The organism is Sulfuriflexus mobilis (assembly GCF_003967195.1).
Taxonomy (GTDB): domain Bacteria; phylum Pseudomonadota; class Gammaproteobacteria; order AKS1; family AKS1; genus Sulfuriflexus; species Sulfuriflexus mobilis.
In genome coordinates, this window is record NZ_AP018725.1 from 3,061,374 (window position 1) to 3,111,340 (window position 49,967).

Genomic DNA, 49,967 nt, shown 5'->3' on the forward strand with positions numbered 1-49,967 from the left:
CAACCGATAATTACTACGTTTTGCATGTTTCACTCTGTCGTCAAATCAGGGATAATCCTGAGCCTTTCTGTCAGGTTATCGGGCCATTTTTGCGTGCGCCCACCATGTAGTGGTTATGAATTATAAGATCCAAATTGAGCCGGGCGGTGCATCTTTTACCGCCAATGCCGACGAGTCTATCCTCGAGGCCGCACTGCGCCAGCAGGTTGGCCTGAGTTACAGTTGTCGTGACGGTCTCTGTGGCGTCTGCAAGGCCCACATCCTCGAGGGCGAGGTCACTTATCCTGGCGAGCGCCCCGAGGCACTGACCGTCGCCGAACAGGCCGAGGGCATGGCCCTGCTCTGCCAGGCCCATGCCGGCTCGGATTGTCGTATCGAGGCCCACGTCGCCGAGGCGATTGCCGGCATCCCGATCCGCAAACTGCCCTGTCGTGTGATCACCAACGAACAACTGGCCCACGATGTCATACGCCTGGACCTGAAGTTGCCCGAGGGTACCGATTTCAAATTTCTCGCCGGCCAGTATATCGACTTTCTGCTTCAAAACGGCCACCGCCGCAGCTTCTCGATTGCCAACGCGCCGCACGATGCCGAACATCTCGAGTTACACGTGCGCCATGCCAAGGGCGGTGAGTTTACCGACTTTGTCTTTGAACACCTGAAGACCAAGGCATTGCTGCGCATGGAAGGCCCGCTTGGCAGTTTCTATTTGCGCGAAGACACCGACCGACCGATCATCTTCATGGCCGGCGGTACCGGCTTTGCGCCAATTAAGGGCATTATCGAACACGCCCTACATGAGGGGATTAACCGCCCCATGCACCTGTATTGGGGCGCGCGCAGCAAGCGCGACTTATATATGAATGCCTTGCCTGAGAAATGGGCTGAAGAACACGCGCATATTACCTATGTGCCGGTCTTGTCCGACCCGCTGAAAAAAGATAACTGGCAGGGTCGTACCGGTTTTGTACACGATGCGATCATGACCGACTTCGATGACCTCTCCGGCTTTGATATCTATGCCGGTGGCCCGCCGCAGATGGTGCATGGCGGTTTCGAGGCCTTTGCAAAAAAAGGCCTGACGGAAGAGCACTACTTCTCGGATTCTTTCGAGTACGCCCGCGACAGCAAATAGCCTTACAGGCTATCGATTAACTTAATGCCCTTGCGGTAACACTCGGCGGCGCGCTCGGGCTCCTCGAGGCGTTCGAGTAATTCACCCAGGGCGCGGTAGGTGCGCGGCTGCGGTGACTGGCCGATACTGGCCTCGAACCAGGCCCGCGCCTTGCCCCACAGCTGGTTACGCACGGCAAGTCTTCCCAGCACTTCCAGTAACACCGGGTCCTTGCCATGTTGGGCTGACCATTGCTCGGCCCAACTCAACTGACGGGCAACATCCACCGGCTTGCAGCGCGCATACAACTGCAACAAGCCATGGTCCCATTGTTTTTTCAGTGCATCATGTAATACGGTCACGGCCGTTTCGTCGGCATTAAAACGCAGCAGCCCTTTAACATAGGCCTGTAACAGTGACACGTCGTAACGCAGGCGCCGTGGCACCTCCTGCCAGACCTGTTGCAGACGTGCCTGCTCGCGGGTCGCGTTGAGTAATTCACCGTATACACGTACCTCCACGGCATCGAGGGTCGCCTCGTCACTGACCTTGCGCTTGCGCAATTCCGGCAGCAGCTGGTGCAGCCTTTCCCAGTCACGCAACTCGCTATACAGGCGCATTAATAATTTCAGTACATGCGGGTGTTTCGGCGCCAGTGAGCGCAGGTGCGTGAGGGTAGCGAGCGCCTGTTCCAGCTGGCCGTGGCGCAACTGCAGGTCGGCCTGCGTCAGGCCCACCGCCACGTCGGCGCCCGGCACACTCTCATGTGCCTTGGAGAGGAACTGATCACGGCGAACATCGGCACCCTGTTCCTGTGCGGCACTCGCTGCGGCGAGGTAATTCAACAAGGGCGACTCGCTGTGCTCGACATGCTGAATGAGCAGCTTCTCGGCCTTGTCCCAGTGGCGTTGTGCCAGTTCCAGCAGACCCCGGTTGAGACTGCGCCGCGCCTTTTGCACATGGCGCCGTTCCTGCCAGTCGTGCATGCGCCGCGACAGACCCCAGCTATTGACGAGAAAACGGATCAGATAATAGGCCACCACAAAACCGGCAAACAGGGCGACGATAAACAGGGTCAGGCTGATCTCGATCGCCCACGGCGAACGTGCGATCAATACGTAACCGGCGTCCTGCTTGGCAAGCAACGCCAGGGCGACACCGAGCAGGGCAATAAAGAGGATCTTGATAAGCAGCTTCATGGTGTCGGCTCACCCTGCTTGCCCGACGTCTTGGCCTCCAGCCTTTCCAGTTCGACCAGTGAGGCGCTGATATCGGGCAGGGCGGGTTGCAGTTCCAGCGTCGCGAGTTTGCTGATTTGCTCGAGCAAGGCCTTGACCGGTGTCGACTCAGCATTGAAATAGGCCGCGACCCATTCGCTCACCTCGGCGAGGCTGGCCTGGTAGACCGCGGTATCTTTTTGTAACAGGGCCAGGCGTGCGGCCTCGAGTTTCAGGCGCAGGTTATGGCGCAGGAAGACCATTTGCTCCGGGGCGAGCAGGGCATCGATCGGCCGGTCGGTGCGACGGATCGTGACCAAGGTTTTCATCTCGGCCCAGATCGCCGCGGCATGGGCACGCCAGTCCTTGATATCAGCGGCAGCCTTTGCACCGGCCTGTACCGTTTCCTTTTCGCTGCGCGTCGGCATGATCGTGGGCAGGGCCTCGACCTGTTTGGCAAGGGCGATCAGGCTCAGGCTGGCGCCCTCGATATCGACCTCGGGCACGGCCTTGAGCGCGGCGATCTCCTCACTGAGCAGGGCGCGCAGCTTGTGCAGGGCGGGGCTGGCGAGCGCCGTCACCCGGGCATCAGCCAGCTCCATGGCGCGCAGGGCGCTTGCTACATCACCAAGCAATAACAGGCGTGTATTTGCCAGACGCAGGTAGTAACGCACCTCGGCCAGTGCCCAGGCATTGCGGTCGCGACCAAGCTCGGTATGTAATTGCTCAAGGGCTTTTGCCAGCTCGGCGCGGGCACTTTGTTCCGCCTGCAGCAGTACCTCGAGTCGCTGGTTCTGCTCAGTGAGGCTGGCTTGCAGGTCTTGCTTAAGGCCTGCGGCCTGCGCCGCCATCGCCTGCAAGGCCTCTTGGCGTAAACCGCTATCGGCCTGCTGCTGGGTCCACAGGTAATAACCGCCAGCGGCCGTGCCGATGGCGATTAACAGGGCCAGTACGGCCAGCACTGGCGCCATGCCCGCGCCGCGGCCGTCTGTGGTCGTGGCGTCTTGTGCCGTCGGTTGCTTTTCTGCCGGGTTTTTCTCAGCCGGCTTCTTCTCTGTCGGCGCCTTCGCCGCGGTCGTTTGTGTTGCTTCTGTTTTGGCCTTGTCTTGCTCTGTCATGAGGTTACTCCGTTTTGGCCTTGTGCCACTGACTAATGGCCTCAACCATGCCGTTGTCGCTGGGCTTTGTGGCAATAATAACAGTGTCGGTGAATCCCCGTTCGCGCGCAAGCGCGGCCAATCGCTCGCTCATTACCAGCAACGGTAATGGCGTCAGATCACAGTGTTCCTCTGCCGCCATGGCCATCAGGTTATCCAGTGTTTCACCACTGGCGACGGTCAGCAGGTCGATACCGGCATCCAGCAGACGCGACAATTCACCGGCAGGGGTATCGGCGCGAACACGACGGTACAGCTCGGCATGGTCGACCTGAGCCCCGCGTTCGCACAATGCTTCGGCCAGCCGCTCCCGGCCCCCCTCGCCGCGCAGGATGAGTACACGCCGGCCGTCCATATCGGCCAAGCACCGCTCAGTGAGTAAAGACTCACTTGTACCTGGCCCCTCAGCCACCAAGGCAACATGGATGCCCGTCGCGGCGAGGGCCGCGGCCGTGGCCCGGCCTATCGCCGCGACCTTGACTGTTGCCGACAGTGGCCTGGGCAGGCAGGCCCGGGCCTGCTCGACGGCGTTGCGACTGATAAAGATCAGCCAGTCATAGTCCGTGGCCGACTGGCAGCGTTGTTGTGAGGGGGGGTCGTCGACGGCCTCAATGGCCAGTGCCGGCAGGCGAATCGCTATGCCACCGGCCTCGGTGATGCCTTCACAGAGGGCCTCGGCCTGCGCCGCCGGACGGGTAACTAGGACACGGCACCCCTGTAAGTCGTCGGCTGGCGGCATTTACTTGTCCGCGTACAGGGCCTCAAGGATGACATCGGCACCACGGGCGAGCAGTTCTTCGGCCAGGGCCTTGCCCATCTCGGCGGCCTCATGTGGCGGACCAAAGATGGCGCTGCGCAGGATCTCGCTGCCATCGGTACGACCGACCAGGCCACTTAGGTGTATCTGCTGGCCATCGAGTACGGCAAAACCGGCAATCGGCACCTGGCAACCGCCCTCGAGGCGGTTGTTCATGGCCCGCTCGGCCTCGACACAGACATGGGTATCCGGGTCGTCGAGGGTGGCGATGAGGGCATTGATGTGTGGGTCATTCGCGCGGCACTCGATACCGATAGCGCCCTGACCGATGGCCGGCAGACTGACCTCCGGGGGTAGGGCGACACGGATACGGTCTTCGAAGCCGAGACGCTTGAGCCCGGCAGCGGCGAGGATAATGGCATCGTAGTCACCGGCATCGAGCTTGGCCAGGCGCGTATTGACGTTACCGCGCAGGTCTAGGATCTCCAGATCGGGCCGGCGTTCACGCAACTGGCACTGGCGACGCAGGCTCGAGGTGCCGAGCCTCGCGCCTTGTGGCAACTCATCGAAACTGGCGTAGTGATTGGAGACAAAGGCATCACGCGGGTCTTCGCGGTCCATGATCACCGGCAGGTGCAGGCCCTCGGGCAGGTCTACCGGCACGTCCTTCATCGAGTGCACGGCGATATCGGCATCACCGTCGAGCATGGCGCGTTCGAGTTCTTTCACAAACAGGCCCTTGCCACCGATCTTGGCCAGTGGCGTATCAAGGATCTTGTCGCCCTGGGTGGTAAAGGTCACCAGCTCTACCTCCAGCCCCGGGTGGGCGGCCTGCAGGCGCGCGGCGACATGTTCGGCCTGCCAGAGCGCCAGGGGGCTCTTGCGTGTGGCAATACGTATTTGATTATCTGACATTTTTTTTGAACCTTGGGCCCCGAGGAGGCTCTAATTGGTTAATCCGGTCTGCAGCAAAAACGACTGCACCACGGGGCGTAGATTGAATTTCGGTTATTTTACGGTATCTGCCGCCCAAGGGGCTATAATTCGACCGCAATGGAGTCCGATATGTTGAAAAAGCTGTTTACCACCTTGCTCATGGCTGGTTGTGGCCTGTTCCTGCTCTCCAGCCTGCAGGCCGCCGAAGTCGAGATCCCGGTGCTGCATAACCTGCAGGCCGATAGCCAGATCTCGCAACAAAGGCAGTTACCGATGGTGGTACTGTTCTCGGCCACGTATTGTAGTTATTGCCGCATCATCAAGGAAGAGTTTCTCAAGCCGATGCTGATCAGTGGCGAGTACACCGACAAGGCCATGATCCGCGTGATTGAAGTCGATAGCAACGATGACCTGGTAGACCTGAATGGCCAGCCGATCTCCGCCGAGGACTTTGCCTTCCGTTACGATATCTCCCTGACACCGACCCTGGTCTTTTTCGATGCCCGGGGCAATGAGCTGGCGAAACGCATGGTCGGCGTGACCACGGTGGATTATTACGGTAGCTACCTCGATGCGGCCATTGGTGAGTCGCGCCAGCGCCTGCATGCCACACGGCAACTGGCCTTAAACCCCTGAGACCTAGCCCCTCGCCTTGAGCAGCTTGCGCAGGGCGGCGAGATGCCGCCGACTGACATCAAGCTTATCGTCAATATTCTTCAGTGTGACCCGTACCCGGCCGAGGCTGTCCTTTTCCAGGCCGCTGATACACTCAAGCGCGACCAGCGCATTGCGGTGAATACGCACAAACCGTTCGCCAAACTCCTCTTCCAGGGCCTTCAGTGATTCTTCGATGAGCGCCATGCCGCCAGAATGTCGCAGCTCAACATATTTCTGCTCGGCGCGCAGGTAACAGATCTCGGCTATCGGGATAAGCTGCAGGTCGCCGCGCGTACGCACACCGATATGGCTGCGTGCCTGCTCTTGCCGGGTTTCCTGCAAGGCCTGTAATTGGCCCTTTTGCAGGCTGTTGGCCTTGTCGAGACTTTGCTGCAGGCGCGCGGCCTTGATGGGTTTGAGCAGGTAACCGACGGCATTGGCATCGAAGGCGGCCAGCGCATGTTCATCATAGGCCGTGGTAAAAATGATCGCCGGGGCCGGTGAGAGGGCGTTCAGGTGGCGCGCCGCCTCAATACCGTCCATGCCCGGCATGCGGATATCCAGCAGGATGGTATCCGGCTGTAACTGCTGCGCCTGCTCAATGGCCTGCCGACCATTGGCGGCCTCGCCGACCACTTCGACCCCGGCATCGAGCTCGCCGAGCAGTCTGCGCAGGCGTTCACGGGCCAGGGCCTCATCATCGACGATCAGCAACCTCATGCCTCGACCTCCAGGGGCAGGGTGACCTGCACGACATAGCGGCCATTATGCCGCCTGATCTGCATACTCGCCTGTCCGGCATAGATCGCCGCCAGACGTTCATGGATATTGGCCTGCGCGATCTGGTTACCGCGTGTATCCCCTTCACAATCACGACAAGGGTTATCGACCTCGATTAGCCAGTGTTGGCCGCTTTTATGGATACGGATCACGATCTCACCGCCCTCGGCCAGTGGCTCAATCCCGTGTATGACCGCGTTTTCCACCAGTGGCTGGATTAACAGGCTCGGCAGCGGCATATCCTCAAGGCCTTTATCCACCTCCCAGCGACACTGCAGACGCTCACCGAGGCGCAATTGCTCGATGTGCAGGTAGCTGCGGCAGATCTCGAGTTCATCACGCAGGGCCACCTGCTGCCGCGCGCTGGCGAGACTGGCGCGAAATACCTGTGCCAGGTCTTCAATGGCGCTTTCGGCCAGGGCCGCATTGCGCCGGGTAAGGCTGGCAATGACATTCATGCTATTGAAGAGGAAATGTGGGCGGATACGTGCCTGCAGGGCCTCGATACGCGAGTTGTTCTCGGCCAGCAGGGCCTGCTGTGAACAATACTGAATATAAAAGTAGCGCAGGCTGATGGCGCTGATGATCGCACTGATAGCGAGGTTGCGCAGCAGGAAGTCGGCATGTTGCCAGCCGGGGCGTACCGTGGTGACAACAATGCTACCGACAAACTGGTAGGCCAGCTCGCTGATCAGCAGGCAAATCGACAATAGCAGGGCATAGCTGGCAAAGGCCGCCCGGGTGTTGTCCAGACGACGTAACAGGGGCCGCAGCAGGCACAGTCCAAGGACACTACACAGGGCCACCCACTGTACAAACAGCGAGATCAGACCAAGGTCTTGCCAACGCTGGCCCGGTGAGCTGCCGGCAAGCATAAGCACAAAGGCCAGCAGTTGCGCGATCACTACGACCACGAGCAGCATCTGGATACTGCAAAAATCGGGCAGGAACAGGCCGTCGCCGGGGTGTTGTCGTTTGCTCGGGGGGCTGAGTAGCAGCATATTGGCTATATTATTAAGTTCCCTGTTTTGACACAGTTTAGCAGCCTTTGCCGCTATCTGTAGTAGTCCACGCCGTGGGCGAAATCGTCTATACTGCGCGCATCTCAAACCTTATATATCGAAGTGACCATGAGCGAACAGGACAAAAAACCCTGGGGCGGCCGGTTTACGGCGGCGACCAACGAATTCGTTGAAACCTACACGGCCTCGGTCGGCTTTGACAAGCGGCTGTATCGCCATGACATCAATGGTTCCATTGCCCATGCCACCATGCTGGCCAAGGTCGGCGTGCTGACCGAAGCCGAGTGCAAGACCATCGTCAATGGCCTTAAGGATATCCTCGCCGATATCGAACGCGGTGACTTTGCCTGGTCAGTGTCACTCGAAGACGTGCACATGAACATCGAGGCCCGGCTGACTGAGCGTGTCGGCGCGGTTGGCAAGAAACTGCACACCGGTCGCTCGCGTAACGACCAGGTCGCGACGGATATCCGTCTCTACCTGCGCGAGGAGATCGACGCCCTCTGTGAAGGCCTGCTGGCCATGCAAGCGGCGCTGCTGAACCTTGCCGAGCGCGAGGCTGAGACGATCATGCCCGGCTTCACCCATTTACAAACGGCACAGCCGGTCACCTTTGGTCATCACATGATGGCCTGGTTTGAGATGATCGAACGTGACCGCCAGCGTTTTATCGATGCCCGCAAGCGCACCAACATTTTGCCACTCGGTGCGGCGGCACTGGCCGGCACCAGTTACCCGATCGACCGTGCCTACACGGCCGAACTGCTGGGTTTTGATAGTGTGGCCGAGAACTCACTCGATGCCGTCAGTGACCGTGACTTCGCCATTGAATTTACTGCCGACGCGGCAATATTAATGATGCACCTGTCACGCTTTTCGGAAGAACTCGTCTTGTGGTCGTCGGCACAGTTTAACTTTGTCGATCTCGGTGACAGCTTCTGCACCGGCTCCTCGATCATGCCGCAAAAGAAAAATCCCGACGTGCCTGAACTCGTGCGCGGCAAGTCCGGTCGCGTCTACGGCAACCTGACCGCCTTGCTGACCCTGATGAAATCGCAACCACTGGCCTATAACAAGGACAACCAGGAAGACAAGGAACCCTTGTTTGATACGGTCGATACCCTGTTGGCCTCAGTGCACCTGTACACCGAGATGCTCGCCGACATCCAGGTAAATAAAAAATCCATGTATGAAGCCGCAGCACGGGGCTTTTCCACCGCCACCGACCTCGCCGATTACCTGGTGCGCAAGGGTGTTGCCTTCCGCGATGCCCATGAGGTCGTTGGCCTGTCGGTACGTTTTTGTATTGATAACAACAAGGACCTGCCGGATTGCAGCCTTGCCGAATTACAACAGTTCAGCAAGGTCATCGAAGACGATGTCTATGCGGTGTTAACCCTGGAAGGTTCGGTGTCAGCGCGTAACCATATCGGCGGTACCGCACCGGAGCAGGTGCGCGCGGCCATCGGCCGGGCGCGAGCCCGCCTTGGGCTATGAGTCAGGATAGCCTCGATAACTTAAGCAAACGCCTCGCGGATTTTGCGCGCGCGCGTGACTGGGAACAATTTCACTCGCCAAAGAATCTTTCCATGGCCCTGATCGCCGAGGCCGCCGAACTCGTTGAGCACTTCCAATGGCTCAGTGAAGAACAAAGCTACCAACTTGATGAGAGCAAACGTGAAGAGGTGGCCCTGGAGCTGGCCGATATCCTGATCTATACCCTGCGCTGTGCCGAACGGCTGGATATCGATGTCCTCGATGCCGCCCTACGCAAGGTGGCCATCAATGAACAGCGTTACCCGGTTGAGAAGGTACGCGGCGATGCCCGCCGCGCGTCTGAATATGAGGATTAGTTCACGGCCCTTCAGGCCGCGACGAACTGACGGCCGCCGTTCTCGCGTGCCCGGGCAAGTGCCAAACTGACACGCTCCAGCAACATGTTGACGTCATTACCGCGCTGCCATTGGCTCAGGCCACAATAGACCGCCGGGGTGGCCTCCATCACTTCAGTTGCCTGCAGCGTGTCGACCTGTTCAAAGATCTTCTCTGCCAGCCCCTGTGTCGCCTCACTATTCGTCTCGGGCAGCAGTAACAAGAAACTGTTGTCGCTAAAACGTCCGATGATGTCGGCCCAGCGAACCTGGTCACGCAGGCAGCGACTGACCTCGAGGATAAAAGCATCACTCAGTGCCTCATCCGCAGCATCGAACTCCAGTAACATCACCGATAGTTCGTTGTTATAGCGTCGGCTGCGTGAGACCAGGGTCTCCAGGTCACGGATCAGGCCCCGGCGGTTAAGGGTGCCGGTCAGTTCATCACTCAGGATCAGGCGTTCAATCCGAGCCTCGAGCATACACTGCTCGGTTTTATCGGTATAAAAGGCCACATCCAGCTGGCTGCCATCCGGGCCACTCAGGCGTGCATAATGACACTCTAGGCAACTGACGGCATGACGCCCCATCACCGGCAATTGTAGCTTTTCCGGCTTTTCGAACAGGGGCTCAAGGCGGTGCTTGGCCGCCGTCTCGCGGTCCAGACTGCACAATTCTTTTACAGACAGCCCGGTAAAATCGCTCATACGGGCATTGGCCCAGCGGACCCGCCCGGACTCCTCAAACAATATCATCCCCAGCGGGCTGGCCTCGAGCAGGGCCGACCACCACTGGCTATCGAGTGTCTGTGTCATCATTATTTAGCCTCTCCAACATTTTGTACTTACTATTTGAGTTTGTATCGGACACGGGCTCAATAACTTTAGTAAGAGCCCCTACCTGTATGCAATGAACCATGAAATTCAAGAGGTTAAGGCCCGGTTTGCGGCCCGGGGGCAATCTTCTGGCGCTTTTGCGCTGCAACCGGGACTCCAGCTTTGCCTGCAAATGCCGATAGGTTAGTAGCGCTGGAGCAAATAAAGTATCCCCCATGGACTGTAATTCGATAAAACGTCGCTTTCTGGCCCTTAACCGAGATCGCCTGCAACGTATTACCTCTACCTTGTTGTGGCGGCAACGTGATTTTCTGGACCTACTACCGCTGCTGTTCCATATTAATGACCCCTCTCTGCCTGGTTACGTCACTGACGAGGTCCCTGCCGGCATCAGTAATTATAGACCCGGTAAACAGACCCTCGAGGCCGCTTGCCGGGTTTACAAACGTTTCAAACATAGCTCGCGGGCACTGTCACGTTATGCTATCCAGGCACTGTTCCTGACTGGCAGTAGCGGCACGATTGCCCATGCCAAGAACAGCGACTTTGATATCTGGGTCTGCCACCGCACAGACCTGGATGACGCGGCTATCGCCTTGCTTGAGGAAAAGGCCAGCGCCATTAGTCGCTGGTGTACCGAATTAAACCTCGAGGTTCATTTCTTCCTCATGGATGAGCAGCGGTTTCGGCATCAGAAACATCAAACGCTCAATAAAGAGCACAGCGGCAGCGCACAACACCTGTTACTCCTTGAAGAATTTTATCGCAGCAGTGTCCTGCTTGCCGGTTGCATGCCGCTTTGGTGGTTTATTCCCCCGGAAGAGGAGCATAACTATACGACCTATGCCGCCGAACTCATCAAGACTGGCCGTGTTGCTGAATATGAAGTGATCGACTTTGGCGCGATTCATAATATTCCTGCCGAGGAGTTTTTTGGTGCTTCACTCTGGCAAATCTACAAGGGGATTGATTCCCCCTACAAGTCTGTTTTAAAAATTTTGCTCATGGAGGCCTATGCCAGTGAGTACCCGAATATTGATCTTCTGTGTCTGAACCTGAAGCGCGCCATTTATGAAAACAGGGTCAGTCTCGCCGTGATCGACCCCTATATCATGATTTGTCACAAGGTCGAAGAGTACCTGCTGCAGCGTGCAGAAAAAAAACGCCTTGAGCTGGCCCGCCGTTGTTTTTACTTCAAGGCCGATATACGTCTGAGTAAAACCGATACAGCAGATGCTGGTACCGCATGGCGACGAGAACTATTACGGACATTGGTTAATCAGTGGGGCTGGGATGATGCGCACATGTTAATGCTCGATTCCAGGCCTACCTGGAAGATCCATCGTGTTCTTGACGAACGCAAAAGCCTTGTCGACGAGTTGACTCGTAGTTACAAGCTGTTATCCGGTTTTGCCCGCGAATATTCCTCTGTTGCCCACATTAACCAGCAGGACATGACCATACTCGGCCGTAAGTTGTATGCGGCCTTTGAGCGCAAGGCTGGCAAAATTGAAACCGTTAACCCGGACATCTCAGATAACCTCGTTGAGGAACAGTTGTCTTTTCATGAGTCGACCGACAGTTGGTTATTATTCCGCGGCAATGTGACGGCCGCGGATACTCGCCATAATACACCCTTAAAAAGGAGCCGAAGTATTGTTGAGTTGTTATGCTGGTGTCACTTTAACCACCTTATTGGTCACGGCACGATCACATCACTGTATCCCGTTTCCAGCCGGCTCGGGCTGCGTGAGCTTAACAATATTCTGGCTACCCTGAACAACCATTTCCCTGCCGGCAGACTGCCTGATGCCGATATGTCGAAATTTTCTCAGCCAAGCCATATGACGCATTCGATTATGTTTGTGAATGTCGGCATTGACCCTGACAAAAGACACTTGTCGCGTGATGTACAAATTATCAGTGACCGTTCAGACGCCTTCAGTTACAGCAGTTTTCTTGAAAATCTCGTAGTAAGTATTGATCATGTCTCTATCAATAGCTGGCAGGAAGTCTACACGCAAACCTATCATGGCATTGATCGAATTCTTGAGTGTCTCTGTCATAATGTAAAATTGGCCACTGTAAAAAATTCCATCATTCAACCTGAGATCCATGCTTACAGTTTTTCTTCGACAAAAGACACCACTGTATCATCGCGGATAGAGAACATTTTTCAAAATGTGATTAGTTTCTTCCACCGACCGGCTATGCCCGTTGGTGCACGATATATCCTTGGCGTGGAAAACAATTACTATATTCTGCAAAACAATCCCAAACGCATCGAGTACCATCGGGTTGGAAATTATGACTGCCTGATTCGAGAGCTTTGTCAGTCACGAGAAGACTATCGCCCGATAATTTTTGACAGCCACACCCTTGGCCAGCATTTTTTGCCATTACTGTACGCCAAACACGAGCTTGATTCGCTTAACACCTATATACATATTAATGGAAAAACCGCTGATATTTATATCATTGATGAGCATGGCACGCTTTTTTATCAACAACAGGATTTTTTCAGTCTGGTAGCAACAACCAGCCAGTTCGACAGCTTTTTCTACTCCATCAAGCAGCGTATGATTGCAAGCGGACTAAGTAGCCCTGACTGTCAGGTAAATTTTTTTAGCCTGCAGCAACAACAGGGCCAGTGGCATATCAAGGAATACCTAGTCGACCCACTTGCCGCGCCGGCTAACGCCCTGCATGTTACTGTGTTGATCGACAATATTAACGAGCCTTTCTCCTACCGTGTCTACTGTGACGACATGGAATTCTCTTCCCTGCAGTATCAGAAGGATATTTTTGATCGCGTTGCAGATTATATTATTTCCCTACGCCATGAACGGACACCCTATGCGCTGTATATCACCGATATTGATATTCCGAGCGGTCTTGAGGAAAATATCCATACTCATCACTACCTGCGTTATAAACAGCAGTTCGAGGTTCAGCTGAATAACGCTCTCGTGCAGGCACATCGCCGCAATATTTCGTAAAAGACTGGGCTTCTTGCTGTTAAACAATGGCCCTGGGCCCTGCTGAAGCCGACACACTTGATCGGGAATCGAATCTCACAGTGGCCGACAGTGTTGATGATCTACGCTGCGCTGGCCTCGCTCGGAACCGCATTCAAGCCACCCTCCAGCACATACACATCAAAACCTCTCTCAGCCAGCAAATACGCCGCTGAGGCACTGCGACGGCCGGTATCACAAACCATGATGTAGGTTCGCTCTGCATTGATCTCATCGGCCTTCTTACGCAGGAAGAACAACGGTAAATTAATACTCCCTGGCAGGCTGCCATTGCTATGTTCACTCGGCAACCGCACATCCAGCCACACGGCCCCGCCTGCAACCCGCTCTGCCGCCGCCTCGTAGCTTAGCTTGCTATGTAGCGGCTCTTTCATCAGCTCAATGAAATCACTTTTACCCAAACGCATAAGCACACCATCTGTCAGCATGGTGATGGTGGCGTTACGCTTGTTTTCTGAAATCAGCGCCTCTTCACCAAAGGCATCGCCGCTGTTCAGCTCAGCAAGCACCATCTCTTCTTTTGTTCGCGGTGATATGCGCGTTACCTGGCAACGACCTTCACTAATGATGTAGTAATAATCGCCTTCGCCCCCCTGACGAATCACGACCTCTCCTGCCTCGACCGGCAACTGCTCGAGCTTCATGAACAGGGCCTGGATATTGGCCGCCGGTAACTGCATGATGCTGGGCGTATGCAGCAGGCGTGACATCCAGTCACCATCGCTCTCTTCGACTTCCTCTACCTGGTAGCTTGATGACTGATCCCAGGTCAGCAGCACATCCAGCAAGTCACGATCCACGAGGGCAATGGTACAATCGGTTTTCGCCCGCGCCGTCTGCGTGCGCGGCTGTTGGGGGCTAAGCGGGTGGCGTGCCCCCTGGCTGCCGCCTTTGACTGTACTGGTCTCGCTGCCGTCACTCAGCTCCACCTCACCGGCCAACACATACACGGCGTGTTTATCGTTTTCACCGGCCTTGAAAAGAATACGCCCGGCCTTTATCTGTTCGATACGTGCCTTGCGGGCCAGCTCCTCAAAGTTTTCATGGGTCAGGGCATTAATAGGCACAAGCGCGGCAAGGGCGCGCCGGTCACTACTGTTCACAGAATTTCCCATACTGACCTTCACCACCAAAGACACAAATAGAAATACCCCCGGCCACCAGCAAGGCGACTGATGCGGTATGGCAACGCTTGTGCGACAATCCTGACACAAAAGAGGGCGATCTTGCCGGTTTCATAGGCGGCATTATCGTTATTTTAACTCAATAATAAGGTCTTACACCCCCAATTTTAATCATGAATCTGCCCGACAAGTCTCAATTACAGTATTTCGTCTCGGGTATTGACGCCTTCAGTGATGCCTGTGGCCGGGCCATCGCCTGGCTGACCCTGCTCATGGTCCTGACCCAGTTTGCGGTGGTGGTCCTGCGTTACCTATTCGATACCGGCTGGATCGCCCTGCAGGAATCGATCCTGTTTATGCACGCCCTGGTCTTCCTGCTTGGTGCAGCGTATACCCTGCGTCATGAGGGCCATGTACGGGTCGATATCTTCTATGAACACCTGTCACGGCGCCGACAGGCTCTCGTCGACGGCCTCGGCACCTTGTTCCTGTTATGGCCGGTCTGTGCCTACATCCTCTGGGCCAGCTGGGGCTATGTGACGAATTCCTGGCAATTACTCGAGGGTTCGCGCGAGGCCGGCGGCCTGCCAGGGGTCTTTCTCCTGAAGACAAGTATCCTGCTCATGGCCAGCCTGCTGGCCCTCCAGGGTCTGTCTATGTTTTTGAAAAATCTGCTTATTATTTTTGATCGGGGAGAAGGCGACTGATGCTCGAATATATGGCCCTGTTCATGTTTCTCGTCGCCTGCCTGGTGCTTATGAGTGGTTACCCGGTGGCCCTGTCGTTGGCGGGTACGGCACTGGGCTTCGCGCTGATCGGTAATGCCATGGGGCACTTTGACGCGGCCTTCCTCGCCGCGCTGCCGAACCGCCTTTTCGGCATTATGACCAATGAGACCCTGATCGCCGTGCCCTTGTTTGTGTTTATGGGTGTCATGCTGGAACGTTCCCGGGTCGCAGAGAAACTCCTCGATACCATGTCAGCCCTGTTTGGTGCCATGCCAGGTGGCCTGGGCTTCTCGGTGACCCTGGTCGGTATGCTGCTCGCCGCCAGCACTGGCATTATTGGTGCCACGGTCGTGACCATGGGCCTGCTGTCCCTGCCGACCATGCTCAAGCGCGGCTACAGCCCCTCGCTGGCCTGCGGCACCATCTGCGCCTCCGGGACCCTCGGCCAGATCATCCCGCCGTCGATCGTCCTGATCCTGCTCGGTGATGTGCTGTCATCAGCTTACCAGCAGGCACAGTTGGATATGGGCATCTTCTCGCCAGAGACCATCTCAGTAGGGGACCTGTTTGCCGGTGCCTTACTCCCCGGGCTGATGCTTGTCAGTCTGTACCTGGGCTATTTGCTGATCATGGCCTTGCTCAAACCCGAAACCATGCCGGCCCTAGCCGCCACCGAACGGGCCGAGCAGAGCCGTGGCCAACTATTCAAACAGGCCATGCTGGTGCTGGTGCCACCACTGGCACTGATCATTGCCGTACTCGGCTCGATCCTCGCCGGTATTGCCACACCGACCGAGGCGGCCTCGGTCGGTGCTATGGGGGCCATCCTGCTCGCCGTCAGTCAGCGACAATTTAACCTGCAACGTCTGCGCGAAGTCATGCAAAGCACCACACGGGTGACCAGTATGGTGTTCCTGATCTTCATTGGTGCCTCGATCTTTTCGCTCGTGTTCCGCGGTTTTGGTGGTGATGAGATGGTAGAGGCATTTCTAACCGGCCTGCCCGGTGGCGTATTTTCAGCCATGCTGGTGGTGATGCTGTTGATGTTCCTGCTTGGCTTTGTGCTCGACTTTATCGAGATCACCTTTGTCGTTGTGCCCATCGTCGGCCCAATCCTGCTGACCATGGGCATCGACCCGGTCTGGCTCGGCGTGATGATTGCCATCAACCTGCAAACCTCTTTCCTTACACCACCCTTCGGCTTTGCCCTGTTCTACCTGCGCGGTGTGACACCGGCCGAGGTCACCACGGCGCACATCTATAAGGGTGTCATGCCGTTTATCCTTATCCAGCTGCTGGCACTCGGCATCCTTGCCTTCTGGCCAGATCTGGCGACCTGGCTGCCGGAGCAGATTTACGGCTAGGGCAGTAGACCACTAAGCGCAGGGATCAGCCTCGTGCATCAAGGTAGGCACGTTCCGAGATATCGTGCCAGGCCTTGGCCTGGTCACGGAAACGCCGGTAAGAGGTAAAGACCTTCTTCGATAGCTTGTCCTTGGCACCGACTTCGGCGACGACCTCGTCTGATAGCTTGCGCAGAGTAGCCAGGACATCATCGGGGAAGCGACGCAGGTCAACCTTATGTTTGTTGACCAGTGTATCCAGCGCCAGGTTATTGCGCGCCGTATACTCGGCTAACATATCCTGATTGGCCACACGTGAGGCATTGATGACGATGGATTGCAGGTCTTTCGGCAGGGCCTCGAGTGCCTTTTTGTTGACAAAACACTCCAGGGTTGTGCCGGGCTCATGCCAGCCCGGATAATAATAATGTTTCGCCGCCTTATAGAGGCCAAAGGCCAGGTCATTATAGGGGCCAACAAACTCGGTGGCATCGATGGCACCGGATTGCAAAGAGGTAAATATCTCGCCACCCGGCAGACTCACCGGTGTGCCGCCGGCGCGGTGCAGGACCTCACCACCAAGGCCGGGGATGCGCATCTTCAGGCCCTTCAGGTCAGCGACTGAGTTGATCTCCTTGTTAAACCAGCCACCCATCTGCACGCCGGTATTACCCGCGGCGGTCGGTACGAGGCCAAAGGGGGCATAGGTCTCCTGCCAGAGCTGCATACCACCACCGTGATACAACCAGGCATTCATCTCCTGCGCCGTCAGGCCAAAGGGTACCGCGGCAAAAAACTGCGCGGCCTCGCTCTTGCCCTTCCAGTAATAGGCAGCGCCGTGGCCCATCTCGGCGATACCGCGTGATACGGCATCAAATATTTCGAAGGCCGGCACCAGTTCCTTGGCACCGTAAACCTTGACCTGGATGCGGCCACCGCTCATCTCGCCAATGAGTTTGGCGAGATAATTGGCACCTGTGCCCAGACCCGGGAAGTTCTTCGGCCAGGTCGTGACCATCTTCCACTTCACCTGCACCTTGCTGCTGGCATGGACGATCGCCGGGGAGGCCAGGCCACTACCCGCCAACAGCCCCGTACCACCGAGTTTCTTTACAAAATCCCGCCGTTTCATGCCGTTCACCCTTTTAATTTTTTTGTGCCTGACCAGATGGCCGCAATATCGCGCCCAGTCTAGCCGATGCCCATCGGCCCGGCAATTTTCCGCTGCCATGACTATCTTGTCGATTTTAAAAGTTAGCTAAAATCACAGGCTGTCATGCTAGAATTAGTATAAACGGGAATAGAAAACCATCAGCCGACTGGCGAGTTGCCTTGGCAAATCAGAATCAATCCCCATTAAAAGCGATTCGCCTTCGCTTCACAGCGATTGTGTCACTCAGCTTTATTATTATGCCGCTTATCGCCCATGCGGCAGCCGTGACGTTTGGCCTGGCGATCTGGCCAGACCTGCAAGGCGCCTTGCGACAATACTACTTGCTGGCGTTTGTCGGTTTTATGGTGTTCTGGGCCGTATTCTATGCCTGGCGGCTGTTTACGCCCATCCTGCAATGGCTTGATTCTACCCGGCACAGCCGTTTCGCCCCAGCCGATATTCACATACGCCTGCAAAATTTCAGTCGTGACTATTGGGGTTTCTATTTGTGCTATATCCTGGCTGCACCACAGATTTACTACTGGACTAACCATGGCCTGGCCGACTTTGAGCTAGGCCTGTTTGGGCAGCTGGTCCTCCTGCAACTGGTCGTCGCCATCCTTATAGGTCTGCCGTTCTACCTGTCTGCGATAGATAGCCTCGGCAGGGTCGTTGCCCTGATAGGCATTACAGCGCCCATCTTCACCATTAAGTCAAAATTAATGCTGGTGGGCGGTTTTGTACCACTACTCACCAATGCCGTGTTAATGCTTTATTTCTGGCACCATACCGGCTACCAGTCTGTGGGGGCCCTCATATTGTTGGCGATCCTCGGCACCACCAGCCTGACCATTACCCTGCTGAGTATCCGTACTACCACACGCTCGCTGCGACCGGTGCAACAGGTATTGAACAGAGACTCCGCAACCAGTTATGAGGAATTGGCAAAATTACGCCCGCAATCCACCGACGAGATTGGTTACCTGACGCAAACCCTCTCCACCCTGTTCCAGCACCTGAGTGATCAACGCTCACACACTCGTGCGATCTTCGAGACTGCCTCTGAAGGGATTATCGTCACCAATCAGCATGACTTGATTATTACCTTTAACCCGGCAGCTGAAAAACTCTTCGGTTACCGTGCCGTCGAGATCATCGGTCAACCCTTTTCACGCCTGTGCGCTAACATCAGTCTGCCTCGGCTTGCCGACAACAATCTGGGCGAGCGTGAAATCGAGTGCGTCAATAAGCAGGGCGCAAGCATTACCATCGCCCTGCGTATTAGCGAAATGCAGCAAAGTGGTATCCGCATGTTTACCTGCATGGTTGCTGATATCTCCGAGCGCAAGGCCGCGGAGAAAAAACTGCGCAATGCCGAGGCGCGTTACCGTGACCTCGTCGAAACGGCTCACGACCTGGTGTGGAGTGTTGACGAACAAGGCTACTGGACCTACCTGAATGATGCAGCCAAATCGATTTATGGCTACTCACCGGTAGAAATGCTCGGCCGACATGTCACAGAATTTTCCAGCCCTGAGTATCTGCAACGCGACCAACAGGCCTTTAAACAAGTCCTCGAGGGTAAGGAGCTGCTTCAATATGAAACCATACACCTGTGTCGCGACGGCTCTCATCGCCACCTGAGCTTCAATGCCAATGGCCAGGTCAATGTTGATGGCAATGTTACGCATATTCGTGGTACGGCCCATGATATTACTGAGCAAAAGGCCTATGAAAAACAACTCGCCTACCAGGCCGAGCATGACTCCCTGACCGGCCTGTTCAATCGTCACTACTTCCAGGAGGAACTCGAACGCCTGGTCGCACGCATTGCACGCAGTGGCGCAAATGCGGCATTGTTTTATATCGACCTCGATCAATTTAAATATGTGAATGACACACTCGGCCACGCCGCCGGAGACCAGTTATTGCTTGAGGTGACGGAACTGTTGCGCAAACATATGCGCGGAGGTGATCTGCTGGCGCGTTTTGGCGGCGATGAATTTACCCTCCTGCTGTATAACATTGAATATGACGATGTTAAAAAATTAGCCGATAAACTCCGCATGATATTTGAGAATTATCATTTCTTCAGGGAAAATAATAATTTCAATGTTACCTGTAGTATCGGTGTCGCTATCATCGATAATCATGCCCGCTCTGCCGATGAGGTTCTTGCCCAGGCCGACCTTGCCTGTAACCTGGCCAAGACCTGTGGCCGTAACCGCACCTACATCTATAACCCGGAAGACAAGGACAAACTCGGCATGGCCGAAGACATGGGCTGGGCCTCGCGGGTACGTGAGGTGCTGGACAATGACCGCTTTGAGCTGGTCTACCAGCCGATTGTCGGGATTAGTGATGGTAAAATTGAATCCTACGAGGTCTTGCTGCGCATGCCTTATGATGATGGTCAGACTATCCTGCCGGGTGGCTTTATGCCGGCCGCAGAACGTTTTGGCCTCATCCATAGCATCGACCGCTGGACGGTTGCACGTTCCATTCGCACCCTGGCGCAATTACGCAATGACGGTAATCCAGTGCGCTTTGCCATCAATCTATCTGGCCGTGCCTTTGAAGACCACGGCCTGTTACCCCTGATCCGCGCGGCCATAAAAGAGACCGGGCTTGAGCCCTCATCGATCACCTTTGAGATCACCGAGACGGCCGCTATCGCCAACCTGAATGCCGCCTCGCGTTTCATCGAGGCCTTGCGGGATATTGGCTGTCGCTTTGCATTGGATGACTTCGGTAGCGGCTTTTGTTCCTTTACCTACCTGAAACATCTGCCGGTCGACACTTTGAAGATCGACGGCTCCTTTGTGCAAGGCCTGGCGCATGCACCCGTCGATCAGGCCATGGTGCAATCCATGAATCAGGTCGCGCATGCCCTCGGTAAACAGACCATTGCCGAGTCCGTCGAAAACGAAGAAACCCTGCTGCTGTTAAAAGAGTTCGGCGTTGATTATGCGCAGGGCCACTTCATGGGTCGGCCTTCTTCACTGATTAATTAATTTTAAAGCGTTTTTACCGCAAAGTTCGCGAAGTGACGCGAAGGTAAAAACAATATTTTTAATAATTGGAATAATTATCGGCAATTGCATAAGCTACTATTAACCCGGTATGGTTTTTAGTTTTACTTTGCGTCACTTCGCGAACTTTGCGGTTAACAGCTTTTAAACCGCCTGCAAATTCGCGTAAGCAATCACCAGCCACTTGCTGCCGTAATCGGAAAAATTCACCTGCACCCGTGCATGCGCGCCATCGCCCTCGCTACTGGTCACCACACCTTCACCAAACTTGGCGTGGCTGACACGTTGGCCGAGCTGGAACCCACCGGCGATCTGCTGTGGTGCCGACCAGCCTGTGCTGCTCGTACCGCCCGAATAGACAGCGGCTGAATGGCTGGCCCTGGCGCGGACCTCGCGCAGGTACTCGTCCGGGATTTCGCTGAGGAATCGTGAGGCCTGGGTGTATTGCTCCTGTCCATGCAGACGACGGATCTCGGCATAGCTAATACACAACTGCTGCCTGGCGCGGGTCATGCCGACATAACACAGGCGCCGCTCCTCCTCGAGGCGGCCCGGCTCATCCAGCGACATGCGATGCGGAAACAGGCCTTCTTCGAGACCCGAGAGGTAGACCACATCGAACTCGAGACCCTTGGCCGTGTGCAGCGTCATTAATTGCACACACTCCTCACCTTCACTACCCTGGCCCTCACCGGCCTCGAGGGCGGCATGGGCCAGGAAGGAATCCAGTTCGGAGAGTTCCTCTTCCTCATTTTCAAACTGACGTGCCGCGGTGATCAGTTCCTCGAGGTTTTCCGCACGCATGGCGCCTTTCTCGGTCTTATCGGCCTGGTGCGTGGCGAGCAGGGTGCTGGCCTGCAGCATGTGCTCAACTTTTTCGAACAATTCCATCTCCTGGCTAGCCGTAGTCATACCTTCAATCAGGCTTATAAAGGATTGCAAGGCATTGGCGCTCCTTGCGGCTACGGACTTACTGGCGATCACCTCACCCGCTGCCTGCCACAATGAGCATTGATTCTGTTTCGCCATATCCCGTACGACCTGCACGCTACGCTCTCCGATACCACGTGTTGGTGTATTGACGACGCGTTCAAACGAGGCGTCGTCATGCGGGTTACTCAACAGCCGCAGGTACGCCGTGGCATTTTTGATCTCGGCACGTTCGAAAAAGCGCTGGCCACCGTAAATGCGGTAGGGGATCTCGGCGCGTTGCAGTGCCGACTCCAGCACCCGTGACTGGGCATTGGAACGATAGAGGATCGCGATCTCACTCTTTACGGTACCGTGATCAATATGCGTCTGGATATTACTGATGATATAACGCGCCTCTTCAAGGTCATTAAAGGCGGCATATAAAAGGATCGGCTCACCCTCACTGCCCTCGGTCCAGAGGTTCTTGCCGAGACGGCCATCATTTTTTGCGATCAGGGCATTGGCGGCACTGAGTATGTTACCGGTTGAACGGTAGTTCTGTTCGAGGCGGACGGTTTGTGTGTTGGCAAAATCTTCCGTATAACGCTGGATGTTCTCAATACGGGCGCCGCGCCAGCCATAGATTGACTGGTCATCATCACCGACGGCAAACATCGGGTTGCCTGAACTGGCGAGCAGTTTCAGCCAGGCATACTGGATCGTATTCGTATCCTGAAACTCATCGACGAGGATATGCCGGAAGCGTCGCTGATAATGGGCAAGCAGGCCAGGATTCTTTAACAGGGTCTCATGCGTACGTAATAACAACTCGGCAAAATCCACCAGGCCACTACGCTTGCAAACCTCCTCATAGGCCGCATAGATCTTCACCATCTGCAGTTCATAGGCGGCATTGTGGTGATCAACATGCTCGGGCCGGCGGCCCTCATCCTTTTGTGCATTGATAAACCACTGTGCCTGTTTCGGTGGCCAGCGTGCCTCATCCAGCTCCATGCTGCGCAAGACGCGCTTCACGGTGCGAAGTTGATCATCACTGTCGAGGATCTGGAAGCCCTGTGGCAGCCCAGCCTCTTGCCAGTGGGCACGCAGCAGTCGATGCGCGATGCCATGGAAGGTACCGACCCACATCTGCCGCACGGGCATATCCAGCATGTCCTCAATGCGCTCGCGCATGGAACGGGCCGCCTTGTTGGTAAAGGTCACCGCAAGGATCTCCTGCGGAGACACCTCGCCGGTGCGGATCAGGTAGGCGATACGGTGTGCGAGCACCCGGGTCTTGCCGCTACCGGCGCCAGCCACAATCAGCATATTTCCGGGTGGCGCGGCCACGGCCTCGCGCTGCACATCGTTCAGGTTGTCGAGCAGGTCACTAATATCCATCCGGGTATTTTACCCTATTCGGGCAATCACCATCACATTGGCTTCGGCCATTGCCTGAAGCAGCCTGGGCAACACGGCGAAAATAGCACGATCTTACTTCTACACGCGTTTTGTTTAGGTTTTCTGACAGCTTAAGTGTTATTTAACTCTCAATTCGTATATTCAACAGGGTATGGCCGATTTCCACCTGGATCTCCCGGCTGAACAGGCCGCCCTCGTTAATACACACAACATCCATATAGGCATCTGTATTACCGCTTTTATCCAGAAATTCCCAGCGGTCTGCGTGGCGGATAAGTTCTATGCACCTTTCCCCTATGATTGGGTCATAATCAATCACAACATCATTACTCTGATATTTCCCAATGCTGACCGTTTTACACTTCACGGTAACCGAGCGTCCATCTTCTGGTCCGGTCATAAAAGTAATGACTATTTTTTCTTCTTTATGCATTGTCCAATTTTTTTAAAATAACCTCGCCATCCATCAAAGAGCCCTTAAGCCGGTCGCCCGAAACAAAATTTCCCTTAACCATCATATGTGCCAGCGGTTGTACCAACAATTGTTCAAATGTGCGACGTAATGGTCTTGCTCCATACATAGGCTCATAGCCTTTTTTGACTATGTGATCGACAAGCTCAGTTGACAAAGTAAGTTCTATGCCTTTTTTCGCCAACTCCTTGCCAAGCTCATTGGTGATATTCATGACTATTTTTTTCAAGGCTGTTTTTGATAATGGTTTAAAATATATAATTTCGTCTATGCGGTTAATAAATTCCGGCTTGAAAAACTTTTTACACTCACGCAGAATTTCTTCATTTTGTACTACACTTTTCCGTGAGGTAAAACCAATGCTATGGTCATCTTCATAGAGTCCCGAACCAAGATTTGACGTCATAATGAAAATGGCCTCGGTTCCATCAACAGTCTTGCCATGTGCATCAGTCAGCCGTCCATCGTCAAATAATTGCAAAAAAATATCGAAAACATCCGGATGTGCCTTCTCGACCTCATCCAGTAAAACAACTGAATAAGGTTTTTTTCGCAGGCTTTCAGTTAGCATGCCTGCTTCCGCATAGCCGATATAACCCGGGGGGGCACCAATGAGCTTCGCCACTTGATGGCGCTCCTGATACTCTGACATATCAAGGCGAATCATTTCTTTCGCTGAACCAAACAGATTTTCTGCCAGCGCCTTTGCCAATTCAGTTTTACCCACCCCCGTTGGCCCTACAAATAACAGCACTGCCATTGGCCTGTTTTTGTAGCGCAGACCAGTAAGTGCTGTCTCCAGACTACGCGTGAGAACCTGTATAGCCTCATCCTGACCAATAACCCTTTCCGCCAGCCTCTCTGGCATTAGCTTCAGCCGCTCTCGCTGTTCACTTGATAACTCAGAGACTGGAAGCCCGGTCCATTCTGTGAGGACAGTAGCGATCTCACTCGCATTGATAGTCCGGGGCATCCGCGTAGAGCCAGTTTGGCCGCTCTCTATTTCCCTTATCCGGGCATAAGCACAGGCTTCGTCAAGCAAGTCGATTGCCTTATCGGGCAGTTTTCTCTCGGGAAGAAAACGAACAGCGAGCTCGACAGCCGCGTGCAATGCGCTTTCATCAATAATTACATCGTGATGGTGTTGGAAGTGTTCTTTTATCCCTGCCAGTATCTCAAATGTTTCACTGGGTGATGGTTCACTGACGACGATCGGCTGGAAGCGTCGCTCCAGGGCTGCATCATTCTCTATATATTTGCGGTATTCTTCTCGGGTTGTCGCACCAATCAAACGGATATCACCCCGACCCAGCGCCGGTTTGAGTATGTTTGAAACATTCAGACCGCCATCCATTCCCGCACTACCTACAATTGTATGTATTTCATCTATCGCTAGTATTATATTTTTAGAATTTTTTGCTGCTTTTATTATATTGACGAAATTCTCTTCCAGGTCACCACGGAATTTTGTGCCGGCGGTCGCCAATGTCATATTAATTTCTATTATGTGTACATCCTGGAGTTCTTTTATTACCTGATTCCTTGCAATCAGTATTGCAAGCTTTTCAATGATGGCTGTTTTTCCTACACCTGCCTCACCCAAAAGGACGGGGTTACTTTTTGTTGCCCTCAGGAGCACCTGCTCAAGGTGACGGACCTCGTCGTCACGCCCAATAACTTCGTTGAGTTTTCCCTGTCGTGCCATATCAGTAAGGTCGCGACCAAAGCTCAGTAATTCCTTGTATTCATTGTTCCAGGACTGTTCACCGACTGCCGCAGGCCGTTCGGGAATGTTGTCAGCTGCCAGCGCAGCCTGCACTGCCTCCGCCGAGGTGAAGCCCTGGTCCAGCTTGATACCCTGGTCACGCAGTAGCCTGATGGGGAGACTCTCGCCTTCGCTGATGATCGCATTAAACAGGTCAATCTCGGAAATTTCAGCTGTCATTTCCTCAGCGGCTTCAGCATTAAGCGGTTTTAATATACTCCGTAATCTCGGGGTATAATGGAGACCTGGCCGTTGGCTGGTCTCAAAGCGTCGCTCTATTGCATGCCTGATCTCGCGGCGTATCTTCCGTGGGTCGATGCCCTGATTACGCAACAGATGCTCTGTTACCCCGCCAAGTCTGCACAGGGCCATAAACAGGTGCTCCACACCAAGGTGACTATGCTTTAGCCTGCGTGCCTCTTCACGTGCAGCGAGCATTATCTGAACAAATGAAAGTGATGTTTTTATTTTCATAATTTTTATTTAACGCACATATCACTACGCTTTACTTTATACCTGGCACGACAAGTATCCTGTCGTAAATCCATGCCAGGCTGCACGTGGCTGATTATGTTGATTTCAGGCGCAACCTATCACCCCACTCGTGCAGGCTCAGACCAAGAATGATCATGGCCGCCCCCATCCAGATATTTGTTTCGATCCGTTCATTGTTCAGCAACTGGCCAAGGGTCAGCGCGGTTACCGGTGTTATCAGGGTCACCAGCGCCATTTTGCTCGCGCTGACATGACGCAGGGCGTAAAAATACATGGCATAACCCAGTACTGAACCCACTACACCCAGATAGACGATGGCCGCCCCGGCACGCATTGGCAAATCGCTGGGCAGCTCCGCACCCATGACCAGCCAGGTCAAAAGGTACAACGGCAGGGAGACCAACAGGCTACCGGTGGTCAGGGCCATGGCCGACATGCCCTGTGCGGCATGCTTTAACCACACCGCGCTCAGCGAGTGCAGGAATACAGAGGCCAAAACGCCCGCTATCCCCAGCACCACGGCCTCGCCATGGGTCTCGTGCAAACCAAAAATACTCAGCAGCCCGGCGAGGGCACAACTAAAACCCAGTATACGTAGCGGACCCGGACGCCTCTCGGTTCCCAGCACCACAACGATGATGCCGGTCATCAGTGGCGTCAGGCCAAAGATCACCGACAACAAACCCGAGGAGATATACTGTGAACCCCAGTATACACACATCATCGCGCCATACACCGCCATCGCCCCGGCCAGATAAGCCTGGCGCGCCTGTTTATGCCACGGCAACTCGATACGCAGCAGACGAATCAGCAGTAAGCACAATACGGCACCGATCAGCATACGTGCGCTAACCCCGACAATAAAACCCGGTCCCTCTCCACTCCACTTAATCGCCAGTGGCGTGGTAGACCAGATCACTATAATGGCCAGGTAGGCGGCTGGCACTGACATAACGTTCTCCTTTTTTTTTTAATGGTCAAAAAAAAGGCCACGGGGGCGTTGCCCGTGGCCTTGGTGAAAATCTTCTTACTTCGCTAAAATATTAGGTCATTTTCACGTAACACACGGCAGCAGGCAGCATCGGCCAATGGGCTCGGCGCAGGACTGACATGGCAATGTGTTTAACACAGAAATTCATGGCGCGCATAATGCGCTCGAGGTCGGGGGCTGTCAAGCCCATTGCCGCAGCAAGTCCGCATATACGGATGGCTCGGCGAGGAGTGACCCGCGTTGTTCACAAAGCCTGGCGGCAAATCGGTTGGCCCTAAGCAGGGTTTCGGATATCGGCCACTGGCGGATCTGACCGAGAATGGTTACAGCAGTGAAGGCATCATCGGCACCGATGTTATCAATATAACGTTGTGTCGGTTGTGCAGAGGCCGTTTGCATGCCCTTGGCACTGATATGACAGGCACCTTTGTCACCGCGGGTAATGATGACATGTTCAATCTGGTATTGCTGACATAGCCGCGCCGCCGCTTGATGCAAGGTGGATTCATTACTAATCCGCTCGCCCGTCTGGCTGGCTAGTTCGGCCTCATTCATCTTTAGATAACTTGCCGCATTCAAGGTCTCGCCGAGACTCCCCTCATCCAGCCAGGGTGCGCGCCGGTTTATATCAACAAACACGGGTAATCGCTGTCCCCGTATCAGGCTCTGCAAGGTCTGGCGCGATACGGCGTCACGCTGCGCGAGGCTGCCACAATATAACAGTGAGCAGGGTAGGTCCGAGACAAGGTCATTGACCATGGCACGACTGATCTTGTCATAGGCTTGCTCGAGCGGTATTTGATAGCGAGGTTTGCCATCCTGCATGGCGATATCGACACGACCGGTAGGATAGGTGGGGTCGATTTGTACCGCCCGCGTATCCATGTCCCATTGCCGCATGCACATCAATGCCAATTCACCCTGTTTATCCTGGCCGATACGGCTTATCAGTAATGGCCGCAGGCCAAAGCCTTGCAAGTGCCAGGCAACGTTAAAGGCGGCACCACCCAAAACGGTGCCGCCATCCTCAAACACATCAAACAGGACCTCGCCAAAGATAACCGGACGACCGTCTTTTTCAAACATGTCCGTTCAACCCTGGAGTTCAGAATTAATGGTGACGAGCTTATTGAATAATATCTTTATTCTACAGTGACAGATTTAGCCAGATTGCGCGGCTGGTCAATATCCGTGCCTTTGATAACAGCGACGTGATAGGCAAGGAGTTGCAAGGGCACACTGTAGATGATCGGTGATACGGCCTGTTCGGTGGGGGCCACGTGTATGACCTGCATCTGTTCGCCGCTAACCAGATTATTATCCGCATCAGAGAAAACAATCAGCTGGCCGCCACGGGCACTGACCTCTTCGAGGTTGGCCTTGAGTTTGTCGAGCAAAACATCATTCGGGGCCACTGCGATCACCGGCATATTGCCATCAACCAGGGCCAGGGGGCCATGCTTTAACTCGCCGGCCGGATAGGCCTCGGCATGGATATAGGAGATCTCCTTCAGCTTCAGTGCGCCCTCCATCGCTACCGGGTATTGCGCGCCACGGCCGAGGAACAAGGCGTGATGCTTGTCCGCAAACTGCTGGGAGAGCGTCTCGATCTCATGATTTAACAATAAAACCTGCTCGATACGCTCTGGCAGCTGATCCAGTTGTTCAACAATCTTGCGCTCGGTCTCGGCGGTCAGGCCATGACGACGCCCTAAGGCGATAACCAGTAACAGGAAGGCCACCAGCTGGGTGGTGAAGGCCTTGGTCGAAGCCACCCCGATCTCGGGGCCGGCCCGGGTCATCAGGACAAGGTCCGATTCACGTACCAGTGAACTCTCCGGTACATTGCAAATCGCCAGGGTATGAGCATAACCCATCTTCTTTGCCTCCCGTAGCGCGGCGAGGGTATCTGCGGTCTCACCGGATTGGGAAACCGTGACAAACAGGGTATTTTCGCTGACCACATGACGCCGGTAACGAAACTCACTGGCCACTTCGGCATTACATGGCAGCCCTGCTATTTCCTCAAACCCATAACGCGCCGTCAGACCGGCATGAAAACTCGTTCCGCAAGCAACAATCTGGATCGACTTGATCCCATCAAATATTGCTGCGGCTTCTGCACCAAAACACTCTTCCAGTAAACGACCATTACTAATGCGGCCTTCCAGGGTTTGCTGGATGGCGCGCGGCTGCTCGAAGATCTCTTTTTGCATGTAGTGACGATACTTGCCACGCTCAACCGCATCGACGCTCAGTTCACTCGTACGCGTAGCGCGCTCAACCACATTCGCTTCGCTATCATAGATTTTGATGCTGTCACGGCGGATCTCGGCGACATCGCCTTCTTCGAGAATAATAAATTGCTGTGTTACGGGTAACAGCGCCGCAACATCGGAGGCAATAAAGTTTTCTCCGATACCCACGCCAATCACGAGTGGGCTACCGCGGCGTGTCACGATCAGACATTCGGGCTCTTTATTACTTATGACAGCAAGTGCATAGGCACCCTGTAGCAGAGTCGTGGTTTTACGCACCGCCGATAATAGATCGGCCCCTTGTTCAAGATGATCATGAATGGCATGGACGATGACTTCGGAATCAGTATCCGAGGTAAAGCGGTGACCTGCCTTCAGCTGTTCCGCGCGCAGTGTTTCATGATTTTCGATAATGCCATTATGCACAATCGCTACACTTTCCCGGCAAACATGGGGGTGGGCATTGTTATCACTCGGTTTGCCATGCGTCGCCCAGCGGGTGTGGGCAATGCCCATCCGGCCGCTAACCGGTACAGACAACAGTGCCTTTTCCAGCTCTCTTACCTTGCCCAGACTTCGTACCCGTCCCAGGCAACGATCATCATCGATCAACGCCACACCGGCCGAATCATAGCCCCTGTATTCGAGGCGTTTCAGGCCTTCGATAAGAATGGGCAGGACATCCCGCTCTGCAATGGCACCTACGATTCCACACATGCTGCTATTCCTTGGTCTTTGTAGGCCGCTGCCAGTTTTTCAGGGTTTTTTGCGGGCTACGACTTAAGGTCAGGCCATCGGCCGGTACATCTTTGCTAATCGTCGAGCCTGCACCAATTGTTGCATTTTTGCCGATTTCCACCGGGGCAACCAGCTGACTGCATGACCCCACAAAGGCGTTATCGCCTATTACGGTCTGGTGTTTGTTGGCACCATCATAATTACAGGTAATCGTACCGGCACCTATGTTTACACCCTTGCCCAGGGTCGCATCACCAATATAACTCAGGTGATTAACCTTCGAGCCTTCACCAATAGTTGAATTCTTTACTTCGACAAAATTACCGACCCGGGATCGATCAGCCAGCCTTGCGCCCGGACGCAAACGGGCAAAGGGACCAACTGCGCAATGCGCGCCAACTTCGGCCTCTTCGATGACACAGTTGGCCTCTATATGGGTGCCGTCACCAATGAGACAATCTTTTAGCACGACGTTCGGGCCTATTTTTACCTTATCACCAAGACGCACCTGACCCTCGATAATGACATTGATATCAATCTGCACATCCTGACCACACTCCAGCTCGCCACGAATATCGATCCGGGCCGGGTCACGCAGGCTCACACCTGCTCGCATCAAGTCATCTGCTTTCATCATTTGATAATAACGTTCCAGGCGTGCCAGTTGAAGCCTGTCATTAACGCCCTCAACCTCATAACTGTTATTTGCCTGAACGGTTCTTACCTCAATGCCGTCAGAAACGGCCATGCCGATAATATCCGTCAGATAATATTCACCCTGAGCATTGTCATTTCCCAGCCTGCCCAGCCAATTCTTTAGCTGCTTGCCCCTGACGGCCAGCATGCCGGTATTCACTTCCTTGATTAGCCGCTCGTCTTCACTGGCGTCCTTGTGCTCAACGATTCGCACAACCTTGCCAAGGCTATCACGGACAATCCTTCCATAGCCTGCCGGATCGACAAGTTCAATCGTCAGCAGGCCCATGCTCGTTGCGGCTACCTGCCCCAGCAAGGCCTGCAGGGTATCTTTCCGGACTAGTGGCACATCACCATACAGGATTAAAACCGTTTCATCGTCTTTGATAAACGGCAGGGCCTGAGCGACGGCATGACCGGTACCCAGTTGTTCCGGCTGCTCTATCCAGTTGGCCACCAGGTCGGTGAGCGTGTGTTGCACGATCTCACCCCCATGCCCATAAACAATATTCAATTGCACGGGCTCAAGGGCGCTTGCCGTCGCATAGACGTGCTCGAGCAGGCTCTTGTCGGCGAGTTGATGCAGGACTTTGGGCAGGGTTGAACGCATACGCGTACCCTGACCAGCAGCGAGAATAATTACGTTACAAGTCATGGCCTTATTGTTACCAAATTAGCCAGGATGCACAAATGCATTTATTTAGTGGCGGTCTGATACGGGCGGGGGGTTCATACTATCCAGGGCATAGTCCTGGGAAGGGCGGCCCTCGGCGAGTTCCTGCTCGGAGGCGTCACGAATAGCCATGACCTTGACGACGAAGGTCATGGTCTTGCCGGCAAAAGGGTGATTACCGTCAAGGGTAATCTGCTCACCCTCGATCTTGCTGACGGCAAAGGTCTTGGTCTCACCATTCTCGTTCTGGAACTGGACCTGGGCACCGATCTGACGGTATTCCTGCGGCACATTATCGATATTATCGGTAAAGGTGAGGTCCGGGTCATGTGCACCAAAACCTTCGCTGGGTGCTACCACGACCTCAATCGAATCACCGACCTGCTGGCCATCCAGTGCCTCTTCCAGTGCGGGTATCAGGCCACCCTGCACACCGTGCAGATAGCTGACCGGCACATCATTCTGCTCGATGGCCGTGCCGGATTTGTCTTTGATAAGGTAGGTAATATCGACCACCTTATTCTTTGTAATGCCGTCACTCATAGAATAGGGGGGCCGTATCGGATTTAGTGCTTACCCATCTTGCGGAGATGTTCGATGGTTCGCAGCTGTGCAACCGCCTCGGCCAGTTCGGCCTGGGCCTTGGCAAAATCCATCTTACCGGACTTATCAGTCAGGGCCTTCTCGGCACGCTTTTTCGCCTCAAGGGCCGCGGCCTCATCGATGTCCCTGGCACGTATTGCCGTATCGGCCAGCACGGTCACCACATGCGGCTGAACTTCCAGCATGCCACCGGAGACGTAGAAGAACTGCTCTTCCTTGCCTGCCGTTTGCAAACGTACTTCACCAGCCTTCAGTGGCGTCAGCATCTGGGTATGACGCGGTGCAATACCGACTTCACCCATAATTGCTGGTGCATAGACCATCTCGGCAGTACCGGAAAAGATTTCCTCTTCCGCACTAACGATGTCGACATGAATTGTCATTGCCATGTTTTTTTTGCCTCAGCAGCTAGCTTACAAGCTTTTCGCTTTCTCAACAGCTTCTTCGATGGTGCCAACCATGTAGAAGGCCTGCTCTGGAAGCGCGTCGTACTCACCGTTAAGAATACCCTTAAAGGCGCTGATTGTTTCAGACATCGTGACGTACTTACCCGGTGCGCCGGTAAAGACTTCGGCAACGAAGAAAGGCTGTGACAGGAAGCGCTGAATCTTACGTGCGCGTGATACAGCCTGCTTATCTTCTTCTGAAAGCTCATCCATACCCAGAATGGCGATAATATCTTTCAGTTCTTTATAACGCTGCAGGATACCCTGAACGCCACGGGCGATATCATAATGTTCCTGACCAACAACCAGTGGGTCGAGCTGACGTGATGTTGAATCAAGCGGGTCCACAGCAGGGTAAATACCCAGCTCGGCAATCTGGCGTGACAACACGAGTGTTGCGTCCAGGTGGGCAAAGGTGGTGGCTGGTGACGGGTCAGTCAAGTCATCGGCGGGCACGTATACGGCCTGGAATGATGTGATCGAACCGGTTTTGGTTGAAGTAATACGTTCCTGCAGGGCACCCATTTCTTCAGCCAATGTAGGCTGGTAACCCACAGCAGAAGGCATACGACCCAACAATGCAGATACTTCGGTACCGGCCAGTGTGTAACGGTAGATGTTATCGATAAACATCAACACGTCACGACCTTCGTCACGGAAGTGCTCAGCCATGGTCAAACCGGTCAGCGCAACACGCAGACGGTTACCAGGAGGCTCATTCATCTGGCCGTAAACCAGAGATACCTTATCGAGAACGCCGCCTTCTTCCATTTCGTAGTAGAAGTCGTTACCTTCACGAGTACGTTCACCCACACCGGCGAATACAGAGAAACCACTGTGCTCAACGGCGATGTTACGAATCAATTCCATCAGGGTAACTGTCTTACCCACACCGGCACCACCGAACAGACCAATCTTACCGCCCTTGGCGATAGGCATGATCAGGTCGATAACCTTAATACCGGTTTCGAGGATTTCAACCGAAGCAGACTGCTCGTCAAACGAAGGTGGCAGACGGTGAATCGGCATGGTCTTTTCAGCACCGATTGGGCCGAAGTTATCTATCGGCTCACCCAGTACGTTCATGATGCGACCCAGTGTCTTCTGACCAACGGGCACATTAATTGCCGCACCCGTGTTCGAAACACTCAAGCCACGACGCAGACCATCAGTCGTTCCCATTGCGATGGTTCGCACGATGCCGTCACCCAGCTGTGCCTGTACTTCGAGCGTCAGATTTTTATCATCGACACGTAGTGCATCGTAGATTTTAGGTACGCTATCACGCGGAAATTCCACGTCGACAACGGCACCAATTACTTCCACAACGTTGCCAAGACTCATGCTACTTTCCTCTCTAATCTGAATTCTTTAGTCCGAAACCTAAACAGCAGCTGCGCCGCTGACGATTTCAGAAATTTCCTGTGTGATAGCTGCCTGACGCGCCTTGTTATAGACAAGTTGCAGGTCACTAATAATGTCGCCCGCATTGTCTGATGCGCTTTTCATCGCAATCATACGAGCGGACATTTCACAGGCAATATTTTCGACTACACCCTGGTAAACCAGTGACTCAACGTAACGCATCAGCAATGCGTCAAGCACATCCTTTGCATTAGGCTCGTAGATGTAGTCCCAGTGGTATTGCAGTTCTTCGTCGGCCTTCTTCTGTTCAAGCGGCAGTACCTGTTCGATATGCGCTTCCTGGGTCATGGTGTTAACAAAATCATTAAACACCAGGTAAACGCGGTCAATTTTGCCTTCATCGTAGGCATCCAGCATGACCTTGACCGAACCAATCAGATCATGGGCACGTGGTGCATCACCAATAGCCGAAAGCTCAGAGACAATATTGGCACTGACTCGCGAGAAAAAGCTGACAGCCTTTTTACCAATCGTACAGACATCGATATCGACGCCCTTGTCTGACCATTCTTTCATGGAATTAACGACGGCCTTGAACAGGTTAATATTCAAACCACCACATAGACCCCGGTCAGAGGAAACGACGATATAACCGACACGCTTTACATCGCGCTCGATAAGGTAAGGATGCTTGTACTCAGGGTGTGCGTTAGCAAGATGCCCGATCACATTGCGCATCTTGTCCGCATAGGGACGTGCAGCCGCCATGCGATCCTGCGCCTTGCGCATCTTGCTCGCGGCTACCATCTCCATTGCCTTGGTGATCTTCTGAGTGTTCTGAACACTCTTGATCTTGGTGCGTATTTCTTTTGCGCCGGCCATTGCTCTGCTCGCTTATCCTAATTAAAAGGCGTGGTTTGCCTTGAAGTCCTCAATCGCTGCCTTTAACTCGGCCTCGATCTCGTCGTTCCAGTCACCGGTTTCGTTAATCTTGCCGATCAGTGCGGCCTGGCTGCTATTCATGTAGCTAAGCAGGGCGGCTTCAAAATCAACAACCTTATTAACGTCAACATCATCAATGTAGCCTTCGTTGGCGGCATACAGGGATGTGGCCATTTCAGCAATCGATAGCGGGCTGTACTGAGCCTGCTTCATCAATTCTGTAACGCGCTGACCACGGGCAATCTGATTACGTGTGGTTTCATCAAGGTCAGAAGCAAACTGTGCAAATGCAGCCAGTTCACGATACTGGGCCAGTGCCAGACGAACGCTACCACCAAGCTTCTTAATAATCTTGGTCTGCGCCGCACCACCAACACGTGATACAGAAAGACCGGCGTTAATAGCCGGGCGGATACCGGCGTTGAACAAATCCGACTCAAGGAAGATCTGACCGTCAGTAATCGAAATTACATTTGTCGGAACGAAGGCGGATACGTCACCGGCCTGCGTTTCAATGATTGGCAAGGCGGTCAAAGAACCGGTCTTACCCTTCACTTCACCATTGGTGAGACGCTCAACTTCTTTATCATTAATACGTGCAGCACGTTCTAATAGACGTGAGTGCAGGTAGAAAACATCACCTGGGTAGGCTTCACGACCCGGTGGGCGTTTCAACAACAGAGATACCTGACGGTAGGCCCAGGCCTGCTTGGTCAAATCATCATACACAATCAGTGCATCTTCACCACGGTCACGGAAGTATTCGCCCATGGTACAACCGGAGTAAGGTGCAATGTACTGCAGGGCAGCGGAATCAGAGGCCGGTGCAGCAACGATGATGGTGTGATCCAGGGCGCCATGTTCTTCCAGCTTGCGAACGACGCCAGCAATAGAAGAGGCCTTCTGACCAACTGCAACGTAGACACATTTAACACCGGTGCCTTTCTGGTTGATGATGGCATCAATCGCTACAGCAGTCTTACCTGTCTGGCGGTCACCAATAATCAACTCACGCTGACCACGGCCAATTGGCACCATGGCATCAATGGCCTTCAGACCGGTCTGCACTGGCTGGTCAACTGACTTACGTTCAATAACACCCGGGGCAACCTTCTCAATTGGTGCGGTACCGGCAGCAGCGATGTCGCCTTTACCATCGATAGGATTACCGAGTGAGTCAACAACACGACCCAGCAGACCCTCACCAATTGGCACTTCAAGAATACGACCGGTGCATTTTACCTTGTCACCTTCAGTGATGTGCTTGTATTCACCAAGCACCACGGCGCCGACGGAGTCGCGCTCAAGGTTAAGTGCCATGCCGAAGGTTCCGCCAGGGAACTCGATCATTTCACCCTGCATCACGTCGTCTAGGCCGTGGATACGTGCGATGCCGTCAGTCAAGCTAACGACAGTACCTTCAGTACGAGCTTCAGCACTAGCCTCAAATTTCTGGATGCGCTGTTTAATCAGCTCGCTGATTTCTGATGGATTCAGTTGCTGCATAAGTTTATCCCCACAAGTGCTTGGCCATGCCGCCCACTCGATGCTGTTTCCTTTAAAAAATCTTTATACCAATGCGGTCGTAAATTTCTCGAGACGCCCGCGCATAGAACCGTCAATTACTGTATCGCCAGCGCGGATAATCGCTCCGCCCAACAAACTTTCGTCTGTCTCACACTGTAGTATTACCTCGCGCTCAAAGCGCTTCTTCAGTGCGGCAATGATCTCAGCTTGCTGTGCATCGTTGAGTGGCTTGGCGGATATAACTCTCGCCTCAATACTGCCTTCCTCATCGGCGCGCAATTTTTCAAACAGTTCCGCGATTTCCGGCAGCGCAGCCAGTCGACCATTTTCTGCCAGCAGGCGAATGAAATTGTGACCATTGTCATCCAAACGATCGCTACAAACTGCAATAAACAGTTCAGCGCGCTGATCAACTGTCAGGTTTGGATTTTCAATCGCCTCGGCCATAGCCTCGTCGCCAGCTACGGTGGCGGCGAACGCCAGAGAATCTGACCAGGCCTGTAACGCACCAGCTTCACGCGCCAGGTCAAATGCGGCCTGTGCGTAAGGTCGTGCGACAGTAATGAGTTCAGACATCGTCTAGCCTCTCGATTAAATTTGCGTTGCAAGTTTCTTGATCATGTCGTCATGCACGCTGGCATCAACTTCACGTTCAAGGACCCTTTCAGCACCGATAATGACGATTTTGCCCAATTCGGCACGCAGTGCTTCTTTTGCACGTTGTACTTCCTGGTCAATCTCGGCCTTGGCGGCGGTGAGCAGGCGTTCACCCTCTGCTCGCGCATCAGTCTTTGACTCTTCAACCACTTCGCCGGCACGCTTCTGCGCCTGATTGATGATGTCAGCGGCGTTCTGCTTGGCTTCATGCAACAATTCGCTGGCACGCTTCTTGGCCAGCTCCTGTTCATGCTGACCACGCTCGGCGGCGGCAAGACCATCTGCGATCTGTGTTTTGCGCGTATGCAGTGCATTAATAATCGGCGACCATACAAATTTTTTGCAGAAAATTACGAACGCCACAAAGACGATCATCTCTGCAATCAAGGTAAGGTTAATATTCATACCAGTATCCCGATTGAGTTAGATTGCGTTCAGTTATCTAAACAGTCGCGTAAACTTAAGCGACAGCAAAAATTACGTAGAAGGCAATACCCACAGCGATCATTGGTACGGCGTCAACCAGACCCATAACAATAAAGAACTGTGTACGCAGCATTGGAATCAGCTCAGGCTGACGTGCGGCACCTTCAAGAAAGCGGCCACCCAGCACACCAATACCAACGGCTGCACCCAGTGCGCCCAGACCCATCATTAATGCGCCAGCGATGTATAACAGTGCTTGTTCCATGATTATCTCCTGATTAGTTCTCTAAAAATTGAAAATAAAATTACGTAAAAAATTAAATAAATACTTAATGGTGCGAATGCGCCATATCCATATATACGATGGTCAGCGTCATGAAAATAAATGCCTGCAGCGTAACAATCAGAATATGGAAGATCGCCCAACCCATGTGCAGGAAGCCACCAAATATGCCCAGCGTCAGACCGGCATTGAACATGATGGCAATCAGAATAAAGATCATTTCACCGGCGTACATATTACCGAACAGTCGCAGTGACAATGAAATTGGCTTGGCAATCAGTGATACAAATTCGAGCAGGAAGTTAACCGGAATCAGTCCGACTTGAACCACCTTGTTACTTGACTGGAAGGGCATCAGGGTCAATTCACCCGCAAAACCACCGACACCTTTAATCTTCACACTATAGAAAATGGTCAGTAAGAAAATGACGATTGCCATGCCGAAGGTGGCATTCGGATCGGTTGAAGGCACCACCTTCATAAAGGCTGAATGCGGGTCTATACCAAATAATGGCGCCACCCATACTTCAAACGCTTTCGGGATAAAATCAACCGGGATCAGGTCCATGGCGTTCATCAGGAAGACCCAGACAAACACGGTCAGGGCCAGTGGCGCGACCAGGTCATTCTTGGAGGTAAACGATCCACGCACACTGCTATTAATAAATTCGACAATCCACTCGACAAAGTTTTGCAGACCGGCAGGTACCCCTGCGGTGGCAGTCTTCGCCGCTTTATGAAAGAAATACAGAAATATTACACCCAGCAGAATCGACCAAAACATCGTATCCACATGAATCGCCCAAAAACCCATTTCCTTGGCTTCGGCGGCATTATGCGCCAGACCCCAACTCCCGTCAGGATGCTTGCCATAGGTCAGATTTTGCAGGTGATGCTTGATGTAGCCTGTCGTAGTAAGCGTATCTCCAGCCATTGCCTTTTAATCTCAAGTTCTAGAATTCGGTCCGGCGACATATTGTCCTGCGAGCGCCACAATAAAACCGGCTATTAATGCCAGCGGCGGCAGCTTCCATACACCCATACCCAGGGCAAACAGGGCAATTGTCACTACAAATCGCTCTATTGCGCATCGCATCAAGATGCGCAAATTGTGCTCTGCATTGGCCCGCGCCTGGCGTTCTGCCTTGCGCAATGCCCAGTGCTGCAGCAACACGTTAATCAGTATTATCGAACCGCCCAGTAACGTTGCCGCCACGCCGGGCCAGGACAATATATAACCTGCCGCGGCGGCCACCATGACAACACAAAAAACTATAAAAATCAGTTGTCTACGCATTGTTGCTGGCCGTTGGTTCGAGCCGTATGGAAGGTCATCGTTCACCGCGAGGGGTGAGCCGTCATCATTTGATACTAGGATATAGCGTGAAAAATGATTCTGTGACGTTTCAATACGGGCGCGAAGTATAAAGATTCACGCCCACAGGGTCAATCATTGATCTATAAACCACGACTATTTTGTTATTAAAAAAAATAATCACTGCGCCGGGTGGCCAGGATCACCCGTTTTACTTGATATGGCCGAGGATCCCGTCGAGTTCGTCGAGACTATTGTATTGGATGCTGAGCTTGCCTTTGCCCTTGGCCGTGTGCTGGATTTGCACCTTGGCGCCTAACTTGGCCGACAATTCATCCTGAAATCGACGGATATCCGGGTCAAGGTGGGTGGTTGCGGCCGGTTTGGCACGCTTGCTCTGCTCGCTTTCCCTGCGCACCAGTTGTTCGGTTTCACGCACTGACAGGCCTCGCTTGACGACCTGCTGTGCGGCGGTGGTTTGTGCATTTCCGCGCAGGCCCAGCAGGGCGCGGCCATGGCCCATCTCCAGATCACCCTTCTCGAGCATACGCTGCACGCCCTCATTCAGCTCCTGCAGGCGCAGCAGATTCGACACCGCGGCACGCGAGCGACCCACGGCCTCGGCGGCCTGCTGGTGGGTCATCTCAAACTCATTGATCAGGCGCTGCAGGGCGTGGGCCTCTTCGAGTGGGTTCAGGTCTTCGCGCTGGATATTCTCAATAAGCGCCATGGCGATGGCGGCAGAGTCCGAGACGTCGCGGATCACGGCCGGGATATTGTGCAGACCAGCCAGTTGCGAGGCACGCCAGCGGCGTTCACCGGCGATGATCTCGTACTTGCCGCCGCCAATCGGTCGCACGACGATCGGCTGCACCACACCCTGGGCACGAATCGAGTCAGCCAGTTCCTGCAGGCTCTCGTTATGCATGTCGACACGCGGCTGATACTTGCCGCGTTGCATCAGGTCGATAGGGAGTTCGCGCAGGTCATTGTTCTTGCCAGCCGGTTCGTTCGTTGCGGAAATGGCGGCACCGCCAAGCAATGCATCCAGGCCTCGCCCGAGTCCACGTTTTTTTGTTGCCATGCTTTTGATATTCCTGAAGGTAAGCGTTTGCTAACCGCCGGCCGCTTCGGCGACGGGTTGTTGCTGTTGTTCTCGACGTAAAATTTCACCGGCCAAGGCCAGATAGGCCTGCGCGCCACGCGAGGCCTTGTCATAGACAATCACCGGCATGCCGTGGCTCGGCGCCTCGGCCAGGCGGACATTTCTTGGTACCAGGGTACGATAAACCCGATCACCGAAGTGGGTCATGAGTTGATTTGAGACATCATTGGCCAGCTTGTTGCGCGGGTCAAACATGGTGCGTAACAGGCCTTCGATCTGTAAGCCCGGGTTCACACTCGCCCGAATCTGTTCGATGGTCTCGACCAGGGCCGATAATCCCTCGAGTGCATAATATTCACACTGCATCGGGATGATCACGCCTTGCGCGGCGGTCAGGGCATTCAGAGTCAACATATTCAGAGAGGGCGGACAATCGATTAATATGTAATCGTAGTCATCGCTCACTTCAGCCAGGGCATCGCGCAAACGACGCTCACGCCCCTCACTGTTCATCAGGGCCACTTCCGCCGCGGTCAGGTCGCTGTTGCTCGGCAGCACACTCAGACCGGGTAACTCTGTATCCAGTCGGCTCTGGGCGATCGTTGCCTCACCGAGCAAGACATCACACACTGTTCGTTCGACTTCATACTTGTCGATGCCGGAACCCATGGTCGCATTACCCTGCGGGTCGAGGTCGATCAACAACACACGACGTTTGGTCACCGCCAGCGAGGCGGCAAGATTCACGCAGGTCGTGGTTTTTCCGACGCCGCCCTTCTGATTTGTGATGGCAAAAATTCGACTCATGGTGTCTGTTCAACACTCTTTAATCTTATATTAAGAGGTTATTCCCACAGCGGGGTCGACTAGTTTCCGCCCTCAGGCGTCAACTTGCAAGGAGATCTGGTCACAGATTTTGTTTTAGAACCAGCACATGCCGCTCGCCGACCACGCCCGGCACGGCGAGTTTATGGGCTTCGCAGGACCATTGTCTCGGCAAGTGATTGATTTCCTCCTCCGGCAATTTACCTTTCATCGCCAGCAGACAGCCCTTATCAGCAAGCAGGTGTCCTGTGGCGGCAACAAAATCCCCCGTGGCGGTAAAGGCCCGTGAGGTAATCGTGTCGAATAAGGCCTTGGGCGCATAGTCCTCGATCCGTGCCTGTACCACTTCAACATTCTTCAGGCCCAGTTCTGCCACGGTCTGGGTGACAAAGCGGGTGCGTTTCAGGGCGCTGTCGAGCAAGACAAACTCGCATTCGGGTTCGGCAATCGCCAGCGGGATACCGGGCAGGCCGGCGCCGGTGCCGACATCGAGGATACGCCGGCCCGCTAGGTAGGGGCGGATACTCAGGGCATCAAGCAGGTGTTGGGGCACCATCTGAGCCGGATCGCGGACCGCGGTCAGGTTATAGACCTTGTTCCACTTTTCGAGCAGCGTTAGGTACCGCAGTAATGCAGATTGCTGGTCTTCGTCCAGGGCGCATTGCATTGTGTGTAAACCCTGTGCAAGCGCACTGGCCAAAGACATACAGCATCCTTATCGGGGTGAGTGTTTACTTCGCCTTATCATCTGCCATGGTGGCAGCATTCGTCAGGTTGTTGAGGGCACCGGTCATCTTCTTGACGATCTCGGCGCGGTCCTTAATGCCATGACGGTTGGCAATATACTTTGGGTCATTGTAGGTCAGCCAGACCTGGCCCTTTTTATCTTCCCAGGCCAGGGCCTTCAGCGGCAGGTCGATGCCGGAGGTCTGGTTGCTGGTGAACATATGGCTACCCAGTTTAGGGTTACCGAAGATCAACAATTCAGTAGGGCGTAAGGGAATGCCGATTTTCTTTGCCCCGGCATCGTGGCTCCAGCGCGTGACAATGGTGATGCCCTTTTCCTTTAGTGCATTTTCGAGTCGGTCGAGGGTGACCTTGACGCTGTGGTGACTTTTTTTATTGATCAAGCCCTGGTTGTCGGCAACGGCCATACTGCTCATCATTAACATTATCCCTAACAGTAAGATCTTCTTCATGGTGGATTCCTCTTCTCGTTTTTACTTCCTTAAGGTTAAGCAGGTCACGTTCCTCGCGAACTGGCCTGCCAGAAAAGCTTTACAGCATATGCCTTCGACCACAGTGAGGGCTGTGAGTTTCCCGCTTATGCCTGCTTACGCTCGCGCTTTTTCAGGTGCACCAATAATAAAGAAATCGCCGCCGGTGTCACACCCGGGATACGTGAGGCCTGGGCGATAGTGGCCGGTCGCTGCGCACTAAACTTCTGCGCCACCTCGGTCGACAGGCCGATGACATTGCTATAGTCGATGTCTTCAGGCAGGGCCTTGGCCTCGTTGCGGCGCAGGCGTTCGATCTCGTCACGCTGGCGATCAATATAACCGGCATACTTGGCCTGTACCTGTACCTGTTCAGCGACAACCGGATCTGCCACACCCGGTCCCGCGCACAACAGGCTGGTCAGTACGTCATAATTCACATCCGGGCGGCGTAACAGGTCCATGAGTGAGGCCTCACGGGAGAGCGTCTGACCGATCACGCGGATCATGTCTTCATCTGGCACACTGCCGGGGCGCAGCCATGTTGTGCGCAGACGCTGCTGTTCCTGCTCAATCGCCTCGCGCTTGGTATCAAAGGCACGCCAGCGCGCATCGTCCACCAGACCCATCTCACGGCCTGCTTCGGTCAGGCGCAGGTCGGCATTGTCTTCACGTAATAACAAACGGTACTCGGCCCGGCTCGTGAACATACGATAGGGCTCGTTCGTCCCGCAGGTGACAAGGTCGTCAATGAGCACACCCATATAGGCCTCATCGCGGCGCGGTGACCAGGCCTCCTGTTCTCGTGTCTGCCGGGCCGCATTCAAGCCGGCGATCAGGCCCTGTGCGGCGGCCTCTTCATAGCCGGTAGTGCCGTTGATCTGGCCGGCAAAGAACAAACCCTGGATATATTTCGTTTCCAGTGACGGCCTCAGGTCACGCGGGTCAAAATAATCATATTCGATTGCGTAACCGGGGCGGGTGATATGCGCGTTCTCAAAACCCTTGATGGAACGCACAAAGGCATACTGCACATCAAACGGCAGACTGGTCGAGATGCCGTTCGGGTAAACCTCGTACGTGTTCAGGCCCTCCGGCTCGATAAAGATCTGATGTGAATCCTTGTCGGCAAAGCGCACGATCTTGTCTTCAATCGACGGACAGTAGCGCGGGCCGACGCCTTCAATAACACCGGTATACATCGGCGAACGATCCAGGCCGTTGCGAATCAGGTCGTGGGTCTGTGCACTCGTATAGGTAATGTAACAGGGCAGTTGTTGCGGGTGTTCGGCAACTGAGCCCATAAATGAGAACACCGGCTCCGGTCTATCACCGTCCTGTTTCGCCAAGCCGGCATAATCAATCGTGCGGCCATCGATGCGCGGCGGCGTACCGGTCTTCAGGCGCTCAACCCGGAAGGGTAGTTCGCGCAGACGTTCTGACAGGGCATTCGCCGGTGGGTCCCCTGCACGACCGCCCTGATAATTGGCCTCACCGATATGGATGCGGCCACCGAGGAAGGTGCCGACCGTCAACACCACAGTACGGGCGGCAAAACGCAGGCCCATCTGCGTGACCACACCCGTGACCCGCTCGCCTTCAACCATCAGGTCATCGACGGCCTGCTGAAAGATCGACAGGTTCGGGCTGGCCGCTCCCGGCTTCCTGCCTCCTGCGGCATTAGGACCTCCATGTCCGTCATTCTCCAGCGCATTGCGCACGAACTGTTTGTATAGCGCGCGATCGGCCTGCGCACGGGTCGCGCGCACGGCCGGGCCCTTGCTCGCGTTCAGGGTCCGAAACTGGATACCGGCATGGTCAATGGCGCGCGCCATCAGGCCACCGAGGGCATCGACCTCTTTAACCAGGTGGCCCTTGCCGATGCCGCCAATGGCCGGGTTACAACTCATCTGCCCGAGGGTATCGATATTATGTGTCAGCAGCAGGGTACGCGCACCCGTGCGCGCCGCGGCCAGGGCGGCCTCGGTGCCGGCGTGTCCGCCGCCGATCACAATCACATCAAAACTTTCTTTCACAAAAAACCCTTAAAAATCACTTAGATATAGGATATTTCAGTATTTTACTTGTCTTTGACTTAAATTACCTACATATATTTAAAAATATCTTTATAAGATTCTTATTAGATTCTAATAAGACTTTAATTAGATACTTATTTCTCTAAATTGACTATAATTTCATCAATATATGAATAATTATATTGCTGTGAATACCAATGGCTAAACGAAATGGAATCGACACAACTAAACTTCAACCAACAGTTGACGTAAATACTCGTCGCATTGTCGAAGAAATGATTCAATTAGGAATTTACGGCTCAAATTCTTCAGAAGTTACTTCGTGGATCATTAGAACTTGGATTTGGGAAAATCATAAGTCTCTTAGGGAAAATGGAATTGATATATCTAGAATTAAATAATGGACTAATAACGAGATGATTGATCGCAGACATTTAATCAATGCGCCTATAAAAGAAGCATTAATTGATATCCAAGTTGTATTACCAGATGATATCGACTTGTCCCAATTTCAATCATATACACTTAATGGCTACCCAACTAGTGACCCTATTAACCAAGGTAAATTCGGGTTTCACTTAGAGCAGGGAAGACCTGCCCGCACAAGTATCGATGAAAGCTTTTTAGGTATAAGATTTACAACAGCGGATGAAACACAAGTAGTTCAGTTTAAGAAAAATGGATTTACATTTAGCAGGTTAGAACCGTATGAGAATTGGGAGACTATGCGTGACGAAGCGCATAGACTTTGGGATATTTATAAAGATATGTTCAACCCCACTAGGATTATTAGGGCTGCAACAAGATATATCAATTTATTAAATATACCTGGAGCTCATTATGAAAATATACAACAATTTTTAATTGCTCCACCAGTTATACCTAAAGGATTGCCAACTTCTATTGATAGTTATCTATCGAGAGTTGTAATTTCTGAAGAATCTTTTGGGGGTAAATGTATAGTTACACATGCACTTGAACAATTTGATGAAGATAATAATATATCGCCAATTGTTTTAGATATTGATACATTTATTGATTGCCAAATCGATATAGGCGATGAAAGCAATTGTTGGGGTGCATTAGAACAATTACATGATTTTAAAAATCTTATATTTTTCGAAAGCATAACTGAAGAAATGGCGGAGCTTTGTAAATGAGTGCTTTAACTTTAAACGATATTGGTTTTGAAGATCGAATATTTAATACAGGTTCTAGCAAAAGTTCCAATCACCTTGCAGAACTTATAAAACTATCGTTAAATCATTATGAAGAGCCTGTTTCTTTACAGAGGAAATCTCGTTCTTTAGCATCCCTGCAAGATTTCTTTAACGAACACTCTACAGAAAATTGGGATGGTTATGGTGCTCTACCACTATCTAATGATGCACTAGCTGATTGTAAGGAATTTCTTAAAAATATTCCTGCGGATGTTTCTTTTCCAGATTTAATACCCGAACCAAGTGGTGGTATAGGTTTTCAGTGGAAGAAATCTAAGGATTGGGTTTTCATCGTAAGCTTTAAGGGAAATAATATCTTATCGTATGCTGGAATATTCGGTGCAGGAAACAAAAACCATGGCCAACATATTTTCCGTAACAGCATTCCCAAAATTATTCTCGAGAATATTAAACGCATTATCGTTTAAGCGCGAATCAGAGGATGATCTTACGATAGCTCATCGTGAGCCTATCTCAAGATATATATTTAATAAGAGGCACTTCCGAAGACTAAAAGGCACCGTAGAGTATGGTGCCTTTTTACCTAACCCAAAAAACAATGAAACTTCTGTCTTTAGAGTTAAAGGGCTGTCAGAAGATAGAATATGGAATATAGGTTTCAATCATGTTGCTAAAGATCGAATTGAAAGTCTAAAGTCTCGTGCTGATATTTTATCTACAGATATATCAATACTTTCTGATAACGTGCTATCCGTCGTAAAAGAAACCTCCTCACATAAACTTCATGCAAATATTGTAGGTTGGCCTAGTGAGGATCATGAACAAATAATGCTTGCTACAGAACTTGCGAATGAATCCAAGCTAGTCTTGCCGCCTAAATAGCCATTTTCTTACTTACCTATACAGAAACTGCTGAAAATCGCGCCGAGCAGATCATCGCTGCTGTACTCCCCGGTGATCTCGCCCAGCGCATGGTGGGCCTGCCTGAGGTCCTCGGCGAGCAACTCACCGGCCTGCGCCTGCTCCAGTGCCTGCAGGCCATGTCCGACCAGGTCTGTCGCACGCTGCAAGGCATCCAGATGACGACGGCGGGCACTAAAGGTGTTCGTCGTCGCCTCACGGTAGCCGGCACAATCCTTTAGATAGGTCTTCAGCGCGGTGATCCCAAGGCCTGCCTTGGCCGAGACGTAGACGTGTTCACCTTGTTCATTGTGTTCGACGTCCGCCCCATGCCCGCTTAGGTCGATCTTGTTATGCACCCTCGTTATGGGCAAGCCTTTTGGCAAACGACTTAGCAGCGCCTCCGCCTCGGCCGTCATGCCCTGCTGATCGTCGACGACAAACAATATGCGGTCGGCCTTTTCGATCTCCTGCCAGGCGCGACGAATGCCCTCTTGCTCAACTTCATCACCGGCCTCGCGCAGTCCGGCCGTATCAATAATCTGCAGGGGCAAACCGTCGATCTGGATCGACTCGCGCAACACATCTCGCGTGGTACCGGGAATAGCGGTAACAATAGCCGTGTCGCGTGCGGCGAGGGCATTTAACAGACTCGATTTACCGGCATTCGGCAGGCCGGCGATCACCAACACCAGGCCTTCACGTAAGACACAACCCTGTTGGGCATCGGCCATCAACTGTTGCAGGGAGCCGAGCAGGGCACGGACGTCTTTGCGCACCTTGTCGTCGCCAAGAAAATCGATCTCCTCTTCGGGAAAGTCGATCGCGGCCTCAACATAGATACGCAACTGCACCATCTCATCAGACAACGCATGCACCTGTCTGGAGAACTCGCCCTCGAGTGAACGCAGTGCGGCACGTGCCGCCTGACTACTGCCACTGTCGATAAGGTCGGCGATCGCCTCGGCCTGGATCAGGTCGAGGCGATCATTCATAAAGGCACGTTCGGAAAATTCACCGGGTCGGGCCGGTCGGGCACCGAGACGACAGGCCTCGGCGAGCAGCATATCCATGACCACGGTGCCACCATGGCCCTGGAGTTCAAGGACGTCTTCACCGGTAAAGGAATTCGGCGCGGGGAAATACAGGGCAACACCCTCATCGATGCTGTTGTCTTCGGCATCACGAAAACGCCGCAATACCGCCTTGCGCGCCGGTGGCAACGCTCCGAGCAGGGCCTCGGCGATACTTGTCACCTTTGGCCCGGAGAGGCGGACGATGCCGATGCCGCCGCGACCGGGTGGCGTCGCCAGGGCAGCAATGGTTTCGTTACTCAAGCGCAACTCCTTACGCTATATCTCCGGCCATCAACACATAGTGTGCTAGCCAGCGATGCGTTTCGTGATCACCCACTGCTGCGTAATAGACAGGACGTTATTCGCCACCCAGTACAGCACCAGGCCGGACGGGAAGAAGGCGAAGAACACGGTGAAGACGATCGGCAACATCATCATGATCTTGGCCTGTACCGGGTCGATGGGTGCCGGATTCAGCTTTTGCTGAATCAGCATCGAGGCCCCCATAAGCAGGGGCAAGACGTAGTAAGGGTCTTTACTGGAGAGGTCATCCAGCCAGAGGATGAACGGCGCCTGGCGCATCTCGACACTTTCCAGCAACACCCAATAGAGGGCGATAAAGACCGGGATCTGCACAAGGATAGGCAGACAACCACCGAGTGGATTGATCTTCTCTTCCTTGTAGATCTTCATCATCGCCTGTTGCATGCCCTGCTTGTCATCACCAAAGCGTTCCTTCAGGGACTGCAGACGCGGGTGGACGCGACGCAGGTTGGCCATGGATTTGTAACTGGTCTCTGACAGCTTGTAGAACATCAGCTTGATAGCAATCGTCAGCAGGATAATCGTCCAGCCCCAGTTACCGACTACCGACTGGATCCATTTCATGAGCCAGAAGATCGGTTCGGCTAGAATGGTCAGCCAACCATAGTCGACGGTCAGCTCCAGGTTTGGCGCCAGCTCTTTTAACTGCTCTTGCAGTTTCGGGCCGACGTAGGCACGTGCCTTGATACTGCCGCTACTGCCCGGGGCAATACTGGCCTGTGGGGTAACCATACCAATGACGTACTTGTTACCCTCGGAGACTTTTGTATAGGCGTGGTGAGTTTGACCCTCGTCACCAATCCAGGCGCCGACGAAGTAGTGCTGGATCATGGCCACCCAACCCTGTTTGATCTCCAGCTTCAGGTCCTGGTCCTGCATGTCATCGAAATTAATCTTTTCGTAGGGATTGTCTTTCGTCGAAACCACACCGCCGGTATAGGTGTAAAGGAAGCGGGACTTTTCAACACCGGTATCCTCGGTGCGTTTGAACTGACGATACATGCTGCCCTGCCAGGCCTTCGGCGTGTGATTGGCGACGCGGTATTCAAGTTCAAAGTCGTAACGCCCACGGTGGAAGGTATACACCTTGTCAACAACCAGGCCTTCGGCATTACGCCAGTGCAGGACAACTTCAAGTTTGTCCTCACCGTCTTTGAGGCTGTAACGGTCGGCGTCGCTACTATAAGGTGCGGAATGATTTGGTGCACCACCGCCTAACAGGCCCGTCTGGCTAATAAACAGGTGTGGCATCCGATCACTCAGGCCGTCGCTCATCAGGGCAAACGGCTGATCCGGCTCCTTGGCCGTGGTCGGATACTTTAAAAGGTAGGCCTTCTTAATATCACCGCCCTGGCTATCGAGTTCGATGTCGTAGACATCCGTATGCACCTTGATGCGCTTGCCGCGGCTGGCCACGCTATCCGGCGTAGCACGCAGACTGGCAACCGTGCCCGGTGCCTGCGGCACATCTGCCGGTGCAGCGGCGGTTACGTCCTGACCAGTGGCCTGCGTGGCAACCGGTGTAGCGGTCTGGCCATAATCTTTCTCCCATGCCTGCCACATCATAAATACAACCAGGACGAGGGCGGCGAAAAGCATTGTGCGGAATGTATCCATCTTCTATTTCTTCTTTAACTCGTTTAATTCAGGGACCGGGTCCATACCGCCCGGGTGCCAGGGGTGACAACGCAGGATGCGACGAATGGCGAGATAAACGCCGCGCAAACTTCCGTGCCGTTCAATAGCGGTATGAGCATAACAGGAACAGGTCGGGTAGAAACGACACTGCTGACCCACCCACGGGCTGAGAACCAGTTGGTAAAAGCGGATGAGGCCGATCAGGATTCTTTGCATCGCTGGTTAAGAACCTTCCAGTGTTTGTTAAGTGCGCCAGTAATGATTTCGTTGCTGGTATTATCCACGCCCTTGCGCGCCAATACCACGATATCAAGTCCGGACAACAAGGTCTGGTTATGTCGAAAACTTTCTCGAATGAGTCGCTTGATACGGTTTCTGTCTACCGCCTGACGTATGTGTTTTTTGGCAATGGCCAAACCCAAGCGCGGATAGGTTTGTTGATTGGCGACGGCTAACACAGTGAATTCTGGACTGGTAGACTTGCAGGCCTGCTGAAAAACATGCTGAAAGTCTGCAGGGCAGGTAAGCCTGAGGCGACGACTAAAGTCAGTTTCACTCACCCGCTTGCATCTGCCTGTAATGCTGGCGGCGCCCAGTTGTGGTCGCCACACCTGCGCCTGCTTTAGGCGCTTAGTACAGCGCGGCCCTTGGCACGGCGTGCATTAATGATCTTGCGGCCGTTCTTGGTGGCCATACGGGCACGGAAGCCGTGGTTACGCTTGCGCTTCAGTGTGCTGGGCTGAAATGTTCTTTTCATGTCAGTGCCTGTCGATGTCTGTTTCGGTCAATATTCCCCGCGACCATTTGGCCGAGGGCGGAAAAGCAGCGTAATGTACTGCCTGGGGACCCCGACTGTCAACTTTTTTACCTAAAATCAGCAACAAACAAGGTTGTGGATAACTTTTCCACACGGC

At 53.6% G+C, this 49,967-nt stretch carries 49 protein-coding genes (1 of these 49 only partly in view); 12 read left to right on the forward strand and 37 right to left on the reverse strand.

Annotated elements, in window-relative coordinates; translation table 11 throughout:
• Positions 1–26, reverse strand: partial view of an SDR family oxidoreductase gene (locus EL386_RS15300; protein WP_126457089.1) — the 5' portion only. Its footprint begins 841 nt before the window's first position; 26 of the gene's 867 nt are visible here — the first part of the coding sequence; it begins with the start codon at positions 24–26; its stop codon lies off the left edge, out of view.
• A gap of 89 nt (positions 27–115) precedes the next feature.
• On the opposite strand from EL386_RS15300, the gene EL386_RS15305 reads away from it, so the two are divergent.
• Complete coding sequence (locus EL386_RS15305; protein WP_126457090.1) at positions 116–1,135, forward strand: CDP-6-deoxy-delta-3,4-glucoseen reductase; 1,020 nt, start codon at positions 116–118, stop codon at positions 1,133–1,135.
• Between the two features lie 2 nt (positions 1,136–1,137).
• On the opposite strand, the gene EL386_RS15310 is transcribed toward EL386_RS15305, so the two are convergent.
• From EL386_RS15310 to hemC, 4 genes are read right to left on the reverse strand one after another with little or no spacing between them, the layout of a single operon-like run.
• Entirely contained in the window at positions 1,138–2,313 is a 1,176-nt protein-coding gene (locus EL386_RS15310) for a heme biosynthesis HemY N-terminal domain-containing protein (protein ID WP_126457091.1), read from the reverse strand.
• Positions 2,310–3,449: a uroporphyrinogen-III C-methyltransferase gene (locus tag EL386_RS15315; RefSeq protein WP_126457093.1), complete on the reverse strand. Its 1,140-nt coding sequence runs from the start codon at positions 3,447–3,449 to the stop codon at positions 2,310–2,312. Before EL386_RS15315 ends, EL386_RS15310 begins: the two co-directional genes overlap by 4 nt.
• A 4-nt stretch (positions 3,450–3,453) precedes the next feature.
• Positions 3,454–4,227: a uroporphyrinogen-III synthase gene (locus EL386_RS15320; RefSeq protein ID WP_126457095.1), complete on the reverse strand. Its 774-nt coding sequence runs from the start codon at positions 4,225–4,227 to the stop codon at positions 3,454–3,456.
• A complete protein-coding gene (gene hemC / locus EL386_RS15325; protein ID WP_126457096.1) occupies positions 4,228–5,160 on the reverse strand; it encodes a hydroxymethylbilane synthase in 933 nt (310 codons plus the stop codon).
• Between the two features lie 150 nt (positions 5,161–5,310).
• On the opposite strand from hemC, the gene EL386_RS15330 reads away from it, so the two are divergent.
• Positions 5,311–5,817: a thioredoxin family protein gene (locus EL386_RS15330; protein ID WP_172597757.1), complete on the forward strand. Its 507-nt coding sequence runs from the start codon at positions 5,311–5,313 to the stop codon at positions 5,815–5,817.
• Between the two features lie 3 nt (positions 5,818–5,820).
• Here the strand turns inward: EL386_RS15330 and EL386_RS15335 are convergent, their stop codons facing one another.
• Both EL386_RS15335 and EL386_RS15340 read right to left on the reverse strand, forming a co-directional pair.
• The gene (locus EL386_RS15335; RefSeq protein WP_126457099.1) at positions 5,821–6,558 is read right to left on the reverse strand and encodes a LytR/AlgR family response regulator transcription factor; all 738 of its coding nucleotides are present in this window, start codon (positions 6,556–6,558) and stop codon (positions 5,821–5,823) included.
• Complete coding sequence (locus tag EL386_RS15340; protein ID WP_126457101.1) at positions 6,555–7,619, reverse strand: sensor histidine kinase; 1,065 nt, start codon at positions 7,617–7,619, stop codon at positions 6,555–6,557. The genes EL386_RS15335 and EL386_RS15340 overlap by 4 nt, the downstream gene beginning before the upstream one ends.
• 129 nt (positions 7,620–7,748) lie before the next feature.
• On the opposite strand from EL386_RS15340, the gene argH reads away from it, so the two are divergent.
• Positions 7,749–9,137 carry an argininosuccinate lyase gene (gene argH, locus EL386_RS15345; protein ID WP_126457102.1) on the forward strand — a complete coding sequence of 463 codons (1,389 nt, stop codon included), beginning with the start codon at positions 7,749–7,751 and terminating at the stop codon, positions 9,135–9,137.
• Positions 9,134–9,493 carry a nucleotide pyrophosphohydrolase gene (locus EL386_RS15350; RefSeq protein ID WP_126457104.1) on the forward strand — a complete coding sequence of 120 codons (360 nt, stop codon included), beginning with the start codon at positions 9,134–9,136 and terminating at the stop codon, positions 9,491–9,493. The genes argH and EL386_RS15350 overlap by 4 nt, the downstream gene beginning before the upstream one ends.
• Positions 9,494–9,504: 11 nt before the next feature.
• On the opposite strand, the gene EL386_RS15355 is transcribed toward EL386_RS15350, so the two are convergent.
• Positions 9,505–10,329 (reverse strand): sensor domain-containing diguanylate cyclase, encoded by an 825-nt coding sequence (locus EL386_RS15355; RefSeq protein ID WP_126457106.1) that lies wholly within the window; start codon positions 10,327–10,329, stop codon positions 9,505–9,507.
• A gap of 233 nt (positions 10,330–10,562) precedes the next feature.
• Here EL386_RS15355 and EL386_RS15360 point away from each other — a divergent pair, with 233 nt between their 5' ends.
• The gene (locus tag EL386_RS15360; protein ID WP_126457108.1) at positions 10,563–13,346 is read left to right on the forward strand and encodes a class I adenylate cyclase; all 2,784 of its coding nucleotides are present in this window, start codon (positions 10,563–10,565) and stop codon (positions 13,344–13,346) included.
• Between the two features lie 101 nt (positions 13,347–13,447).
• Here EL386_RS15360 and EL386_RS15365 read toward each other — a convergent pair whose 3' ends face one another.
• On the reverse strand, positions 13,448–14,488 hold the full coding sequence (locus EL386_RS15365) for a cyclic nucleotide-binding domain-containing protein (RefSeq protein WP_172597758.1): 1,041 nt from the start codon (positions 14,486–14,488) through the stop codon (positions 13,448–13,450).
• Positions 14,489–14,682: 194 nt separating this feature from the next.
• Here EL386_RS15365 and EL386_RS15370 point away from each other — a divergent pair, with 194 nt between their 5' ends.
• Together EL386_RS15370 and EL386_RS15375 are read left to right on the forward strand one after the other, a co-directional pair.
• On the forward strand, positions 14,683–15,216 hold the full coding sequence (locus EL386_RS15370; protein WP_126457112.1) for a TRAP transporter small permease subunit: 534 nt from the start codon (positions 14,683–14,685) through the stop codon (positions 15,214–15,216).
• Complete coding sequence (locus EL386_RS15375; RefSeq protein ID WP_126457114.1) at positions 15,216–16,601, forward strand: TRAP transporter large permease; 1,386 nt, start codon at positions 15,216–15,218, stop codon at positions 16,599–16,601. Before EL386_RS15370 ends, EL386_RS15375 begins: the two co-directional genes overlap by 1 nt.
• A gap of 25 nt (positions 16,602–16,626) precedes the next feature.
• On the opposite strand, the gene EL386_RS15380 is transcribed toward EL386_RS15375, so the two are convergent.
• Complete coding sequence (locus tag EL386_RS15380; RefSeq protein WP_126457116.1) at positions 16,627–17,712, reverse strand: TRAP transporter substrate-binding protein; 1,086 nt, start codon at positions 17,710–17,712, stop codon at positions 16,627–16,629.
• A 200-nt stretch (positions 17,713–17,912) separates the two neighbouring features.
• On the opposite strand from EL386_RS15380, the gene EL386_RS15385 reads away from it, so the two are divergent.
• Positions 17,913–20,747 carry an EAL domain-containing protein gene (locus EL386_RS15385; RefSeq protein ID WP_126457118.1) on the forward strand — a complete coding sequence of 945 codons (2,835 nt, stop codon included), beginning with the start codon at positions 17,913–17,915 and terminating at the stop codon, positions 20,745–20,747.
• Between the two features lie 162 nt (positions 20,748–20,909).
• Here the strand turns inward: EL386_RS15385 and uvrD are convergent, their stop codons facing one another.
• From uvrD to mnmG, 22 genes are all read right to left on the reverse strand, one after another.
• The gene (gene uvrD, locus EL386_RS15390; RefSeq protein ID WP_126457120.1) at positions 20,910–23,078 is read right to left on the reverse strand and encodes a DNA helicase II; all 2,169 of its coding nucleotides are present in this window, start codon (positions 23,076–23,078) and stop codon (positions 20,910–20,912) included.
• Positions 23,079–23,220: 142 nt separating this feature from the next.
• Positions 23,221–23,532, reverse strand: coding sequence for an FHA domain-containing protein (locus EL386_RS15395; RefSeq protein ID WP_126457122.1), 312 nt, complete (start codon positions 23,530–23,532; stop codon positions 23,221–23,223).
• Complete coding sequence (locus tag EL386_RS15400) at positions 23,525–25,810, reverse strand: ATP-dependent Clp protease ATP-binding subunit (RefSeq protein WP_126457124.1); 2,286 nt, start codon at positions 25,808–25,810, stop codon at positions 23,525–23,527. The genes EL386_RS15395 and EL386_RS15400 overlap by 8 nt, the downstream gene beginning before the upstream one ends.
• Positions 25,811–25,904: 94 nt before the next feature.
• The gene (locus EL386_RS15405; RefSeq protein ID WP_126457126.1) at positions 25,905–26,783 is read right to left on the reverse strand and encodes a DMT family transporter; all 879 of its coding nucleotides are present in this window, start codon (positions 26,781–26,783) and stop codon (positions 25,905–25,907) included.
• A 219-nt stretch (positions 26,784–27,002) separates the two neighbouring features.
• Complete coding sequence (locus EL386_RS15410; RefSeq protein WP_126457128.1) at positions 27,003–27,908, reverse strand: PfkB family carbohydrate kinase; 906 nt, start codon at positions 27,906–27,908, stop codon at positions 27,003–27,005.
• 56 nt (positions 27,909–27,964) lie between these two features.
• Positions 27,965–29,797: a glutamine--fructose-6-phosphate transaminase (isomerizing) gene (gene glmS / locus EL386_RS15415; protein ID WP_126457130.1), complete on the reverse strand. Its 1,833-nt coding sequence runs from the start codon at positions 29,795–29,797 to the stop codon at positions 27,965–27,967.
• Between the two features lie 4 nt (positions 29,798–29,801).
• Positions 29,802–31,169, reverse strand: a complete 1,368-nt coding sequence (gene glmU, locus EL386_RS15420) for a bifunctional UDP-N-acetylglucosamine diphosphorylase/glucosamine-1-phosphate N-acetyltransferase GlmU (protein WP_126457132.1) — start codon at positions 31,167–31,169, stop codon at positions 29,802–29,804.
• Positions 31,170–31,214: 45 nt separating this feature from the next.
• Entirely contained in the window at positions 31,215–31,730 is a 516-nt protein-coding gene (locus tag EL386_RS15425) for an FKBP-type peptidyl-prolyl cis-trans isomerase (protein WP_126457134.1), read from the reverse strand.
• A gap of 23 nt (positions 31,731–31,753) precedes the next feature.
• Entirely contained in the window at positions 31,754–32,179 is a 426-nt protein-coding gene (locus tag EL386_RS15430; protein ID WP_126457136.1) for a F0F1 ATP synthase subunit epsilon, read from the reverse strand.
• A gap of 24 nt (positions 32,180–32,203) precedes the next feature.
• On the reverse strand, positions 32,204–33,580 hold the full coding sequence (atpD, locus tag EL386_RS15435) for a F0F1 ATP synthase subunit beta (protein ID WP_126457138.1): 1,377 nt from the start codon (positions 33,578–33,580) through the stop codon (positions 32,204–32,206).
• 39 nt (positions 33,581–33,619) lie between these two features.
• Positions 33,620–34,483, reverse strand: coding sequence for a F0F1 ATP synthase subunit gamma (gene atpG, locus EL386_RS15440; protein ID WP_126457140.1), 864 nt, complete (start codon positions 34,481–34,483; stop codon positions 33,620–33,622).
• A 21-nt stretch (positions 34,484–34,504) separates the two neighbouring features.
• Entirely contained in the window at positions 34,505–36,049 is a 1,545-nt protein-coding gene (atpA, locus tag EL386_RS15445; RefSeq protein ID WP_126457142.1) for a F0F1 ATP synthase subunit alpha, read from the reverse strand.
• Positions 36,050–36,112: 63 nt separating this feature from the next.
• On the reverse strand, positions 36,113–36,646 hold the full coding sequence (locus EL386_RS15450) for a F0F1 ATP synthase subunit delta (RefSeq protein WP_126457144.1): 534 nt from the start codon (positions 36,644–36,646) through the stop codon (positions 36,113–36,115).
• A 15-nt stretch (positions 36,647–36,661) separates the two neighbouring features.
• Positions 36,662–37,132 carry a F0F1 ATP synthase subunit B gene (locus tag EL386_RS15455; protein WP_126457146.1) on the reverse strand — a complete coding sequence of 157 codons (471 nt, stop codon included), beginning with the start codon at positions 37,130–37,132 and terminating at the stop codon, positions 36,662–36,664.
• 55 nt (positions 37,133–37,187) lie between these two features.
• The gene (gene atpE / locus EL386_RS15460) at positions 37,188–37,424 is read right to left on the reverse strand and encodes a F0F1 ATP synthase subunit C (RefSeq protein WP_172597778.1); all 237 of its coding nucleotides are present in this window, start codon (positions 37,422–37,424) and stop codon (positions 37,188–37,190) included.
• Between the two features lie 58 nt (positions 37,425–37,482).
• On the reverse strand, positions 37,483–38,370 hold the full coding sequence (gene atpB, locus EL386_RS15465) for a F0F1 ATP synthase subunit A (protein WP_126457150.1): 888 nt from the start codon (positions 38,368–38,370) through the stop codon (positions 37,483–37,485).
• A gap of 12 nt (positions 38,371–38,382) precedes the next feature.
• Complete coding sequence (locus EL386_RS15470) at positions 38,383–38,733, reverse strand: ATP synthase subunit I (RefSeq protein ID WP_126457152.1); 351 nt, start codon at positions 38,731–38,733, stop codon at positions 38,383–38,385.
• 229 nt (positions 38,734–38,962) lie between these two features.
• Positions 38,963–39,835 (reverse strand): ParB/RepB/Spo0J family partition protein, encoded by an 873-nt coding sequence (locus EL386_RS15475; protein WP_126457153.1) that lies wholly within the window; start codon positions 39,833–39,835, stop codon positions 38,963–38,965.
• A gap of 30 nt (positions 39,836–39,865) precedes the next feature.
• Positions 39,866–40,663 carry a ParA family protein gene (locus tag EL386_RS15480; protein ID WP_126457155.1) on the reverse strand — a complete coding sequence of 266 codons (798 nt, stop codon included), beginning with the start codon at positions 40,661–40,663 and terminating at the stop codon, positions 39,866–39,868.
• 100 nt (positions 40,664–40,763) lie between these two features.
• Positions 40,764–41,387, reverse strand: coding sequence for a 16S rRNA (guanine(527)-N(7))-methyltransferase RsmG (gene rsmG, locus EL386_RS15485; protein WP_126457157.1), 624 nt, complete (start codon positions 41,385–41,387; stop codon positions 40,764–40,766).
• A 25-nt stretch (positions 41,388–41,412) separates the two neighbouring features.
• Positions 41,413–41,880: a DUF302 domain-containing protein gene (locus EL386_RS15490; protein WP_126457158.1), complete on the reverse strand. Its 468-nt coding sequence runs from the start codon at positions 41,878–41,880 to the stop codon at positions 41,413–41,415.
• A 125-nt stretch (positions 41,881–42,005) separates the two neighbouring features.
• Positions 42,006–43,934 carry a tRNA uridine-5-carboxymethylaminomethyl(34) synthesis enzyme MnmG gene (gene mnmG / locus EL386_RS15495; RefSeq protein ID WP_126457160.1) on the reverse strand — a complete coding sequence of 643 codons (1,929 nt, stop codon included), beginning with the start codon at positions 43,932–43,934 and terminating at the stop codon, positions 42,006–42,008.
• Between the two features lie 197 nt (positions 43,935–44,131).
• On the opposite strand from mnmG, the gene EL386_RS15500 reads away from it, so the two are divergent.
• Genes EL386_RS15500 through EL386_RS15515 form a run of 4 tightly spaced genes read left to right on the forward strand, consistent with a single transcriptional unit; the run spans position 44,132 to position 45,997 of the window.
• A complete protein-coding gene (locus EL386_RS15500; RefSeq protein ID WP_126457161.1) occupies positions 44,132–44,335 on the forward strand; it encodes a hypothetical protein in 204 nt (67 codons plus the stop codon).
• A gap of 15 nt (positions 44,336–44,350) precedes the next feature.
• On the forward strand, positions 44,351–45,094 hold the full coding sequence (locus EL386_RS15505; protein WP_126457162.1) for a TIGR04255 family protein: 744 nt from the start codon (positions 44,351–44,353) through the stop codon (positions 45,092–45,094).
• Complete coding sequence (locus EL386_RS15510; protein WP_126457163.1) at positions 45,091–45,582, forward strand: hypothetical protein; 492 nt, start codon at positions 45,091–45,093, stop codon at positions 45,580–45,582. Before EL386_RS15505 ends, EL386_RS15510 begins: the two co-directional genes overlap by 4 nt.
• Positions 45,494–45,997, forward strand: a complete 504-nt coding sequence (locus EL386_RS15515) for a hypothetical protein (RefSeq protein ID WP_126457164.1) — start codon at positions 45,494–45,496, stop codon at positions 45,995–45,997. The genes EL386_RS15510 and EL386_RS15515 overlap by 89 nt, the downstream gene beginning before the upstream one ends.
• Positions 45,998–46,005: 8 nt before the next feature.
• Here the strand turns inward: EL386_RS15515 and mnmE are convergent, their stop codons facing one another.
• The 5 genes from mnmE to rpmH form a co-directional block, all read right to left on the reverse strand.
• Entirely contained in the window at positions 46,006–47,352 is a 1,347-nt protein-coding gene (gene mnmE, locus EL386_RS15520; RefSeq protein WP_197722122.1) for a tRNA uridine-5-carboxymethylaminomethyl(34) synthesis GTPase MnmE, read from the reverse strand.
• 45 nt (positions 47,353–47,397) lie between these two features.
• Entirely contained in the window at positions 47,398–49,032 is a 1,635-nt protein-coding gene (gene yidC, locus EL386_RS15525) for a membrane protein insertase YidC (protein ID WP_126457166.1), read from the reverse strand.
• 3 nt (positions 49,033–49,035) lie between these two features.
• Positions 49,036–49,269 (reverse strand): membrane protein insertion efficiency factor YidD, encoded by a 234-nt coding sequence (gene yidD, locus EL386_RS15530; RefSeq protein WP_126457167.1) that lies wholly within the window; start codon positions 49,267–49,269, stop codon positions 49,036–49,038.
• A complete protein-coding gene (gene rnpA, locus EL386_RS15535) occupies positions 49,254–49,613 on the reverse strand; it encodes a ribonuclease P protein component (protein WP_126457168.1) in 360 nt (119 codons plus the stop codon). Before rnpA ends, yidD begins: the two co-directional genes overlap by 16 nt.
• A gap of 62 nt (positions 49,614–49,675) precedes the next feature.
• On the reverse strand, positions 49,676–49,810 hold the full coding sequence (gene rpmH / locus EL386_RS15540; RefSeq protein ID WP_126457169.1) for a 50S ribosomal protein L34: 135 nt from the start codon (positions 49,808–49,810) through the stop codon (positions 49,676–49,678).
• Positions 49,811–49,967 lie beyond the last annotated feature (157 nt).

Coding starts and splice junctions, on each gene's coding strand:
- EL386_RS15305 (WP_126457090.1), top strand. CDS start 116: ATGAATTATAAGATCCAAATTGAGCCGGGCGGTGCATCTTTTACCGCC.
- EL386_RS15310 (WP_126457091.1), bottom strand. CDS start 2,313: ATGAAGCTGCTTATCAAGATCCTCTTTATTGCCCTGCTCGGTGTCGCC.
- EL386_RS15315 (WP_126457093.1), bottom strand. CDS start 3,449: ATGACAGAGCAAGACAAGGCCAAAACAGAAGCAACACAAACGACCGCG.
- EL386_RS15320 (WP_126457095.1), bottom strand. CDS start 4,227: ATGCCGCCAGCCGACGACTTACAGGGGTGCCGTGTCCTAGTTACCCGT.
- hemC (WP_126457096.1), bottom strand. CDS start 5,160: ATGTCAGATAATCAAATACGTATTGCCACACGCAAGAGCCCCCTGGCG.
- EL386_RS15330 (WP_172597757.1), top strand. CDS start 5,311: ATGTTGAAAAAGCTGTTTACCACCTTGCTCATGGCTGGTTGTGGCCTG.
- EL386_RS15335 (WP_126457099.1), bottom strand. CDS start 6,558: ATGAGGTTGCTGATCGTCGATGATGAGGCCCTGGCCCGTGAACGCCTG.
- EL386_RS15340 (WP_126457101.1), bottom strand. CDS start 7,619: ATGCTGCTACTCAGCCCCCCGAGCAAACGACAACACCCCGGCGACGGC.
- argH (WP_126457102.1), top strand. CDS start 7,749: ATGAGCGAACAGGACAAAAAACCCTGGGGCGGCCGGTTTACGGCGGCG.
- EL386_RS15350 (WP_126457104.1), top strand. CDS start 9,134: ATGAGTCAGGATAGCCTCGATAACTTAAGCAAACGCCTCGCGGATTTT.
- EL386_RS15355 (WP_126457106.1), bottom strand. CDS start 10,329: ATGATGACACAGACACTCGATAGCCAGTGGTGGTCGGCCCTGCTCGAG.
- EL386_RS15360 (WP_126457108.1), top strand. CDS start 10,563: ATGGACTGTAATTCGATAAAACGTCGCTTTCTGGCCCTTAACCGAGAT.
- EL386_RS15370 (WP_126457112.1), top strand. CDS start 14,683: ATGAATCTGCCCGACAAGTCTCAATTACAGTATTTCGTCTCGGGTATT.
- EL386_RS15375 (WP_126457114.1), top strand. CDS start 15,216: ATGCTCGAATATATGGCCCTGTTCATGTTTCTCGTCGCCTGCCTGGTG.
- EL386_RS15380 (WP_126457116.1), bottom strand. CDS start 17,712: ATGAAACGGCGGGATTTTGTAAAGAAACTCGGTGGTACGGGGCTGTTG.
- uvrD (WP_126457120.1), bottom strand. CDS start 23,078: ATGGATATTAGTGACCTGCTCGACAACCTGAACGATGTGCAGCGCGAG.
- EL386_RS15395 (WP_126457122.1), bottom strand. CDS start 23,532: ATGCATAAAGAAGAAAAAATAGTCATTACTTTTATGACCGGACCAGAA.
- EL386_RS15400 (WP_126457124.1), bottom strand. CDS start 25,810: ATGAAAATAAAAACATCACTTTCATTTGTTCAGATAATGCTCGCTGCA.
- EL386_RS15405 (WP_126457126.1), bottom strand. CDS start 26,783: ATGTCAGTGCCAGCCGCCTACCTGGCCATTATAGTGATCTGGTCTACC.
- EL386_RS15410 (WP_126457128.1), bottom strand. CDS start 27,908: ATGTTTGAAAAAGACGGTCGTCCGGTTATCTTTGGCGAGGTCCTGTTT.
- glmS (WP_126457130.1), bottom strand. CDS start 29,797: ATGTGTGGAATCGTAGGTGCCATTGCAGAGCGGGATGTCCTGCCCATT.
- glmU (WP_126457132.1), bottom strand. CDS start 31,169: ATGACTTGTAACGTAATTATTCTCGCTGCTGGTCAGGGTACGCGTATG.
- EL386_RS15425 (WP_126457134.1), bottom strand. CDS start 31,730: ATGAGTGACGGCATTACAAAGAATAAGGTGGTCGATATTACCTACCTT.
- EL386_RS15430 (WP_126457136.1), bottom strand. CDS start 32,179: ATGGCAATGACAATTCATGTCGACATCGTTAGTGCGGAAGAGGAAATC.
- atpD (WP_126457138.1), bottom strand. CDS start 33,580: ATGAGTCTTGGCAACGTTGTGGAAGTAATTGGTGCCGTTGTCGACGTG.
- atpG (WP_126457140.1), bottom strand. CDS start 34,483: ATGGCCGGCGCAAAAGAAATACGCACCAAGATCAAGAGTGTTCAGAAC.
- atpA (WP_126457142.1), bottom strand. CDS start 36,049: ATGCAGCAACTGAATCCATCAGAAATCAGCGAGCTGATTAAACAGCGC.
- EL386_RS15450 (WP_126457144.1), bottom strand. CDS start 36,646: ATGTCTGAACTCATTACTGTCGCACGACCTTACGCACAGGCCGCATTT.
- EL386_RS15455 (WP_126457146.1), bottom strand. CDS start 37,132: ATGAATATTAACCTTACCTTGATTGCAGAGATGATCGTCTTTGTGGCG.
- atpB (WP_126457150.1), bottom strand. CDS start 38,370: ATGGCTGGAGATACGCTTACTACGACAGGCTACATCAAGCATCACCTG.
- EL386_RS15470 (WP_126457152.1), bottom strand. CDS start 38,733: ATGCGTAGACAACTGATTTTTATAGTTTTTTGTGTTGTCATGGTGGCC.
- EL386_RS15475 (WP_126457153.1), bottom strand. CDS start 39,835: ATGGCAACAAAAAAACGTGGACTCGGGCGAGGCCTGGATGCATTGCTT.
- EL386_RS15480 (WP_126457155.1), bottom strand. CDS start 40,663: ATGAGTCGAATTTTTGCCATCACAAATCAGAAGGGCGGCGTCGGAAAA.
- rsmG (WP_126457157.1), bottom strand. CDS start 41,387: ATGTCTTTGGCCAGTGCGCTTGCACAGGGTTTACACACAATGCAATGC.
- EL386_RS15490 (WP_126457158.1), bottom strand. CDS start 41,880: ATGAAGAAGATCTTACTGTTAGGGATAATGTTAATGATGAGCAGTATG.
- EL386_RS15500 (WP_126457161.1), top strand. CDS start 44,132: ATGGCTAAACGAAATGGAATCGACACAACTAAACTTCAACCAACAGTT.
- EL386_RS15505 (WP_126457162.1), top strand. CDS start 44,351: ATGATTGATCGCAGACATTTAATCAATGCGCCTATAAAAGAAGCATTA.
- EL386_RS15510 (WP_126457163.1), top strand. CDS start 45,091: ATGAGTGCTTTAACTTTAAACGATATTGGTTTTGAAGATCGAATATTT.
- yidC (WP_126457166.1), bottom strand. CDS start 49,032: ATGGATACATTCCGCACAATGCTTTTCGCCGCCCTCGTCCTGGTTGTA.
- yidD (WP_126457167.1), bottom strand. CDS start 49,269: ATGCAAAGAATCCTGATCGGCCTCATCCGCTTTTACCAACTGGTTCTC.
- rpmH (WP_126457169.1), bottom strand. CDS start 49,810: ATGAAAAGAACATTTCAGCCCAGCACACTGAAGCGCAAGCGTAACCAC.